57 protein-coding genes, 3 tRNA genes and 1 pseudogene (1 of these 61 running past the window's edge) are annotated in these 55,781 nt (G+C 57.6%); 25 read left to right on the plus strand and 36 right to left on the minus strand.

Annotation, left to right across the window (positions count from 1 at the left end):
* The first annotated feature begins 291 nt into the window (after positions 1–291).
* From recJ to ABWQ15_RS06785, 15 genes and pseudogenes are all read left to right on the plus strand, one after another.
* Positions 292–2,394 (plus strand): single-stranded-DNA-specific exonuclease RecJ, encoded by a 2,103-nt coding sequence (recJ, locus tag ABWQ15_RS06715; RefSeq protein WP_353907991.1) that lies wholly within the window; start codon positions 292–294, stop codon positions 2,392–2,394.
* Positions 2,391–4,604, plus strand: a complete 2,214-nt coding sequence (locus ABWQ15_RS06720) for a RelA/SpoT family protein (protein WP_502919110.1) — start codon at positions 2,391–2,393, stop codon at positions 4,602–4,604. Before recJ ends, ABWQ15_RS06720 begins: the two co-directional genes overlap by 4 nt.
* Before the next feature lie 285 nt (positions 4,605–4,889).
* Positions 4,890–5,336, plus strand: coding sequence for a D-aminoacyl-tRNA deacylase (gene dtd / locus ABWQ15_RS06725; RefSeq protein WP_353907992.1), 447 nt, complete (start codon positions 4,890–4,892; stop codon positions 5,334–5,336).
* Between the two features lie 12 nt (positions 5,337–5,348).
* Positions 5,349–5,966 (plus strand): MBL fold metallo-hydrolase, encoded by a 618-nt coding sequence (locus tag ABWQ15_RS06730; RefSeq protein WP_353907993.1) that lies wholly within the window; start codon positions 5,349–5,351, stop codon positions 5,964–5,966.
* Between the two features lie 42 nt (positions 5,967–6,008).
* The gene (gene hemZ, locus ABWQ15_RS06735; RefSeq protein ID WP_353907994.1) at positions 6,009–7,475 is read left to right on the plus strand and encodes a coproporphyrinogen dehydrogenase HemZ; all 1,467 of its coding nucleotides are present in this window, start codon (positions 6,009–6,011) and stop codon (positions 7,473–7,475) included.
* Positions 7,476–7,531: 56 nt separating this feature from the next.
* Positions 7,532–8,461, plus strand: a complete 930-nt coding sequence (locus ABWQ15_RS06740; protein WP_353907995.1) for a uridine kinase family protein — start codon at positions 7,532–7,534, stop codon at positions 8,459–8,461.
* Between the two features lie 14 nt (positions 8,462–8,475).
* Entirely contained in the window at positions 8,476–8,871 is a 396-nt protein-coding gene (locus ABWQ15_RS06745) for a zinc ribbon domain-containing protein (RefSeq protein ID WP_353907996.1), read from the plus strand.
* Positions 8,872–8,950: 79 nt separating this feature from the next.
* On the plus strand, positions 8,951–10,570 hold the full coding sequence (locus tag ABWQ15_RS06750; protein WP_353907997.1) for a putative polysaccharide biosynthesis protein: 1,620 nt from the start codon (positions 8,951–8,953) through the stop codon (positions 10,568–10,570).
* Positions 10,571–10,628: 58 nt separating this feature from the next.
* On the plus strand, positions 10,629–11,435 hold the full coding sequence (gene mazG, locus ABWQ15_RS06755) for a nucleoside triphosphate pyrophosphohydrolase (protein WP_353907998.1): 807 nt from the start codon (positions 10,629–10,631) through the stop codon (positions 11,433–11,435).
* 60 nt (positions 11,436–11,495) lie between these two features.
* The gene (gene hbs, locus ABWQ15_RS06760) at positions 11,496–11,771 is read left to right on the plus strand and encodes a non-specific DNA-binding protein Hbs (RefSeq protein WP_353907999.1); all 276 of its coding nucleotides are present in this window, start codon (positions 11,496–11,498) and stop codon (positions 11,769–11,771) included.
* Between the two features lie 109 nt (positions 11,772–11,880).
* Entirely contained in the window at positions 11,881–12,132 is a 252-nt protein-coding gene (locus ABWQ15_RS06765; protein ID WP_353908000.1) for an RNA-binding S4 domain-containing protein, read from the plus strand.
* A 72-nt stretch (positions 12,133–12,204) separates the two neighbouring features.
* The gene (locus ABWQ15_RS06770; RefSeq protein ID WP_353908001.1) at positions 12,205–12,486 is read left to right on the plus strand and encodes a YabP/YqfC family sporulation protein; all 282 of its coding nucleotides are present in this window, start codon (positions 12,205–12,207) and stop codon (positions 12,484–12,486) included.
* Between the two features lies 1 nt (position 12,487).
* Positions 12,488–12,739, plus strand: a pseudogene (gene yabQ / locus ABWQ15_RS06775) (spore cortex biosynthesis protein YabQ); the annotation flags it as partial.
* Between the two features lie 214 nt (positions 12,740–12,953).
* A complete protein-coding gene (locus ABWQ15_RS06780) occupies positions 12,954–13,262 on the plus strand; it encodes a septum formation initiator family protein (RefSeq protein WP_353908002.1) in 309 nt (102 codons plus the stop codon).
* Positions 13,263–13,360: 98 nt separating this feature from the next.
* A complete protein-coding gene (locus ABWQ15_RS06785; protein WP_353908003.1) occupies positions 13,361–13,885 on the plus strand; it encodes a S1 RNA-binding domain-containing protein in 525 nt (174 codons plus the stop codon).
* A 270-nt stretch (positions 13,886–14,155) separates the two neighbouring features.
* On the opposite strand, the gene ABWQ15_RS06790 is transcribed toward ABWQ15_RS06785, so the two are convergent.
* The 6 genes from ABWQ15_RS06790 to ABWQ15_RS06815 all read right to left on the minus strand — a co-directional run bounded on the left by ABWQ15_RS06790 (position 14,156) and on the right by ABWQ15_RS06815 (position 17,299).
* Positions 14,156–14,800 (minus strand): HAD family hydrolase, encoded by a 645-nt coding sequence (locus ABWQ15_RS06790; protein WP_353908004.1) that lies wholly within the window; start codon positions 14,798–14,800, stop codon positions 14,156–14,158.
* A gap of 70 nt (positions 14,801–14,870) precedes the next feature.
* Positions 14,871–15,521: an aspartate/glutamate racemase family protein gene (locus ABWQ15_RS06795; RefSeq protein WP_353908005.1), complete on the minus strand. Its 651-nt coding sequence runs from the start codon at positions 15,519–15,521 to the stop codon at positions 14,871–14,873.
* 13 nt (positions 15,522–15,534) lie between these two features.
* Positions 15,535–16,422, minus strand: coding sequence for a YitT family protein (locus ABWQ15_RS06800; RefSeq protein ID WP_353908006.1), 888 nt, complete (start codon positions 16,420–16,422; stop codon positions 15,535–15,537).
* A 172-nt stretch (positions 16,423–16,594) separates the two neighbouring features.
* Positions 16,595–16,900 carry a sigma-70 family RNA polymerase sigma factor gene (locus tag ABWQ15_RS06805; RefSeq protein ID WP_353908007.1) on the minus strand — a complete coding sequence of 102 codons (306 nt, stop codon included), beginning with the start codon at positions 16,898–16,900 and terminating at the stop codon, positions 16,595–16,597.
* A complete protein-coding gene (locus tag ABWQ15_RS06810) occupies positions 16,881–17,114 on the minus strand; it encodes a hypothetical protein (protein WP_353908008.1) in 234 nt (77 codons plus the stop codon). The genes ABWQ15_RS06805 and ABWQ15_RS06810 overlap by 20 nt, the downstream gene beginning before the upstream one ends.
* Positions 17,114–17,299 (minus strand): hypothetical protein, encoded by a 186-nt coding sequence (locus ABWQ15_RS06815; RefSeq protein ID WP_353908009.1) that lies wholly within the window; start codon positions 17,297–17,299, stop codon positions 17,114–17,116. Before ABWQ15_RS06815 ends, ABWQ15_RS06810 begins: the two co-directional genes overlap by 1 nt.
* A gap of 76 nt (positions 17,300–17,375) precedes the next feature.
* Here ABWQ15_RS06815 and ABWQ15_RS06820 point away from each other — a divergent pair.
* The 3 genes from ABWQ15_RS06820 (at position 17,376) to ABWQ15_RS06830 (ending at position 18,598) form a co-directional block, all read left to right on the plus strand.
* Positions 17,376–17,451: transfer RNA gene (locus ABWQ15_RS06820), tRNA-Thr, on the plus strand.
* A gap of 9 nt (positions 17,452–17,460) precedes the next feature.
* Positions 17,461–17,545, plus strand: a tRNA-Tyr gene (locus ABWQ15_RS06825).
* 294 nt (positions 17,546–17,839) lie between these two features.
* Positions 17,840–18,598 (plus strand): XRE family transcriptional regulator, encoded by a 759-nt coding sequence (locus ABWQ15_RS06830; protein WP_353908010.1) that lies wholly within the window; start codon positions 17,840–17,842, stop codon positions 18,596–18,598.
* A gap of 189 nt (positions 18,599–18,787) precedes the next feature.
* Here the strand turns inward: ABWQ15_RS06830 and ABWQ15_RS06835 are convergent, their stop codons facing one another.
* The 16 genes from ABWQ15_RS06835 to rsxC all read right to left on the minus strand — a co-directional run bounded on the left by ABWQ15_RS06835 (position 18,788) and on the right by rsxC (position 33,101).
* Positions 18,788–19,363 carry a DUF1697 domain-containing protein gene (locus ABWQ15_RS06835; RefSeq protein ID WP_353908011.1) on the minus strand — a complete coding sequence of 192 codons (576 nt, stop codon included), beginning with the start codon at positions 19,361–19,363 and terminating at the stop codon, positions 18,788–18,790.
* 116 nt (positions 19,364–19,479) lie between these two features.
* Positions 19,480–19,566 (minus strand) — tRNA-Leu (locus tag ABWQ15_RS06840).
* Positions 19,567–19,587: 21 nt separating this feature from the next.
* A complete protein-coding gene (locus ABWQ15_RS06845) occupies positions 19,588–20,088 on the minus strand; it encodes an ATP-binding protein (protein WP_353908012.1) in 501 nt (166 codons plus the stop codon).
* A gap of 170 nt (positions 20,089–20,258) precedes the next feature.
* A complete protein-coding gene (locus tag ABWQ15_RS06850; RefSeq protein WP_353908013.1) occupies positions 20,259–21,332 on the minus strand; it encodes a putative glycoside hydrolase in 1,074 nt (357 codons plus the stop codon).
* A gap of 28 nt (positions 21,333–21,360) precedes the next feature.
* Complete coding sequence (gene rpiB / locus ABWQ15_RS06855; RefSeq protein WP_353908014.1) at positions 21,361–21,798, minus strand: ribose 5-phosphate isomerase B; 438 nt, start codon at positions 21,796–21,798, stop codon at positions 21,361–21,363.
* 158 nt (positions 21,799–21,956) lie between these two features.
* Entirely contained in the window at positions 21,957–22,766 is an 810-nt protein-coding gene (locus ABWQ15_RS06860) for a histidinol-phosphatase HisJ family protein (RefSeq protein WP_353908015.1), read from the minus strand.
* A gap of 8 nt (positions 22,767–22,774) precedes the next feature.
* Positions 22,775–23,911, minus strand: a complete 1,137-nt coding sequence (gene dnaJ, locus ABWQ15_RS06865) for a molecular chaperone DnaJ (protein ID WP_353908016.1) — start codon at positions 23,909–23,911, stop codon at positions 22,775–22,777.
* Between the two features lie 166 nt (positions 23,912–24,077).
* Positions 24,078–25,946 carry a molecular chaperone DnaK gene (gene dnaK, locus ABWQ15_RS06870; protein WP_353908017.1) on the minus strand — a complete coding sequence of 623 codons (1,869 nt, stop codon included), beginning with the start codon at positions 25,944–25,946 and terminating at the stop codon, positions 24,078–24,080.
* 45 nt (positions 25,947–25,991) lie between these two features.
* Positions 25,992–26,609 carry a nucleotide exchange factor GrpE gene (locus tag ABWQ15_RS06875; protein WP_353908018.1) on the minus strand — a complete coding sequence of 206 codons (618 nt, stop codon included), beginning with the start codon at positions 26,607–26,609 and terminating at the stop codon, positions 25,992–25,994.
* Positions 26,606–27,658 carry a heat-inducible transcriptional repressor HrcA gene (gene hrcA, locus ABWQ15_RS06880; RefSeq protein ID WP_353908019.1) on the minus strand — a complete coding sequence of 351 codons (1,053 nt, stop codon included), beginning with the start codon at positions 27,656–27,658 and terminating at the stop codon, positions 26,606–26,608. Before hrcA ends, ABWQ15_RS06875 begins: the two co-directional genes overlap by 4 nt.
* Positions 27,659–27,908: 250 nt before the next feature.
* Entirely contained in the window at positions 27,909–28,793 is an 885-nt protein-coding gene (locus tag ABWQ15_RS06885; protein WP_353908020.1) for an RnfABCDGE type electron transport complex subunit B, read from the minus strand.
* 22 nt (positions 28,794–28,815) lie between these two features.
* The gene (gene rsxA, locus ABWQ15_RS06890) at positions 28,816–29,409 is read right to left on the minus strand and encodes an electron transport complex subunit RsxA (protein ID WP_502919111.1); all 594 of its coding nucleotides are present in this window, start codon (positions 29,407–29,409) and stop codon (positions 28,816–28,818) included.
* A complete protein-coding gene (gene rsxE / locus ABWQ15_RS06895) occupies positions 29,409–30,041 on the minus strand; it encodes an electron transport complex subunit RsxE (RefSeq protein WP_353908021.1) in 633 nt (210 codons plus the stop codon). Before rsxE ends, rsxA begins: the two co-directional genes overlap by 1 nt.
* Before the next feature lie 19 nt (positions 30,042–30,060).
* Positions 30,061–30,690 (minus strand): RnfABCDGE type electron transport complex subunit G, encoded by a 630-nt coding sequence (locus tag ABWQ15_RS06900; RefSeq protein ID WP_353908022.1) that lies wholly within the window; start codon positions 30,688–30,690, stop codon positions 30,061–30,063.
* A complete protein-coding gene (locus ABWQ15_RS06905) occupies positions 30,687–31,721 on the minus strand; it encodes an RnfABCDGE type electron transport complex subunit D (RefSeq protein ID WP_353908023.1) in 1,035 nt (344 codons plus the stop codon). The genes ABWQ15_RS06900 and ABWQ15_RS06905 overlap by 4 nt, the downstream gene beginning before the upstream one ends.
* A gap of 3 nt (positions 31,722–31,724) precedes the next feature.
* A complete protein-coding gene (gene rsxC / locus ABWQ15_RS06910; RefSeq protein WP_353908024.1) occupies positions 31,725–33,101 on the minus strand; it encodes an electron transport complex subunit RsxC in 1,377 nt (458 codons plus the stop codon).
* 287 nt (positions 33,102–33,388) lie between these two features.
* On the opposite strand from rsxC, the gene ABWQ15_RS06915 reads away from it, so the two are divergent.
* Positions 33,389–34,210 (plus strand): DUF975 family protein, encoded by an 822-nt coding sequence (locus ABWQ15_RS06915; protein ID WP_353908025.1) that lies wholly within the window; start codon positions 33,389–33,391, stop codon positions 34,208–34,210.
* Between the two features lie 127 nt (positions 34,211–34,337).
* On the opposite strand, the gene ABWQ15_RS06920 is transcribed toward ABWQ15_RS06915, so the two are convergent.
* Entirely contained in the window at positions 34,338–35,366 is a 1,029-nt protein-coding gene (locus tag ABWQ15_RS06920) for a putative ABC transporter permease (RefSeq protein ID WP_353908026.1), read from the minus strand.
* A 329-nt stretch (positions 35,367–35,695) separates the two neighbouring features.
* On the minus strand, positions 35,696–36,049 hold the full coding sequence (locus ABWQ15_RS06925; protein ID WP_353908027.1) for a hypothetical protein: 354 nt from the start codon (positions 36,047–36,049) through the stop codon (positions 35,696–35,698).
* 196 nt (positions 36,050–36,245) lie between these two features.
* Here ABWQ15_RS06925 and ABWQ15_RS06930 point away from each other — a divergent pair, with 196 nt between their 5' ends.
* Positions 36,246–37,409, plus strand: coding sequence for an S-layer homology domain-containing protein (locus ABWQ15_RS06930; RefSeq protein WP_353908028.1), 1,164 nt, complete (start codon positions 36,246–36,248; stop codon positions 37,407–37,409).
* A gap of 91 nt (positions 37,410–37,500) precedes the next feature.
* Here ABWQ15_RS06930 and ABWQ15_RS06935 read toward each other — a convergent pair whose 3' ends face one another.
* From ABWQ15_RS06935 to murI, 6 genes are all read right to left on the minus strand, one after another.
* The gene (locus ABWQ15_RS06935) at positions 37,501–37,836 is read right to left on the minus strand and encodes a branched-chain amino acid transporter permease (RefSeq protein WP_353908029.1); all 336 of its coding nucleotides are present in this window, start codon (positions 37,834–37,836) and stop codon (positions 37,501–37,503) included.
* Positions 37,827–38,540 carry an AzlC family ABC transporter permease gene (locus tag ABWQ15_RS06940; protein WP_353908030.1) on the minus strand — a complete coding sequence of 238 codons (714 nt, stop codon included), beginning with the start codon at positions 38,538–38,540 and terminating at the stop codon, positions 37,827–37,829. The genes ABWQ15_RS06935 and ABWQ15_RS06940 overlap by 10 nt, the downstream gene beginning before the upstream one ends.
* A gap of 4 nt (positions 38,541–38,544) precedes the next feature.
* Entirely contained in the window at positions 38,545–38,823 is a 279-nt protein-coding gene (locus tag ABWQ15_RS06945; protein WP_353908031.1) for a hypothetical protein, read from the minus strand.
* Positions 38,824–38,928: 105 nt separating this feature from the next.
* Complete coding sequence (gene argS / locus ABWQ15_RS06950) at positions 38,929–40,674, minus strand: arginine--tRNA ligase (protein WP_353908032.1); 1,746 nt, start codon at positions 40,672–40,674, stop codon at positions 38,929–38,931.
* A 40-nt stretch (positions 40,675–40,714) separates the two neighbouring features.
* Positions 40,715–41,179 carry a YwiB family protein gene (locus ABWQ15_RS06955; protein ID WP_353908033.1) on the minus strand — a complete coding sequence of 155 codons (465 nt, stop codon included), beginning with the start codon at positions 41,177–41,179 and terminating at the stop codon, positions 40,715–40,717.
* Positions 41,145–41,960 (minus strand): glutamate racemase, encoded by an 816-nt coding sequence (murI, locus tag ABWQ15_RS06960; RefSeq protein WP_353908034.1) that lies wholly within the window; start codon positions 41,958–41,960, stop codon positions 41,145–41,147. The genes ABWQ15_RS06955 and murI overlap by 35 nt, the downstream gene beginning before the upstream one ends.
* Before the next feature lie 209 nt (positions 41,961–42,169).
* Between murI and ABWQ15_RS06965 the strand changes: the two genes are divergently transcribed.
* Together ABWQ15_RS06965 and ABWQ15_RS06970 are read left to right on the plus strand one after the other, a co-directional pair.
* Complete coding sequence (locus tag ABWQ15_RS06965) at positions 42,170–42,583, plus strand: hypothetical protein (RefSeq protein ID WP_353908035.1); 414 nt, start codon at positions 42,170–42,172, stop codon at positions 42,581–42,583.
* 46 nt (positions 42,584–42,629) lie between these two features.
* Positions 42,630–43,748, plus strand: a complete 1,119-nt coding sequence (locus ABWQ15_RS06970; protein WP_353908036.1) for a DUF362 domain-containing protein — start codon at positions 42,630–42,632, stop codon at positions 43,746–43,748.
* A gap of 46 nt (positions 43,749–43,794) precedes the next feature.
* Here the strand turns inward: ABWQ15_RS06970 and yfbR are convergent, their stop codons facing one another.
* The gene (gene yfbR / locus ABWQ15_RS06975) at positions 43,795–44,370 is read right to left on the minus strand and encodes a 5'-deoxynucleotidase (RefSeq protein ID WP_353908037.1); all 576 of its coding nucleotides are present in this window, start codon (positions 44,368–44,370) and stop codon (positions 43,795–43,797) included.
* Positions 44,367–45,662 (minus strand): tRNA (N(6)-L-threonylcarbamoyladenosine(37)-C(2))-methylthiotransferase MtaB, encoded by a 1,296-nt coding sequence (mtaB, locus tag ABWQ15_RS06980; protein ID WP_353908038.1) that lies wholly within the window; start codon positions 45,660–45,662, stop codon positions 44,367–44,369. The genes yfbR and mtaB overlap by 4 nt, the downstream gene beginning before the upstream one ends.
* Before the next feature lie 138 nt (positions 45,663–45,800).
* On the opposite strand from mtaB, the gene ABWQ15_RS06985 reads away from it, so the two are divergent.
* The 3 genes from ABWQ15_RS06985 to ABWQ15_RS06995 are packed head-to-tail and all read left to right on the plus strand — an operon-like array spanning position 45,801 to position 49,212.
* Positions 45,801–46,934, plus strand: a complete 1,134-nt coding sequence (locus tag ABWQ15_RS06985; protein ID WP_353908039.1) for a cysteine desulfurase family protein — start codon at positions 45,801–45,803, stop codon at positions 46,932–46,934.
* A gap of 58 nt (positions 46,935–46,992) precedes the next feature.
* Entirely contained in the window at positions 46,993–48,381 is a 1,389-nt protein-coding gene (locus tag ABWQ15_RS06990; RefSeq protein WP_353908040.1) for an MATE family efflux transporter, read from the plus strand.
* A 6-nt stretch (positions 48,382–48,387) separates the two neighbouring features.
* Positions 48,388–49,212: a putative RNA methyltransferase gene (locus ABWQ15_RS06995; RefSeq protein ID WP_353908041.1), complete on the plus strand. Its 825-nt coding sequence runs from the start codon at positions 48,388–48,390 to the stop codon at positions 49,210–49,212.
* A 67-nt stretch (positions 49,213–49,279) separates the two neighbouring features.
* On the opposite strand, the gene ABWQ15_RS07000 is transcribed toward ABWQ15_RS06995, so the two are convergent.
* From ABWQ15_RS07000 to ABWQ15_RS07015, 4 genes are all read right to left on the minus strand, one after another.
* Complete coding sequence (locus ABWQ15_RS07000; RefSeq protein WP_353908042.1) at positions 49,280–49,987, minus strand: PilZ domain-containing protein; 708 nt, start codon at positions 49,985–49,987, stop codon at positions 49,280–49,282.
* A gap of 196 nt (positions 49,988–50,183) precedes the next feature.
* Positions 50,184–50,900 (minus strand): PilZ domain-containing protein, encoded by a 717-nt coding sequence (locus ABWQ15_RS07005; RefSeq protein WP_353908043.1) that lies wholly within the window; start codon positions 50,898–50,900, stop codon positions 50,184–50,186.
* 17 nt (positions 50,901–50,917) lie between these two features.
* Complete coding sequence (locus tag ABWQ15_RS07010; protein WP_353908044.1) at positions 50,918–54,232, minus strand: S-layer homology domain-containing protein; 3,315 nt, start codon at positions 54,230–54,232, stop codon at positions 50,918–50,920.
* 27 nt (positions 54,233–54,259) lie between these two features.
* Positions 54,260–55,781: the end of an S-layer homology domain-containing protein gene (locus ABWQ15_RS07015; RefSeq protein ID WP_353908045.1), read on the minus strand. 3,374 nt of this gene lie beyond the right edge of the window; only the last 1,522 of its 4,896 coding nucleotides appear in the window; its start codon lies beyond the right edge, outside the window; it ends in the stop codon at positions 54,260–54,262.

Raw genomic sequence — 55,781 nt, forward strand, 5'->3', positions numbered from 1 at the left:
TCTGCGCTGCAAATTTTCTCATTTCCCTATTGACTTTTTATTTGCAGGCTTAGAAAAATTACTCGGAGGAAGGGGGTGCAGGTCCCGCTTCGGAGGGGAAAATAAAAAACGAGTAAAATGTTCCCAAAAGTACAATATCAGCCATTTTAGCAGAAACCCGCCTTGACGTCAAATTTGCCCGACAGTCCAGAATTTTCTTTACGTTTCCAGGGAACTTTGATATAATCATTTAGTTATTTTGGAAAATAGCACTTTTGCGCCACGGAATTTGTCGGAGGGAGGGGCACCGGAATGAAATTTGAAAAATGGAACATCGGCGTACCGGTGCCGGGCGCGGTGGACAGCCTGCGTCAGGCGGGATATCCCGCCCTTTTGTCGGCGGTTCTGGCAGGCCGGGGCGTTTCCTCTGCGGAGGAAGCAGCCAAGCGACTTGAGTGCGACGATGTGCTGACTCTTTCCCCCTTTGCCATGGCGGATATGGGAAAAGCGGTGGAGCGCATCCGCCGCGCCGTGACCGACGAGGAGACCGTCGCCGTTTTTGGAGACTACGACGTGGATGGCATCACCTCCACTGTTTTGCTGCTTGACTATTTAAAAGGCTGCGGCGTCAAGTGCCTGCGCTATATCCCGCGGCGCATTGAGGACGGATACGGACTGAGCCGCGAGGCGATTCAGTCTCTCCGGGACCAGGGGGCCACGCTGATGGTAACGGTGGATTGCGGCGTCACCGGCGCGGAGGAAGTGAATTTTGCAAACTCCATAGGCCTTGACGTGGTGGTCACCGACCACCACGAGTGCAAGGGCCCGCTCCCTGACGCCGTGGCCGTGGTGGACCCCCACCGGCCCGACTGTCCCTATCCCTTCAAGCATCTGGCCGGGGTGGGCGTGGCGCTGAAGCTGGTGCTGGCTCTGGGCGGCTCCGGCAATGAAGAGAGGCTTTTCTCCCGGTACTGCACGCTGGCCGCTATCGGCACGGTGGCCGACGTGATGCGGATGGAGGGCGAGAACCGGGTCATCGTCCTGCGGGGACTGAGTGCGCTGCCCCGAACGGATTTCGTTGGTATCCACGCGCTTTTGCGGGAGGTGGGACTGGATGGAAAGCCTGTCACCTCCGTCCAGATCGGCTTCACACTGGCCCCCCGGATCAACGCCGCAGGGCGCATGGGCGCGGCAGATTTGGCGGCCGATCTATTGGAAACCGAGGACTCCCAGCGCGCCGAGGAGCTGGCCCGGGCGCTGTGCGATTTAAACCGGGAGCGTCAGACGGTGGAGCAGGATATCTGTGCCGACGCCATGCGCCAGATCGAAGCTTTGCCGGAGTCCGCCCGCTCCGCGCTGGTACTGGCCAGCGACGAGTGGCATCAGGGCGTGGTGGGAATCGTGGCCTCTCGCCTCAGTGAGAAATACGCCTGTCCCAGCTTTATGATTCACACGCAGGAGGGCATGGGCAAGGGCTCCTGCCGGAGCTTCGGCGGGTTCAATCTCTTTGCTGCGCTGGAGGCCTGTTCCAGTCTGCTTGAGGGTTTCGGCGGCCACGAGCTGGCCGCCGGCTTCACGATCCGAAAGGAGAACATCGCCCCCTTTCGGGATAAAATGAACGGATACGTCCGCGCCCACTGCGGCAAGGGCATTCCGGTGTCGGCTCTGGAGATCGACGCCGCTGTGACCGACCCTTTGGATTTGACCATGGACGAGGTGGAGCAGCTCGGCCGCCTGGAGCCTTACGGCGCCGGAAATCCCCGGCCTGTGTTTGCCCTGCTGGGCGCACGGGTGGAGGGATTGCAGAGCGTGGGGCAGGGGCGGCATTTGAAGCTGCAGCTGAGCCGTGGCCTTTGCCGATTCGACGCTATTTTCTTCTCCGCCACGGAGGAGGAGTGCGGCATCCGGACAGGTGACCGGGTGGATGCCGCGTTCTATCTTCAGGGCAATACCTTCCGGGGCCGGACCACTCTCCAATTGCAGATGATCGACCTGCGGCTCAGCCGCGTTCCCAGCCGCCACGAGACGGAAAATCTGGAGCTGGTGAAGCGGCTGGCCCACGGCGCAAGCCCCACGGCGCAGGAAGCCGACCGCCTGAACGCCTCTTTGGATCAGTTCCGCGCGCTGCTCAAGGCCATGCGTTGCCTGCTGCCCGGCGGACGGGCGCGGGTGGCAAAACTGCCGTTTCTCCGGACCGCCGGCGAATTGGCCGGTGGACGGGAGTCGTTTTTGCGCTCCGCGCTGGCTCTGACGGTATTTGATGAGCGAAAGCTTCTCCGTGTTGCCGCCGTGGATGAGGAGCTTCTGGACATCGCGCTGCTCCCCTGGGAGAACAGCGTTGATCTTTATGCCTGCCCCCTCCTGCAAAAGCTGCGGGCTGGGGCGGAGATCTGGGAAGGGAGGGAGGCCCTGTGACCATCGCAGAGCAGTATCAGATGCTGGAAGAAACCGTCCGGGCCTACAACCCCGCCGCGGATTTTTCCCACATCCGGGCCGCCTTTGAATACGCAGAAAAGAGCCACCACGGGCAGACCCGCAAAAGTGGCGAGCCCTATATCATCCACCCTCTGGCGGTGGCTCAGATTGTGGCGGAGGAGTTGAAGCTGGACTCGGAGTCCATTGAGGCGGCGCTCCTTCACGACGTGATTGAAGACACCCCCGCCACCCACGAGGAGGTGGCAAAGCTCTTTTCTCCTACAGTGGCGGATCTGGTGGAGGGAGTCAGCAAGCTGACCCGTATCCAGTATGCCACCAAGGAAGACGAGCAGATGGAGAATCTCCGGAAAATGCTTATTGCCATGAGCAAGGACATCCGGGTCATCCTCATCAAGATCTCCGATCGGCTCCACAACATGCGCACCATGGAGTACCAGTCCCCGGAAAAGCAAAAGCAGAAATCTCTGGAGACTATGGAAATTTACGCCCCCATTTCCCACCGCCTGGGCATGCAGCGAATCAAGTGGGAGCTGGAGGACCTGTCCTTAAAATATCTGGACCCGGTGGGTTTTGAAGAGATCGTCTCCAAGCTTGACGAAAAGCAGACGGAGTACGACGATTTCATGAAGCGCACTCAGGAGCAGATCGACCTGCGCCTAGATGAGATGGACATTCACCATAAGGTCTATGGCCGGATGAAGCACCCCTATTCCATTTACCGTAAAATGTTCAATCAAAATAAGTCTCTGGACGAAATTTTCGATCTGTTTGCCTTCCGGGTGGTCGTGGACAGCGTGGGGGACTGCTACAACGTGCTGGGCGTTATCCACGATATTTACAAGCCAATACTGGGCCGGTTCAAGGACTATATCGGAACGCCCAAGCCCAACGGCTATCAATCTCTCCATACCACCGTCATGGGCGGGGACGGCATTCCCTTCGAGGTGCAGATCCGCACGCAGGAGATGCATGACATTGCGGAATACGGCGTGGCGGCACACTGGAAGTACAAGCAAAATGGGCAGGGCTCCGGCACCGAGGGCAAATACGAGTGGGTCCGCCGACTGCTTGAAAATCAGGAGGGCACCGACGCTGAGGAGTATATCCGCTCCCTGAAGATCGATATGTTTGCCGACGAGGTTTTCGTGTTTACGCCGGGCGGCGACGTACAAAACCTCCCCACCGGGGCCACACCCATCGATTTCGCCTATTCCGTCCACTCCGCCGTGGGTAACCATATGATCGGCGCCAAGGTCAACGGGCGCATTGTTACCTACGATTTTCAGCTGAAAAACGGCGATATCGTAGAGATCCTCACCTCCAAAACCGCCAAGGGTCCCAGCCGGGACTGGATGAAAATTGCCAAGTCCAGCGAGGCCCGCAGCAAAATTCGACAGTGGTTCAAAAAGGAGCGGAGAGAGGAGAACATCGCCAATGGCCGAGCCGCCTTCGAAGCGGAGCTGAAGCACTGCGGCATCACCATGAAAGACGTGCTGGCTCTTGAAAGCCTGCCTGAGCTTTTAAAGCGGGTGTCCTACGGGACTTTGGACGAGATGTACGCCGCCATCGGCTACGGCGGTTTTTCCGCCCAGAAGGCCGTCAACCGGATGCAGGGGGAGATCCAGCGCATTCAGAAGCACCAGCAGGAAAAGGCACTGGAAGATGCGGCATTGGATGCCTCCAAGGCCGACGATCCCGCAAAGCCCTCCGTGCCCAAGCGAACGCGCAGCGAGCAGGGAATTATCGTTGAGGGACTTTCCAACTGTCTCGTGAAGTTTTCAAAGTGCTGTACCCCCGTCCCCGGCGACGAAATCATCGGCTTTATCACAAGGGGTTACGGCGTGTCCGTTCACCGGTACGACTGCCCCAACGCCTCCCAGGAGCGCCGCAGTCAGCCGGACCAGCAGGGGCGGTGGATCAGGGTCTCCTGGGGAAGCGATACCAACGACAGCTACCGCACCTCTTTGGAAATTCTATCCAAGGACCGGAACAATCTGGTGCTGGATATCTCCGCCGCCCTGTCCGTGACCAACACCCGCGTGGCGGCGCTGAACGTCCGCACCACGGAGGATAAGTTCGCCGTAATCACCCTGGAGGTCGACGTCAAGGACGGCGCGCAGCTGCAATCCCTCATGAAACGGCTGAATCAGGTCTCGGGGGTCTTGAATGTCACCCGGCCCGCCGGATGACGTCGACACAAGCTCCATATCCCTCGCTTTGCCCAATGGGCAAAGCTCACTCATTCCGCTGTGTCTCCTTTTCATGGAAATGCCGCCCGTGCGGCATTTCCATGAGATAAGACGGAGGGACATGTCGCGGCAAATTCCGTATCGTTCGCTTCCGCGCTTCGGCGCGAAAGCTCATTCACTTCATTGCCGCTCCTTTTCGCGGGAAGACCGCCCCGCGGCCTTCCCGCGAGGGGACGGGAGATGGGATAAAACGAACGCGATCAAACGAGTAAAGGAGAGCTTTTTATGCGCGCAGTTGTCACAAAGGTTGCCCACGCCTCCGTCTCCATCGACGGAGCCGTGAAGGGCCGGATCGGTCGGGGCTTTCTGATTCTTCTGGGCGTCACCCACGGGGACACGGAGGCCGAGGCCGTAAAACTGGCCGACAAGATCTGCGGTCTTCGTATTTTCGAGGACGAAAACGGGAAGATGAATTTAGGGCTGGACGCGGTGGACGGAGAGCTGCTCATAATCTCGCAGTTCACCCTGTACGGCAACTGCAAGCGGGGCCGCAGGCCGGACTTTCTGGCTGCCGCAAGGCCGGAAGTGGCCATTCCGCTGTACGAAAAGTTTATCGCCCTGTGCCGGGAGAAGGGTCTGCGCGTGGAGACGGGTGAGTTTGGCGCGGACATGAAGGTGGACTCTCTGAACGACGGCCCGCTGACACTGATTCTGGACACCGATACACTGTAAGGAGCTTTTGCCATGAAGACGATCACTTTGCAGGTTGGCCCCATCATGACCAACTGCTATATTCTGTGTGATGATGAGACGAAGGTCTGCGCCGTCGTGGACCCCGGTGCGGACGCGGATCGGGTGGCGCAGACCGTGGCGGAAACCGGCTGCGCCCCCGCCTGCATGTTACTGACGCACGGGCACTATGACCACACCGACGCGGTGGAGGAGCTTTTAGAGAAATTTCCCGGCATCCCGGTATATCTGAACCATCGGGACGTGTATGATGAAACCGACCGCCGTATGCGCCAGCTGTTTCCGCACCTGCCCGCCACGGTAAGCTATGACGACGGAGACGCCGTCCGGGTGGGCAGTCTGACGGTCTCCGTTCTGGCTACCCCCGGTCACTCCGCCGGCTCGGTGACGCTGCTGTGCGGGGATGTGATGTTTGCCGGAGACACGCTGTTTGCCGGCTCCTGCGGCCGGACGGACCTGGCCAGCGGCAGTGTTGACGACATGCTCGCGTCTCTTGCCCGCCTGGGGAGGCTGGAGAGAGAATACAGCGTTCTTCCGGGCCATATGGGCGCGTCCATTCTGAGCCGGGAGCGGGAGTACAACCCTTTTATGCTTCAGGCGCTGCGGGGTTGAGCAATGCGTTTGATTTTTGAAGGGCACCGCGAGGTTTACGCCATGGAGCAGACTCTGCTCGCCCTGCTGCCGGAGGAACGGCCGGTCTATGAGGGGGAGGACCCCAGCTGGGCAAAAATTTCGCTGTCTCAAAATGGCGATCGGGCCGAGGCAGTGACGCAGATGTCCTACCGCGGTGAAACAGGCCGGGGCGAGTGCACCCGAAACCTAGCCGGTACCGATTATGAAAAAGAGGGCCAGCGCCGAAGGCTTTTGCAGATGAGTTTTTTTAAGGCCGCTCGGCAGGCAGCCCACATTGATCCCCCCTGGGGGAGCCTCACCGGCGTGCGGCCCGACAAGGTGGCGGTGGATGCTCTGGATCGGGGCGAGACGCCGGAGGAGGCCCGGCGGACGCTGGAGGAGGACTATTTCGTCTCACCCCGCCGCGCCCGCCTGGCGGCAGAGACCGCCTCCGTCACCCGCCGCGTGCGGGAGGACCTGAGACCGGGAGACATTGCGCTGTATGTGGGCATTCCCTTCTGTCCCTCCCGCTGCGCCTATTGCAGCTTTGTCAGCTCCAGCGTTGAAAAGAGCTTTCACCTGGTGGAGCCGTATCTGGCGGCGCTGAACGCGGAGATTGCCTCCGCAGGGAAGCTCTGCCGGGAGCTGGGCCTTCGGGTCCGGGCGTTCTACATGGGCGGCGGCACTCCCACTACCTTGACGGCGGAGCAGATGGACCAATTGCTTACCGGACTCACGGATTCATTTGACTTTGCGGCCTGCGGCGAGTATACTGTCGAGGCTGGCCGCCCGGATACGGTCACGCCGTCGAAGCTGCAGGTCCTGAAGCGCCACGGCATCACGCGGGTTTCCGTGAATCCCCAGACCATGGAGGACCGGGTGCTGGAGGCGATCGGCCGCCGCCATACGGCGTCGCAGATCCTCTCCGCCATGGAACAGGCGGCCGCCGCCGGATTCGAACACATCAACATGGACCTGATCGCGGGTCTTCCGGAGGATGACCCGGAGGGTTTCCGCCGGTCGCTGGACACCTGCTTGCAGCTGGGCGCAGACAATATCACCGTCCACACCCTGAGTCTGAAGAAGGGGAGCCGCATCACGCTGGAGGGGCTGCACATTCCCTCCGCCGAGGCGGTGGGGGAAATGCTGGACTACGCGGACCCGATCCTGCGGGCCGCAGGATACGGCCCCTATTATCTCTACCGGCAGAAATACATGTCGGGCAGCTTTGAAAACGTAGGCTGGTGCAAGCCGGGAAGTGAAAATCTTTACAACATCTATATCATGTCGGAGCTCTGCTCCATTCTCTCCTGCGGCGCCAGCGGGTCCACCAAGATGGTGGGCGGGTTAGGCCGTATCAGCCGCGTGTTCAACTTGAAATACCCTGCTGAATACACGGCAAGGCCCGGCAAAATTTTGGAGAATCAGGCGGCGTTTGCCGCATTTTATCAAAGGTTGGGCAATGGTCCGTCCTCTTCGGCCTTTGGGTCGGAGGAGTTCGGGAATTGAATCAGGGGACACGGTTTCCCAGCGCCGCGTACCCTTACTGAAAGGGGTTTGAAATTATGGCTTATTCTCTCGGCGGCATCAACGAGGCTGTCCGCAGCGATCCCAGAGAATTTTCCCGGCGCTGCGACGAGGAATTCCAGAAGAAAGTACACACGGCGGCTGAAAAAATTGCCGAACACCGCAGCGAGTCTCGCATCATCCTGCTGTCCGGTCCTTCCGGCTCCGGCAAAACCACAACCGCACTGAAGATAGAAGATACTCTGAAGGCTATGGGTGTGATGACCCATACGGTGTCCATGGACAACTATTTCAACACCATTGATCCGGAAACCGCTCCCCGGAACCGTGAGGGCGCCGTCGACTTCGAGTCTCCGTTCTGTCTGGATATTGAGCTTCTGAATCGCCATTTCGCAATGCTGGACCGGGGCGAGACCATCCATGTGCCCAAGTACGAATTTGCCCGGCAGATGCGCTCTGATATCATGTCCCAGCCCCTGCGGCTGGGCCGCGATGAGCTGGTGATTTTCGAGGGCATCCACGCTCTGAACGACGTGATCATCGGCAAGAACCCAAAGGCATTCAAACTCTATATTGCCGCCCGCAGCAGCGTGACGGACGAGGGAAGTGTGGTTTTTGACCATGCCTGGCTGCGCCTTTGCCGCCGGATCGTCAGGGACCACAATTTCCGCGGCAGCAGCGCCGAGTTTACCATGAAGATGTGGGATAACGTCCGCAGGGGCGAAAAGCTGTATATCTCCCCCTACAAGGAAAACGCGGACCTGATGTTCGACTCGTCTCTGGAGTGTGAGTTCTCCGTGCTGAAACCCCATGTGGTTCCTCTGCTGGAGGAACTGCCCCGGGGCAAATATCTTGTGGCGGACCAGATCCTAAAGGCCTATGAGAAAATTGAGGGCATGGAGGACACCTACCTTGCGCCGGACTCTCTGGCGCGGGAATTTGTTGGCGGCAGTACGTATACGTATTAAGGAGGAAGCAGAATATGGATGAGAGATTGCAGGACATTCTGGATACCGTGCAGAAGACGGCTGTGGAGATGGGCTCCGCAGCGGGCGACCTGTTCAGCGCTGCCGGGCAGCGGGCGTCATCTCTGCTCTCCGTGAGCAAACTGAACGTCCGTGCGGCGGACCTGAAGGCACAGCGCGGCGTCCTTCTTCAGGAGGTGGGTTCCATGGTGTACGGAACTCATATTGGAGAGATCGCCGACTCCGATACCCTGCTCGAAAAGCTCCGGGAGATTGACCGGGTCAATCAGGAGATCGAGCGGGTGAGCGCGGAGATCGCGCAGCTAAGGCAGTCCGTTCGGATATGCCCGCTCTGCGGAGCGGATGCAAAGCCCGGCGACACGTTCTGCCGTCAATGCGGGACTCGGTTGTGATACAGGCATGACAGCGCGGCGCGCGCATATCTTGGTTGGTGAATTGGCTCCAACTTTGTGAAAAAATCGAGGTAACTTCATGGCGAGTAACGCGAAAAAGCAGTCCTTTCTGAGTGGCGCGGCCACGCTGGCCGGGGCGGTGGCGGTGGTGAAGCTCATCGGAGCGGTCTACCGTCTGCCGGTAAACAACATCCTCAGCGCCGAGGGAAAGACCTATTTCAATATTGCCTACAACGTTTACAATGTCCTTCTGACCATCTCCACGGCGGGATTGCCTCTGGCCATCTCCAAGCTCACCAGTCAGGCGCACGCTCTGGGAAGGAAAAACGAACAGCGCAAGCTGTTCCGCACAGCTGTCTGGCTGTTTTTGGGTCTGGGCGTGCTATTGAGCCTGCTGATGTTTTTCGGCGCGCCCCAGCTGGCGGAGCTGATGCACCAGCCCAAGGCCGCTCCCTCCATCAAGGTTCTGGCTCCAGCGGTGTTCTGCATGTGTTTGCTTGCCTGTATGCGGGGCTACACCCAGGGCCAGGGCAACATGACGCCCACCGCCGTGTCTCAGGTCCTGGAGGTCCTGTTCAAGCTGGGCGTTGGACTGCCGGCGGCGTTTTACGTGGTAAGAACTCTGAAAATGGGCGTAGATTACGGCGCGGCGGGTGCGATTCTGGGCGTCACGGTCAGCGAGGTCGTCGCCCTGTGCTTCATGGGGCTCTATCTGTTCCGTCACCGGGACAACACCGCCTCCGAAGATGTGCCTCCCCCCGGGGGAACGCTGATGAAGCAGGTTTTGTCCGTCGGCATTCCCATTACCCTGAGCAACTCCGCCATGAGTATCATCACCTTGCTGGACACGCAGATTGTCCTGAGCCGGCTGGATTCGATCAAAGGCCAGCTCTCCGCCGCTCCTGCAGTGTTATACGGACAGTACGGCCTTGGTACCGATCTTGTGAACCTGCCGCCCTCTTTTGTCTTTCCTGTCACAATGAGCCTGATTCCCTTTGTAGCGGCAGCTTTGGCCCGGAGGGAAAGCGGCCTTGCAAACCGGGTGGTCTCCTCCGCGTTTCGGCTGATCGCTCTGCTTGCCATCCCCGCGGGCATCGGCCTGAGTGTGCTGTCCAAGCCGATTCTGATGCTGCTCTATCCGGTCCAGCCTCAGGACGCACTGGCCTGCGCGCCCCTTCTGCGAGTACAGGGCATCGCGTGTATCTTCATTTGTCTGATGAACCTGACCAACGCGATTTTGCAGTCCTACGGCAAGGAGAAACTGCCCATCTGGACCATGATTATGGGCGGTGTCACCAAGATCGTCATGAACTATTTCCTGGTGGGAAACCCCAATATCAACATCATGGGCGCGCCTATCTCCACCCTTTGCTGCTATATGGTCATTGCCGGGCTGAACTTGTTTTTCGTGTGGAAGTACTCCCCGGAAAAGCCTCGGTATTTCCAGATTTTCGCCAAGCCTGCGGCAGCGGCTACGCTGATGGGAGTCTCCGCCTGGGCGGTCTACGGACTTTTGTCCCGGGTGTTGTCCGGCGGCGGTTCCGCGTATCTTGGCAACGCCGTGTCTACCTTGGGCGCCATTTTTGTGGCGGTTGTGGTGTACGGTATTCTGGTGCTGGCCCTGCGTATTCTGCGGGCGGAGGATCTGGATTCCATTCCCCACGGAAAAAAACTGGCCAAAATTTTGCGACTTAAGTGAAAAATTGCCGCAAAATCAAGGATTTCCCGCGAATTTATCTTGCAAAGGCAGAGAAGTTATGGTAGATTTTCAATGTAAGCTTCATTATGGTTATGAGGACCTGCTCCGCATCATGGAGCTGCTTCGCGCCCCGGGCGGCTGCCCGTGGGACCGGGAACAGACGCACGAGTCTCTCCGTCGGAATTTTTTAGAGGAGAGCTGCGAGGCGGTGGAGGCCATCGATCGGGGAGACAGAGCCGGGCTTTGCGAGGAGCTGGGCGACGTTCTTTTGCAGGTGGTCTTCCAGGCTCAGCTTGAAAAGGAGCAGGGTGGCTTCACCATGGACGACGTGGCGGACGGCATCTGCAAAAAACTGATCTACCGTCACCCCCACGTCTTCGGTACAGTGGAGGTCAAGGACACCGCCGAGGAGCTGGACCGCTGGGAAGTCCTGAAGCGCAGGGAGAAGGGCCAGAAGTCCGCCGCAGACGCGGTGGACGCCGTGGCCAGGACACTTCCCGCCCTCTGGCGGGCCGAGAAAATGCAGAGCAAAGCCGCCAAGGCCGGGTTTGACTGGCCCGACGGCGGCGATGTGATGGACAAGCTGGACGAAGAGGCTGGCGAACTCCGTCAGGCGGCGGAGGACACCGCCCGTTCCGTGGACGCGCCTCATGGCGTGAAAGAGGAAGTGGGCGACGTGCTGTTTATCGCCGCAAAGATCGCCCAGCGGCACGGCGTGGACCCCGAGGAGGCGCTGCACGCCAGCTGTGATAAATTTGCCCGTCGCTTCCGCTTTGTGGAGGAGCAAGCCTCTGCGGAACTGGAATCCCTCTCTCCGGAAGAAAAGCTGGCCTTTTGGGAAAGGGCCAAACAGATGGAATCTTAAAAGCGGACCCCGCTTTAAGAGATAAGACCAAAGATGTGAATTATATAGGAGGAAATACAAATGAACAAAGCTGAACTTATCAACGCTGTTGCCGCCAAGACGGAAGTTTCCAAGAAGGAAGCTGAGGCTGTCATTGCCGCTACTCTGGACGCGATCACCGCTGCTATGCAGCAGGGGGACAAGGTGCAGCTGGTTGGTTTTGGCTCTTTTGAAGTGAAGAATCGCGCCGAGCGCATCGGCCGCAATCCCAAGACCAAAGAGGAGATCAAGATCCCCGCATCCAAGATCCCCGCCTTCAAGGCCGGCAAGGCTCTGAAGGACTCCATTGCGAAGTAAGCACGGCCTTCACGAAACTATTATAGATGCTTCGCGCGGGGGGACGGCAGTCCCCCCGCGCATTTTCCCGTTGGGAACGTTTCCTAAATTTTTTAAAAGGAGCTTTTATATGCGGCTGGACAAATATCTAAAAACAGCGCGGCTCATTAAACGGCGCACCGTTGCAAACGAGGCATGTGACAACGGCCTGGTCTGCGTCAACGGAAAGCCTGCCCGAGCCAGCTACGATGTGAAGGTGGGAGACGTAGTCTCCCTTCGGTTCGGCGTCCGCACCTTGACGGTGGAGGTCCTGTCGGTAGCGGAAAACGTTCGTCAGGCGGATGCCGCCGGACTGTACCGGGAAGTTTCCGGCGGGGCATAAACTGCCGCCCCGTCCCATAGAATGGTGTGACCGCCGGATTGGACCGGCGCACAGACCGGGGAGGGACGGAAGATGAACGACTATGGAAGCGCCATGCCACAGGCCCACCGCATTGAGTTGGATGGACGGGAGCACTTGATCGTCTCCGGCGTGGAAGACGTGGAGCGGTTTGATGAGACGGGGATTGTCATGTCCACCGCTGCCGGAACACTGATTGTAACAGGGGAGGACCTGCACATCGGGCAGCTGTCTTTGGAGGGCGGTGAGCTGAGAGTGGACGGAAAGATCGACTCCCTCTCCTATGAGGAGCCGTCCGGGGCCCGGAGAGGGCTGCTGCGGCGGCTGCTGGGATGATATGCGGAACTTTGTTAACCAGCAGCTGGAGGTGTTCCTCCAGTCCATTTTGCTGGGGCTGGCCATGGGCGTGGCCCACGATCTGCTTCGTCCCTTTCGCCTCCGCCTGCCCCGGTCCGCCTGGGTGCTGGACTGCGGATACTGTCTGTGCGCGGCGGCGGCACTGTTTTTGTTTTGCCTGAACCGAACGCAGGGGCAGCTGCGCATCTATGCGCTTGTGGGTGTGGCGGGAGGTGTGGCCCTGTTCTTTTCCCTGTTCTCGGCCCTCCTGCGGCCGATCTGGGACTTTTGGGCGGACACACTGGCATTTTTGCTTCATTTACTGCAGATTCCGTGGATTTGGTTCAAACATTTTTGTAAAAAAATTGATCAACGTCTGAAAAACATCTTTCTTTTTATTAAAAAATGCTATACAATAAAGAAAATCACCTATCGGCGTTATCGCATCGGCAGGGGAGGGAGCATCCGTGGCAAAGGCAAGCAAGCAAAAAAAAAGACGTCAGCAAATCAGGCTGGGTTTTTTCGGAAGGCTCCTGCTGCTGGCGCTGATCGCCGCGCTGGGGTGGCAGCTGTACCATCTGCGCAGCCAGGTGGAGAGCGCCGAGGCCCAAAAGGCCCAGCTGATCGCTCAGGTCGGAACCCAGCAGCAAGGCAATGACAAGATGCAGAAGGCCATCGACGGCGGCGGATCTCAGGACCAGATGGAGGAGATTGCCCGAGATGAGCTGGGTTTGGTGGCGCCGGGTGACCGGGTGTTTTATGATGTGAGCAACTGAACGGCAAGGGGCAATCCGCCCCCCGCCGGTCTTTTGGATATTTCGCCGATTTTTCCGGCGGACAAACGAAACCTGAGAAGGGAGAAACAGGACACAGTATGGGAGTAGAGCCTGAGGTCGGGAGCATCATGGAGGGCAAGGTGACCTCCATTATGAAATTTGGCGCGTTCGTCGCCTTGGAGGGAGGCCGCTCCGGCCTCGTACATATCTCCGAGATTGCAAACAGCTATGTCAACGATGTACACGATTATCTGCAGGAGGGGCAGTCGGTAAAGGTCCGGGTGTTGGCTTCGGAGAATGGGAAGATCAACCTCTCCATTAAAAAGGCGTTGCCCCAGGAGGACAACCGTCCCTTTGTGCCCCGTCCTGCAAGTGGACCTCGTCCCGCAGGAGGCGCGTTTCGCTCAGCGGGTGGACCACGTCCCATGGATGGCGGCGGCGCCGGGCATCCGGCGGCAGGAAACCGCCCCGCCCCCACGCGCCCTCAGCCGGTTCCGCCCTCTGGTGATGTGGAATTCGAGGACAAGCTGAAAAAATTTCTCTCCGCTTCCGAGGGGAAGATGGCCGACCTGAACCGCAGCGTGGACGGAAAGCGCGGCGGCGGCAAAAAAAGGAGATCTTAAAAAAGCCTGCGGCTTCCATGACGAAGCCGCAGGTTTTTCTCTCTGAAAACTTTTAGGCCGTTCGACCGTTTTCTCCAAAGATAGTGGAAAACCGCCCGTTTTCACCCCTTGCATTTTCCCGCCGCGTGCGGTACGATAATCAAGGAAGCTTTCCAATATCCCACCCATTGGGCCGCCGGCGTTCAGTTCGCTGGCGGCTCCTTTTTATGCTTTGAAAGACGGCGGTGCGGAACAGCTGTGCGCGCCCTGCATCTATACATGGCCTCTGACTCACCCAATTTCCGTCCAATCCTCGAAGGAACGGATGTAATAGTCCGCCTCCGCTTTCATGGCATCCTGATCCTGCTCCGACGGGTCATAAACCGCCGCCGTCCGAAACCCGGCGGCCTTGGCCGTGCGCAGGGCAAACAGCGCGTCCTCGAACACCACCGTGTCCTCCTTCTTGCAGCGCAGGCGGCGCAGAGCCATTTCATAGACCTTTGGGTCATCTTTTTTCCGGCCCGCGTCACCGCAGGTGACCATCCCGCGGAAGTATTTCATCAGACCAGCGTGGTCCATGGCGATATCTGCCAATGGATGGTCCGTGGCGGTGGCCACATACATCCATACGCCCTCCATTTTCAGAAGAGCCAGCATCCGCTCCACCCCCGGCTTCGGGACGACGCGAAAGCGGTAAAAGTCCGCTATTTCCGTCCGCATCAGCCGCATTACCTCTTCCGGGTCCATGCCCAAGCCGTATCGCTCCGCGCAATACGCGGCTCCCTCCCGAAAGCTCATAGTCCAAAGTATCCGGTCGAGATCTTCGCCCGGCTCCTTTCCCTGCCGTCGAAGAAAGCTGGACCCCAGTGCCCCCCATGCCTGCATGGAATCCAACAATGTCCCGTCCATATCAAAAATCGCACCCTGCAGTCTCATATCAATCTCCAGTTCTCTTTATAGAAAAAGCGCCGTCTGCGGCGGCGCTTTTCATTTGCTTTTATGGCCCTTAGAAGGCCCCCAGCAGCCTTAGCATCTCCTGGCCGGGGTCCAGCAGGGGCAGAGCTGTCCGAGCTGCCAGAGCGGCCTTGAAATACGGAAAATGCGTACAGCCCAGAAGCAGTGTCTCCGCGCCGCAGCTTTGAAACCACGACGCCAGCTCCGCCAGATGATGGCGGAGCACCAGCTCCTCCGGCGGTTCCCCCGCCTCCACCGACAGCACGGCGGGCAGGGCGCAGGCTCCGTAGAGGTCCAGCGTTGGATTGCTTGCCAGCAGCGCCCGCTCAATCCCCGCCAGACCCTGAGCGTTGGCGGCGATTACGCCGAGACATCTGTACATCCCGGCAGCCCGGCGATAAACGTCCATAGGCGTCACCACCGGCAAGCCCAGTTTTTCCGAGAGTTCAGAAAAATCCACAGAGGCGGACATGGAGTTGCAGTATACCAGAGCTCTGCGGCAGCCCCTCTCCATGGCTGTGCGTAAAACAGCTTCCATCGCAGCCAGCTTTTCCTCAGAGGGCAGAAGTTGAAACGCGGTCTGTGCCCGAGGGTCTTCCGACACCGGGAACGGGACGCCCGCCAGGCCGGCTTTTTGCAAAACCGCCACCCCCATGCGGGTATCCACAGGTGTTCCCGCCAAAACCGCGATTAATTCGTCCATGCCTACCCGCCCTTCAGTTTCCAAGGTTCCGGCGGAAATTTCCATCCACCTGGATGCCAGACTGGAACACAAAAAACGCGTGGGGGTCCATGGAATGGACCGCCCGGCGCAGTTCCTCTACCTCGTACTTAGACAGGCATACATACAGTACGTTACATTTCTCTCCGGTATAGGCGCCGGTGCCGGTCCAATAAGTTACGCTGCGGCCAAAGGACTGAATGATAAACTGAGACAGCTTCTTTTCGTCCCCCTTGGTGAAGATCATGGCCTGCATGGAGACATTCTGCTGGTGCAGCCGGTCCAGAACGATGGCTGAGAAATAGTTATAGATCACGGAATAAATGGCAATCTCCGGGCTGAACAGCATCAGGAAGGCGGCATACAGCACAGCGTTGAATCCCAGACTGAACCGACCCACGGTGATATTGCTTCCCTTCGCTGAAAGGCACAGCCCCACCACATCCAGTCCGCCGCTGGAGCAGCCGCAGGTCAGCACGATTCCGCTGGCGACGCCGGAGATAATGCCTCCCAGCAGACAGGAGGTCAGCATGTCGTCGATAATGGGCGCGGTTGGTACGGGAATAATGGAGTAAAACAGGGAATAGGCCAGCGTACAGATCAGCGTCCGCACCACCAGGCCCCGGCCCAGCGACCGCCATGCGATGAGCAAAATGGGAATATTTACGATGAAATAGAGAATTCCGGCCACGTCATATTGTCCGAAATTCACGCCCATGTAGTCGGACATCAGCGTCCGCAGCAATTGGCAAAGACCCATGACTCCGCCGGTATACAGGTGTAGCGGAACAATAAACAGATTCAGCGACAGCGCGAAGAGTAATTGTCCAAATATGGCGCCCAGCAGGCGCAGCCAGCGGTTGTGCAGCGCAGTGTAAATCATGAAGCTCCTCCTTATGGCCCTTCGGTCCTACAAGAACGTTCAAGGGGTAAAATGCGTGATGCAAAATTATTATATGTGGAGGCAGGCAAAAGCACAAGGGGGAAAGCCGGAAAAAGTGCCGAAATTCAGGACGGCATGCTTGCTCTGTAATCCGGCGGCAGGGTTCAAGCGTTCACAGCGCATACCGAAGCGCCCGGCGCAGCCGTTCCCTCGCCCGGCGCAGTGTACGCGATACGGTGGAAGGGTCTACCCCCGCCTCCTCCGCAATCTCCCTCATGCTCAGTCCATCGTCAAAATACCGGGACAGGAACAGGCTTTGGCGGGGCGTCAGCTCCCGCTGCCGGGCAAGTCGAAGCTGGCGGCGGAGACGGGCAAGCTGATCGCTGTTGTCCTCTTCGTTTTCACGCAGCCAAACTGTCATGTCCCCGAGCCACTCACTGGCCCGGGCTGAGTAGGAGTCAGAAGCAGTACTTCTCATTTTTGTGATACCCCCTGTCGTAATAGCGGGCGGTCACCACCGCCAGCTCCCGCGCCTCCCGCAGCAGTGGCTCCAGCTCCACAATCCGCCGGTTCAGTCGGCGGATTTCCTCCGGGTCAGTTCGGCGCTCTCTCTCCTCCCGCAGCTCACCGATACGCTGCCGCAGCATCTGGGCGCTGGTCCGATATGTAAAAGACAGCTCCATCAGCATCATTAAATTCCCTCCTCCTCTCCTCGCACACGGCGAAACGGTTCCAGCTCGGCCCTGGCAAAATCCGGCAGGCACACAGCGCAGATTATCCCTCCATTGACCTGCCAATAGGACTCTCCCGAACAGATTTCTCCGCCGCACTCGTCGCAGCGTAGCACACCTCGTGTCCCGTGCAGCAATTTTCTCAAAAAAATCACACTCCCGTTAAAAATGAGGTTGACAAATTCCCCGGTGTCTGTTAATATAATTTTTGCTGTTGGATGCGCTGGTGTAGCTCAGCCGGTAGAGCAGCTGATTTGTAATCAGCAGGTCGGGGGTTCGAATCCGTCCACCAGCTCCAAGTGAATATGGGGGAATTCCAGAGCGGTCAAATGGGGCAGACTGTAAATCTGTTGTCTACGACTTCGATGGTTCGAATCCATCTTCCCCCACCATGGTCGCCGCAAGCGTTTTCGCTTGCGGCGATTTTTTGAAGCTGCACGGACAAATTCCCGAACGAATTTTTTCGCTTGGGATTTTTTTGCGTTCTTTTGACGTTCTTACTGTGTTATTCTGATCCATATCACAAAAATTCTGGGAACAAGCAAAGAATATCACAAGAATAATCATTTGTCAAGGCTGTTTTAACAAGTTTCTTGTTTTACAAAATTGACAAAACCAAGAAAGTACGATAGGATATGAAAAAGTACGTCGAACTTTGTCGAATAAACTGTGGGGAGGCGCAGCGAATGAGTTTTGGAGAGCGGCTGCGGGAGCGGAGAGAGCAGCTGAATATGTCCCGCCGGGAGCTGGCGGAGGCGTTGGGCGTTTCGGTTTCGGCCATAGGTAACTATGAGACGGGAATCAGCGCCCCGAAGGAAGAGGTGCTTCTGCGCCTGTTTGACAGCTTAAAGGTAGACCCCAACACGCTATACCGTGACCATTTTCGGGGCGGCAAAAGTGTGCAGACCCATGATGAGAGGGAACTTTTGGATCAGTACCGGAGTCTCTCCGCCGTAGGGCGGGACACGGTCCGATCCGTAATGAACGCGCTGTGCGCCTACCGGGATGAGCTGGAGCAGGCCCGCCCTCTGGCAGAAGAGCGGCGCATTCCTCTCTATTACAGCCCCGCCGCCGCCGGATTTGCCGCGCCGGTGTTCGGAGAGGACTTTGACTATATTCCGGTGGAGGGGGACGTTCCTCCTTCCGCGGAGTTCGCTGTGCGCATCCAGGGTGACTCGATGGCCCCGTGGATCGCCGACGGTTCGATGGTATATGTGAACCGAGATCCTCTGCAAGCCGGAGATATCGGTATTTTCTGCGTGGACGGAGGTATGCTGTGCAAGCAGTATTATCGAGACCCGCTGGGAACGGTATATCTTTTCTCCCTGAACCGGGCGCGGTCGGACGCGGATGTGCTGTTGACCGCCGACAGCGGGCAGATGCTGGTTTCATTTGGCCGCGTTATGATGCATGGACTGCCTCTGCCCGGCAGGAGCAAAAAATAAGCGGTCCCTATGGGGCCTTCTCAAAATAAAAATAATCCGAACCTTTCTCCGATTGGAGAAAGGTTCGGATTATTTTGGCTTTGTATCAGTGTTCATAACATAAAATCGGGAAGGCGCATAAAATAAAGGCTTTCGGCATCAGACAAACAAATATTACATAAAATTACTTACTTTTGCATCGTTGCACATTTAGCTGTCGGCGCCAAGCAACTCGCAGATTTTAAGCATTGTTTTCTGATTACGGGAGGTCAGCGAAACGTCAAGTTTTGATAACGAGGTCGCCAACTTTGAATCTCGTATACTATGATAACAAAGCAGATAAAGCTCACGTTTTCCCACCGAAAGCTTATCTTCTCCATCGTACGCTGAGCACAATGTCTCTGCTGCGGCAGGGTCGATACAGTCGTTTGCCATGAAAACATATACATGCTCAACTTCCGGAGTTTTCGCTTCTGCTTGCTCTATATCTTCTTTTGAAAACGGCAATGCCGACATTATTGCGGATATTTCCTCGCCGGAGCGCAAAATGACATGACTCGGGAAAGCAAACCGCTTTTCGAAGGCATGGGAAATAACATCCGGCAGTAAAGATTTGTCTTCATCAGATTTGAAAATTACGTTTCCGCTTTGGATATATGTTGTCACATCGCGAAAGCCACAATCATGAAAGAGTTGATTTAAGTCGGCCATTTTCACCTTGCTTTTCCCGCCAACATTAATTCCACGGAAAAAGGCGACATATTTCGAAAGACTTTTTTCGTGCATTTTAAGCTCCTTCGGATTAGTCAGATTTGTTTTCTTCAATTGTAACACACGCGGAACCGAATTCAACAAAAAATCGTTTCTAAAGAAAGATTTCTCACTTCCTTTAGAAACGATTTTGGTGCCGGTGGCCGGACTCGAACCGGCACGCTGTCGCCAGCGGTGGATTTTGAGTCCACTACGTCTACCAATTCCATCACACCGGCAGGTGCAACGGAAGTATTATACTATGCCGCCTTCAAAATTTCAAGGGTTTTTTGCGCTTTTCCACGAAGAACTCGCAAGTTCGTCTCGTCACAGCGCCACGGTGAGGGCCGCCCGGCGCAGATCGAAGGGGTGCTTTTCCAGCTGCTGCCTCGCCTGATCCATTCGGGCCAGTGCCGGCAGATTTTCACCAGCTGGTCTGTGTGCTGGACTTCCGACTGGATATAGTTCATCCAGCGGATTTCCCCAATCTCTTTCACCAGCGCCTCGCTGTTGGCAGAGATTATCGCCAGAGGGGTTTTCAACTCGCGGCTGGCATCCCACACGAATTGCTTTTGCTTGTCAAAGGACTCCTGCACCGGCTTGGCCATCCGGCGAATCAGCAGCACCGCTCCAACGCTCGGCAGCAAACAGGCCGCAAGGCCCACCGGACCTGAAAGTACTAAAAGCTGTCGGGCGCTCTCCGTTTCAAGCTGACTGTCCAGTACGACAAGAAGTTTCCCGTAGGGCCTTTGACGCATCATAAAAAATTGATTGTCCAATCGGCCTGAATCTATCCCCAGTACCAGGATCTCTGTTACGCTTTGGGCAATTTGCTGATCTGAATACAGCATTTGCTTGAAAAAAGCGAAAGGCAGCGAAAAAAGCACCGAGGGAACGGCTTAAAGCCGTCTCCTTGGTGCTTTTAAAAATTTCACGAAGTGATCAGATAAGAGCCCTTGGGTATGTTCTCCGCTGCGTGCAGTACGGACACAAATTCCGTGGTTTTGCTGACGGCGGCAAGGTTCGCTTCCGCCTGGCTTAAGGTTTCATACGTTCCCTCTGTCGGGGCATACACCCGGTCCACAAGGGGAGCGATACCCACCAGAGACTGCCCAGAAGCGCCGTTTGCATTGTTATTGGAGGCAATTAGATCTGACGGCAGCAACACGGAGAGCTTCACATTATACTTCGCCAGCGCCGTTTTCATCTGCATCAGGAAGGCGTCCAGCTCTTCCTTCAGACTGTCCGGCTGACCCGTCGCCGCCGCGCCATAATCAATTTTATTCAGCTTTCCAACTGTGGGATAGCTGACGTCCGTCAGAAGAATCTCATTAAAGCCCGCCGCCGCACAACCGGTGGCCAGATCAATCAGATACTGCCGCGCGGCCGGTTTTCCAGGGTCCAGCCAGCGGTCATTGTTGCCGTCGTAAAAGACATAGCCTCCGGTATTTTTTAGACCCATACCCTCCAGATCCCCGCTGGAGGCAATGGAATCCCGGAAGCAGGCGATTTTGGCAATTGTATAAAAGGTGTCGTCTTTCAGCATGGCATCCACCGCCGCGCCGGTACCCGCCGCAGTTTTGACCGCCTCGGCCGGGGCAGACGCATTGTCCATATAGACGGAGCCGTCCGCGTCTTTCACGGTGTACACCACGGCGTTGTATGTTCCTTCGTCGGAAATGGCGATACTCCAGTCTGCCTTCCAATCGCTCAACGGGCCCACGGATAACTCAGCCGCATGGATGAACTGCCGCTCCGGCTCCTGAATGGTCAGATTCGCGTTGCCGGAACCATCGGCCGGGGCACTGCCGGAATCATCCGGCTTTTGCTCCGAAAACTGAGACAGATCCAGACGGGGATGGCCGGAATCGTCGTAGACCACATACTTTTGAAGACGAATGACCGCCAGGGCCCCTATAATCACCAGCAGCAGCAACACTGCCAACACGATTTTCCACTTGAAACCTTTCCCGTGGTAAGTACTGTATCCTCTTGGCCCTGCCATAGCGTTCCTCCTCCGAAGCTTTCTCTGCTCAGCCCTCGATGGCGTCCATCAGGGCCACACGGCGAGCGTGACGTCCGCCTTCGAAGTCGGTATTCAAAAAAACTTTCACCATTTCCGCAGCCAGCTTTGGACCTGTAAAACCCGCGCCCAGGGCCAGCATATTGGCGTTGTTGTGCTGGCGGCAGAGCTGAGCTTCCAGCGTGTCCGCGCAGTGAGCACAGCGAATGCCCTTGATCTTGTTGGCGGAAATGGAGATGCCGATGCCGGTGGTGCAGACAACGATGCCCATTTCACACTCACCGGAGGCCACGGCCCGTGCCGCTGCCTCGCCAAAGACGGGATAGTCGCAGCTCTCCGCGGAAAAGCAGCCGCAGTCCTTGCACGTATAGCCATCTTGCTCCAACTGCTGCTTGATTTTTTCCTTCAGCTCAAATCCGCCATGGTCGCTCCCCAACGCGATTTTCATAATAAAACCCTCGCCTTCATCGGTTTTGTAGCATCGTTCTTCATTGCGTCGCAAAAAAATATAGATGATCCGTTTTGCCCGGACACGCCGGATGGTACAAAGCATTCCTCATCCGGCTTTCATCTTACTCTCATTTCTCGCAATTTGCAAGGTCTCCTCTATAGCGTGTGCCAAATGGGTTTTTGTTTTTCGAACGTGCAGAAACGGCTAAAGCCGCACTCGCGCAGCAGTGTCTGCCCCTCCCGAATGCCCTTGCCCACATCCTCGGGGCGGTGGGCATCGCTGCCCAAGGTGATGATCTCCCCGCCGAGGCTGTGATATAACTTCAGCCATCTTGCGCCGGGGAGAGGCTGGACGCCCCGGCTGGTATTCACCTCAATGCCGCAGCCGTTTTCGATCAGCGTCCGCAGGATGGTATCCATTTCCGCGCCATAGCCGTCCATGCTGACACGAAAGCCCCGCTTATCGTTCATATACCGCAGCGGCAGCGTCATATGGCCCAGCACGGAGAATTTTCCCCACCGCGCCATTTTCAGCATTGTCTCCAGATAATCCTCCACCTCGGCATAGCAGGTCTCCTCATCAGGCTCCTGAATCCACGCCAGGTCCTGATGGTCAAACTTTTGAGACAGCATGTGGACGGAGCCGATGATGAAGTCAAACTCCGGCATTCCCCCCAGCAGTCGCTCCACAAGAGCGGCGTCAAACGGCGTATCACCCAGCTCCAGCCCCAGCCGGAGCTTCACCGGACCGTTCCAGCGGGCGGTGACGTCGGCGTATTCCACCGTCTGCGCCGACCAGTCAAAGGCCTTTCGGGGAATGGTGGTGCGGGGCTCTGTCGGCTCAAAGTGATCGGTGAAACAGATTTCATTCAGCCCCGCGGCCGCTGCGGCGGAGGCCATCTCCAGCATGGAGGCGTGCCCGTCGGGAGAGACGCGGGAGTGGGTATGGTAATCAGCAAGATACATGGAAGGTCTCACTTCTTGAACTTTTTAAAGAACTTTTTGCGGTCCTCGTAGTTGTTGTCTCCAACGGTTTCCGCAAATTTCATGAGGACCTCTTTTTGAGCCTTGTTCAGGTTCCTGGGCGTTTCGATGTAAACGGTGACATACTGGTCGCCCCGTCCCCGGCCGTTCAGCGTCGGAATTCCCTTGCCCTTCAGGCGGAAGGTGGTTCCGGTTTGGGTTCCCTCCGGCAGGGTGTATTTCACCTTTCCGTCAATGGTGGGAATCTCCAGCTCCGCGCCAAGAACCGCCTGGACAAAGGTAATCGGCGCCTCGCACAAAACGCTGTTGCCCTCCCGACGGAACAGATCGTGAGGCTTTACCGTGATGGTTATGAGCAGGTCGCCGGATGGACCGCCGTTTCTGCCCGCATGGCCCTGACCCCGAATGGATATGGTCTGGCCGTCGTCAATACCTGCGGGAATCTTTGTCTCGATGGTGTGGCGGCGGCGGATCATGCCGGTGCCATAGCAGTCCTTGCAGGGCTGATGAATAATTCGGCCCTTGCCGCCGCAGCGGGAACAGGGGCCGGTGGACGCAAAGACGCCCAGCGGCGTCTGCTTACGTACCTGCACCGTACCGGTTCCGTGGCAGTCAGGGCAGATTTCAGGGGTGGTTCCCGGCTCGCAGCCGCTGCCCTTACAGGTCTCGCAGACTTCATACCGGTCCACCGTCACCGCTTTTTCACAACCGAAGGCCGCCTCCTCAAAGGTGATGGCCACGGACTGGCGGATGCTCTCACCCCGTTGGGGTGCGTTGGGATTGGTCCGGCGCTGGGACCCGAAGCCGCTTCCGCCGAAGAAGCTGCCGAAAATATCGCCCAGATCGCCAAAGTCAAAGCCGTCGGCCCCGCCATAGCCCCCTGCGCCGAAGTTGGGGTCCACGCCGGCATGGCCGTATTGGTCATACCGGGCTTTTTTGCTCGAGTCGGACAAAATCTCGTAGGCCTCATTGATCTCCTTGAACCTGGCTTCCGCCGCCGTGTCTCCGGGGTTCAGATCCGGATGGTTCACCTTGGCAAGCTTACGGTATGCCTTTTTTATCGCATCTTCGGACGCGTCCCGGGAAATGCCCAGGACCTCATAGTAGTCGCGTTTTTGTTCTGCCATATCGTTATCGCAAAGTCCGCCTGATTTTATTTCCCGCCAAAACGGAAAATAGAACCCGCTTCCTTACTCCTCCTCTCCGCCCCGAACCTGCCGCATTGCGCTTCGGACCGGGTAATAACGGGGTATGCGGAGCCACCGTGAGGGAGGCTCCGCATTCCATTTGTTGTTACTTGTTTCCGTCCTTCTTGTCCTCATCGTCTACGACTTTATAATCCGCGTCGTAATACTGGCTCTGTCCGCCGGGATTTCCGCCGGGCTGACCGCCCATGTCGGGACCCGCGCCGGGCTGGCCCTGCTGGGGACCTGCCTGCTGATAGAGCTTTTCGCTGACTGCATAGAACGCCTGCGTCAGCTCCTCGGTGGCGGATTTGATGGCGGCGGTATCGGTGCCCTTCAGGGCCTCCTTCAGCTTGTCGATCCCGGCCTGGACCTTGGACTTGTCGTCGGCGGGAATTTTGTCGCCCATCTCGCCCAACGTCTTTTCGGACTGGTAGACCATCTGGTCGGCCTGATTGCGGGTTTCCACCTCTTCCTTCATCTTCGCGTCCTGAGAGGCATACTGCTCCGCTTCCTTCACGGCCCGCTCAATGTCACCCTTGCTCATGTTGGTGGAGGAGGTAATGGTGATGTGCTGCTCCTTGCCGGTGCCTAGGTCCTTGGCGGAGACATTCACGATGCCGTTGGCGTCGATATCAAAGGTGACCTCAATCTGGGGTACGCCGCGGCGGGCCGGGGCAATGCCGTCCAGATGGAAACGACCCAGAGACTTGTTGGCGGCGGCCATCTCCCGCTCGCCCTGGAGGACGTTGACCTCCACGGAGGTCTGGTTGTCCGCGGCGGTGGAGAACACCTGGCTCTTCTTCACGGGGATGGTGGTGTTGCGGTCGATCAGCTTGGTGAATACGCCGCCCATGGTCTCAATGCCAAGAGACAGCGGGGTTACGTCAAGCAGCAGCAGACCCTTCACATCGCCGGTGAGAACGCCCGCCTGCAGCGCCGCGCCCATGGCCACGCACTCGTCGGGGTTGATGCCCTTAAAGGGCTCGCTTCCGGTGAAACTCTTCACAGCGTCCTGCACGGCGGGAATTCGGCTGGAGCCGCCCACCAGCAAAACCTTGTGCAGGTCGGAGGGCTTCAGGCCCGCGTCGGACATGGCCTGACGCACGGGGCCCATGGTGGCATCCACCAGGTGGCTCGTCAGCTCGTTGAACTTGGCCCGGGTAAGAGTCACGTCCAGATGCTTGGGGCCGTTGGCGTCGGCGGTGATATAGGGCAGGTTGATGTTGGAGGTGGTGACGCCGGAAAGCTCAATCTTGGCCTTTTCAGCGGACTCCTTCAGCCGCTGCATGGCGACCTTGTCGCCGCTGAGGTCCACGCCGTCGGTGCGTTTAAACTCGCTCACCAGATACTTCATGATGCACTCGTCGAAGTCGTCGCCGCCCAGGCGGTTGTTGCCCGCAGTGGCCAAAACCTCGATCACGCCGTCGTCAATCTCCAGAATGGAGACGTCGAAGGTGCCGCCGCCCAGATCGTAGACCATGATCTTCTGGGACTGCTCCTTATCCACGCCGTAGGCCAGAGCCGCGGCGGTAGGCTCGTTAATGATACGCTTGACGTCCAGGCCCGCAATCTTGCCCGCATCCTTGGTAGCCTGACGCTGGGCATCGGTGAAATAGGCGGGGACGGTGATGACGGCCTCGGTGACAGGGCTGCCCAGATAGGCTTCCGCGTCGGATTTCAGCTTTTGCAGAATCATGGCGCTGATCTCCTGAGGGGTATAGGCCTTGCCGTCGATGGTAACCTTGTGATCGCTGCCCATCTCGCGCTTGATGGAGGAGATGGTGCGGTCGGGGTTGGTAATGGCCTGGCGCTTCGCAACCTGTCCCACCATACGCTCACCGGTCTTGGAAAATGCCACGACGGACGGGGTGGTACGGTTACCCTCGGCGTTGGCAATGACGACAGCTTCGCCGCCTTCCATGACCGCAACGCAGGAGTTGGTAGTACCCAAATCGATGCCGATTACTTTAGACATAATAAAAACCTCCTATTGAAACATAAAGTTATATTGTAAACAAATTCAGTTCGCTACGCGGACAGTAGCAAAACGGAGCACCTTGTCTCCCATCACGAAGCCCGCCTGATACACATCGGCCACCACGTTTTCTCCGAGATTCTCGTCGTCCACGTGCATGACGGCATTGTGCCGGTTGGGGTCAAAGGGCTGACCCAAAGCCTCCATCTCGGTAACACCCAGCTTGTTCAGGACCTCTCTGTACTGGTTGAAGATCATCTCAAGGCCCTTTTTGTGAGGAGAATCCTCATCACCTTCAGTCTTCATGGCCCGCTCCAGATTGTCATATACAGCCAGGAAGGGTGTCACGGTGTCCGCCTTAGCGTCCTGATAAATGGATTCCTTCTCCTTGGTGGTGCGTTTGCGGTAGTTGTCATATTCGGCGGTAAGCCGGGTAAACTGGTCGGTGACGGCGGTCAGCTGCTTGGCGGCCAGTTCCGCGGCCTCCATCTGCTCCCGGGTCAGAGTATAGGTCTTTTCTCTCTTTTTAGATTCCTTTCGGGCTTTTTCGTCCTTCTTGGGTTCGGCCTCCTTGGCCTCCGTCTGCTCAGTCTCGGAGGCGGATGCCTGAGTCGTTTCCTGCTCCGGCGGCTGGCCGGTTGGTTCTTTCTTTTCCTCGCTCACGTCTTTTGGTCCTCCTTTTTGGAAGGTAAATCTTTCTTTCCGAACATCCGCGCCATGCCCTCTGCAAAATAGCTCAGCCGCGCGGTAACGGATGCATAATCCATACGGGTGGGGCCGACCACGCCGATCAATCCCCGCATATTGTCTCCAATATCATAGCTTGCAACCACCACGCTGGTATCCAGCAAGGCTTTGCTGATATTTTCCGGCCCAATCAGGATCTTCATGGAGGTGTTTTCGTCTGGGGTGGGCAAATCCGCGCCTTCGTCGCTGAGATAACTCATCAGCTGGTGGGCCTTGTCGGCGTCTCGGAACTCCGGAATCTTCAAAAGCTGACTGGCTCCCACGGTCTGGACCTCCCGTCGCCCCGCCTCGTCCAGTACGTCCGTGGCATAGGTCACGGTCTGGCTCAGCAGCAGAAACATCTGAGGTGAGAGCTGGTCCGTCATGTGCAGCAGCCGTTCGCTCATCTCATCGGCGGAGCAGTTGGTGAAATGGGTGTTCAGCAGGTTCACAAGCGTGGGTATCTGGTCTGAGTCCAGTTTCAACTGGAGCTGGAGAAGTTGGCTCTTCACCCGGTTGTCACCCATCATCATAACAACGATAAAGCTCTTGTCATCCACCGGAAGAAAATCAAAGTGCCGGGCAAAAAACTTTTTTCTCCCGGCGGTAGCGGTGTATACGGGATAGCCCGCCAGCGCGCTGACCACTTTCCCCGCCTGAGAAACCACCCGATCCAGTTCCTCCATTTTTAAATGGAGCGCGGTGTTCAGCGTTTCCGTCTCGGCCACACTGAGCTTCTGGCGTTCCATCAACTCGTTGACATACATCCGGTACCCCATCGGAGAGGGCACCCGTCCGGCGGAGGTGTGGGGCTGCTCCAGATATCCCTGTTCCACCAGATCTGCCAGTTCGTTTCGGATCGTTGCGGAGCTGACCGTACCCCCCATCTGGGCGGCAATGGCCTTGGAGCCGACCGGTTCGGCGGTAAATATATAATCCTCCACCACTGCCTTCAGTATTTGCTTTTTTCGGTCTGTTAAGTCCATGATTCACTCCTTACCAGAACGATAAAATAGAGATTAGCACTCGTTATCCCTGAGTGCTAAAGCGAGTTTACCACCACGCAAAACGAATGTCAATGGATGGATATAAACAAATTGTAAATAAAGGTTTATACATACAAATTTTTATAGATTAACATTTTTTGCTTATTCTCAAGAAGCCGCTTTTTATGAGTAAAAGGAAAGGGTCGGCCAAAATCGAAAGATTTAGGCCGACCCTTTTGTATGATAGAGTTTACGCGTTGGGAGCCGAATTAGCCTCCGCAGCAGCCTTGGCCTTTTCGGCCTGAGCCTTCTTGATCGCTTTATATTTTTCCTTCTCCTCAGCGGTGGCCTTGGGAAGAATCGCATCCCGGGGGCAGACCTTGGTGCACATCTTGCAGTTGATGCACTTGGCATAGTCGATAACAGCCAGATTGTCGATCACATGGATGGCGTCCTTCTTGCATTCCTTCTCGCACAGGCCACAGCCAATGCAGGAGCTTGCACATACGCTCATGGCAATTTTGCCCTTATCCTTGTTGTTGCAGGCCACATGGACCTTCTTTGCCGCAGGAGTGGACACAATCAGCTTGCGGGGACAGGCTGCCGCGCAGGCCATGCAGTTGGTGCACTTCTCGGGGTCCACAACCGCGCAGCCGTTGGAGCCAATGGACATGGCGCCGAATTTGCAGGCGGTCACGCAGGAGCCGAAGCCAAGGCATCCAAAGGAGCAGTCCAGAGGACCGGCCGCCACCTTGGTGGCGGAAATGCAGTCCTGCACGCCCCGGTACTCAAAGCGCTTCTTGGCGTTGGTGCCACCGTTACAGCGGACGAACGCCACCTGCTTTTCGCTGCTGCCCGCAGCCACGCCCATGATTTTGGCGATTTCTGCGGCATTCTCCGCGCCGGCAGGGGCACAGGCATTAGCAGGCGCGCTGCCCGACACGATGGCGGCGGCGCAGGCGGCGCAGCCGGCAAAGCCGCAGCCACCGCAGTTGGCGCCGGCCAGATGGCTCAGAACCTCTTCCTCACGGGGGTCCTTTTTTACCTCAAAAATTTTGGAGGCGACGGCCAGAATCAGACCGAACACGCCGCCCATGATGCCAAGCACCAGGATGGCAATGATAATGTTATTCATAGTTGTTCGCTCCTCCTTCTGCTCAGCCCCAGACCGACAGGCCCGAGAAGCCCATGAAGGACAGAGCCATCAGACCCGCGGTGACCAGGGCGATGGGAAAGCCTTCAAAGCACTTGGGACAGTCGGCAAAGACGTTGCGCTCACGGACACTGGCAAACAGCACGATTGCCAGCAGAAAGCCGAGGCCGCCGGTAATACCGTAAACCACAGACTCAATGAAATTAAAGTTGCTCTGAATGTTCAGCAGAGCCACGCCCAGAACGGCGCAGTTGGTGGTGATCAGAGGCAGATAGATGCCCAATGCCGTATACAGGGACGGCATGGATTTTTGCAGGAACATCTCGATGAACTGCACCAGTGCGGCGATGACGAGAATGAACACCACGGTCTGCATGTACAGAAGGTCAAACTTCACCAAAATGTACTCGTTGACAATCCATGTGATGGCAGAGGCCAGGCCCATGACGAACGTCACGGCGACGCCCATACCCACAGCGGTATCCAGCTTCTTGGAAACACCAAGGAAGGGGCAGCAGCCGAGGAACTGTGAGAAGATGAAGTTATTGACCAGAATCGCGCCCAGCGCGATGGACATAAGGCTCGTAATATTACTCATTACTTGCTCTCCTCCTTCTTTTGGGGTCTGGCGAGAGCCCACTGCATGGCGGCAATCAGGCAGGCAAGGCACAGGAAGCCGCCCACAGGCAGCGTCAGAATCTTGATGCCGAACTGCTCCGGGATGAGGCGGATGCCGTCGCCGCCATTGAGTATGCCGCCGCCGAAGGTACCGGAGCCCAGCAGCTCACGGACGACGCACATGATGAGCAGAACCACCGTGTAGCCGAAGCCCTGACAGATGCCGTCCACCGCAGAGGCCGCGATGCCGTTCTTATAAGAGAACGCCTCGGCGCGGCCAAGAATGATGCAGTTGACGACGATCAGGGGCAGGAACACGCCCAGAGAGGCGGACAGCGCGGGAACGAATGCCTGCAGCAGCAAATCCACGCAGGTCACGAAGCACGCGATGACCACGATGAACATGGCGATACGAATCTTGTCGGGGACAATCTTGCGGATCGCTGCGATGATAATATTGGACAGCGTCAGAATGATGAGAACCGCGACACCCATGCCCAGGCCGTTGAAAAATGAGGTGGTGATTGCCATGGTGGAGCACATGCCCAGCAGCTGCACCAGCACGGGGTTGTTGGTAATCAGACCTTCTTTAAACTGTTTTCCGAAGTTCATATGATTCACTCCCCCTTTCTCAGCCGATAGCCGCGACGACAGCCAGAGCGCCATTGACACCCTTGGTCACGCCTTTGCTGGACACAGTGGCGCCGGAAATGGCGTCCACATTGGAACCGACCTTTAAGGGCTGGTCGGAAGTCGTTTTGCCGATAAACTGATCCAACACAGGAGTTCCGTTGGCCAGAGGCAGGTTGCCCATGACCTTGGTGCCGATGCCGGAAGTCTCGGAGTTCTTGACGATGGAGACACCGGTGACAGCACCGTCGGTATCCACACCGACAACCATCTCAATGTCGCCCTGAGAACCGGCGGCCACAATTTTCACAGCATAGCCCGCATCGGAGCCGCCGTCGGTCACCTTATAGACGTTCTTAAGCGTTGCGCTGAAGGAAGACGCGGCGGCAGTCATTGCGTCGGTCACGTCGGTCTCCTCGAACTGAGGAGCAGAGGCCTGCTGGTAAACGTTGGACAGCGCCGTGTTGGTCTTCTCCAAGTTAAACGCTGCGATCTTGTCCTTCGTGATGCTGTTGACAAATCCAAGAACGCCCGCGACAATGACGCAGGTGATCAGCAGTGTCAGCGTCAGCTTTAAAATGTATTTGGGGTCCATATCGACTTTTTCCTTGGTCCTGGTTTCGTTACTCATTTCGCAGCCGCCTCCTTCTTCATATCGGACTTTGCGACGCCAAAACGAGTGGGCTTCATATTTCGGTCGATCAGAGCCGCGAAGCAGTTCATCACCATGATGGAGTAGCACACGCCCTCGTTGTAGGAGCCGAAATAACGGATAAACACGGTAAACAGTCCGCAACCGATGCCGTATACGATCTGACCCTTACCGGTGACGGGGGAGGTGGAGTAGTCGGTGGCCATGAAGAATGCGCCCAGCATCAGGCCGCCGCCAAAAATGTTATACAGCATCCACTCCACCGGGCTTGCTCCACCCCGGGGAAACAGCAGCGTCAACAGTGCCACGGTGCCGATATAGCTCACGGGGATCTGCCATGTGATGACCTTGCGGGCCAGCAGATAGACGCCGCCGCTGATCAGCAGCAAAGCGGAGACTTCACCCAGGGAGCCTCCGATCCTGCCGAGAAACATATCTAAAACGGAATATGTATCCTTCAGAGACTGGAAGGATGTAGCGATGTCGTCACCCTTCAGATAGGACAGCGGGGTGGCGGAGGTCACCACGTCGGCGGTAGAGCCGAACAGGGGAGACTTGGCCTGGAACTGAGCCCAGGCGGTCATGGTCCCGGCAAAGGAGGCCAGCATCGCGGCACGGCCCACCAGCGCGGGGTTTATAAAGTTCTTGCCGATGCCGCCGAAGAGCTGCTTGGCAAAAACAATGGCGAAGAAGCTGCCGATGATGATGGCGAAATAGGTCACGTCCACGGGGCAGACAAACGCCAGCAGAATGCCGGTAACCACCGCAGAGAGATCGCCTACGGACTGAGGCCGCTTTAAAAGCTTGCGGTACAGCCACTCCCACACGACGCAGGAAATCACGCTGACGCAGGTAACCGTCAGCGCCCGGACGCCGAAAGCCCATACGGACCAGACCAGCGCGGGCAGTAAGGCAATAATGACATCCAGCATAATAGAGCGGGTATTTTCCGCGGCGCGGATATGCGGAGAAGACGTGGCGATCAGTTTCAGATTCTTATAGTCGGTCATCTCTCACGCCTCCTTCTTCTCGTCTTTTGCGGCCGCCTGAGCGGCGGCTTTTTCAGCGGCGGCCTTGTCGGCAGCTGCCTTATCCTTTACCAACTGCTTGGCGGTTTTGAACATGTGGGTCAAATGCATCCGGGCGGGGCAGATATACGAACACGCGCCGCACTCCATGCAGTCCATGATATTGCTGGCGTTCAGCTCATCGACCATGCCCTTGGAGGCATACTGATACATAAACAGAGGCTCCAGATGCACCGGGCAGGCGGTCACGCACTTGCCGCAGCGGATACATTGGGGGTTCTCCACGGTCTGCTCCTCGTCCTCACAGAACGCCAGAACCGCGCCGGTGCCCTTGGCCACGGGAATGTCCGCGGTATACTGGGCCATGCCCATCAGGGGGCCGCCGGCGATCAGTTTATAGGTACCTTCCTTCACCCCGCCGCATGCATCCAGCAGATTGGCCACGGGGGTTCCGATGGGGCACTCCAGATTCTTCGGGTCAATGATGCCGGAGCCGGACACGGTAACCACCTTGCGCACCACGGGCATACCCTCGGTGATGGCCCGGTAAATGGCGCAGGTGGTGTTGATGTTGAATACGGCGCAGCCGATGGCGGAAGGCAGTCCACCGGGAGGGACCTGCTTTCCGGTGACGGCCTGACACAGCTGCTTTTCACCGCCCTGGGGGTAACGGGCGTGCAAAGACTCCACCACCACGGGGGCATGCTTTTCGGAAATGACCTTGTTCATGGAGTCGATGCCGTTTTGCTTGTTATCCTCCACGCCGATCACAACTTTATCCACACCAAACATTTTGGCCAGATAAATCGCGCCGCCGATGATCTCATCAGGGCGCTCCAGCATCGTGCGGTGGTCGCCGGTAATGTATGGTTCGCATTCCGCACCGTTGATAATAACCGTGTCCACTTTCCCGATGCCGCCGGAAATTTTCACGTGGGTAGGGAACGTTGCGCCACCCATGCCGACGATGCCGGCGTTTTTGACGATCTCAACCATTTCATCGACCGTCAGGGCGTCGGGATTCGTAGGAACTTTGACTTCTTCGCTCAGCTCATCCTTCATGTCGTTTTCGATCACGACAGAAACCATGTTGCCGCCCATGGAATAGGGGCGCGGCTCCACAGCCTTAACCGTGCCGGAAACGCTGGCATGAATCGGCGCGCCTAACCCGCGGAACTCACCGATCTTCTGGCCGACCTTTACGTGGTCTCCAACCTTGACGATAGGTGTGCATGGTGCGCCAAAGTGCATGGACATGGGGATAACCACCTCAGCCGGGGGCGCCAGCTGCTCGATGGCCTTTTCATTGGTGGCGGCCTTCATATCGTGGGGATGAACGCCGCCAAAGAACGCTTGTGCCATAGTTTTCACCTCATTTTTAGTCCTGGTTAGAGCAGCAAACGGCTACTCTACCACATACTGCGGATTATTTTACACCAAAAAGAAATAAATGTCCAGACTGTGAACGTTGGTTTTCACAGAAATTTGTGTGTTTTTTAACAAATCCTGCACAGCGTTTCAGCCTCGGACTTGCCAAGATTCTCTTCGCGTGCTACACTGAAATCGCGGCATACAGTTATTATGCACGCACCAATACATATATTAAAGGTATCGCCGCCGGTATACAGCGGCGCGGAAGGAGCGTTTTTATGGCGGAAGTGATTGACCGGCCTGGTCTGAAGGCGGAGATGAAGGGGATGCTGCGGGACTCGCAGGTGAGTGCCAAGGGGTTTGTGGCGCTGTATCTGCTGTTGGGCCTGATTTTGAGCATGGTGGACTCCGTTGCCAGCAGCGGAGGCACGATCTCCTATGGCAATCCGCTGGGAATCTTTGTCCGCATTTTGACCTCGCTCTTGAGCATGGTTTTATCCATTGGCTTTATCCTGTACTGTTCGACGGTCCGTCAGGGACAGCGGGCGGAATATCTGACTTTGTTCGACGGGTTCTCCTTCGTCGGAAAGGTGATCGGTCTTGCCATCGTGCAAACCTTTTTTATTCTGCTGTGGGCCTGCTTATTCATCATCCCCGGCATCATCGCCGCGTATCGTTATCAGTTTGCCTACTTTAACCTCTGTGAAAACCCGGAGCTTGGCTGCATGGACGCGCTGGAGCTAAGCAAGAAGCAGACCATGGGCTACAAGGGCCAGCTTTTCACGCTGGATCTGAGCTATTTGGGCTGGGAGCTGTTGGCGTCCTTACCCATTACCGTCTGGGGCGGTTACCTTGCAACCACGCAAAGCCCCTACCTGCTCAGCGGCGCCGCGCTTGAACCCGTATCCACCGGCGTGTCTCTGGGCATTGACCTTCTTTGCGGGCTGTGGGCTGTGGCCATACAGATTTTTTATCTGCCCACCTATCAATGCACACAATTGGGGTACTACGAGACCGCCAAGCGTACCAGCGGCGTCTCACCTCTCCCGTCCGTCAATCAGCCGGGCATCGACGACGGCGGAAGTGACGATCTGTTTTAATCGATCGCGACGGAGGCGGATCACGCGGACATAATTTCAGAAAATCAAAAATGCGGAAGCCGGAGCGCGTTAAAGCGTTCCGGCTTCCGGCCTTTTATCCTCGCAGAGATTCTCCGTACTGTAAAGTTCAGTCCTTGTGCATGCCACCCAATCGGCGAAGACTTTCCATAGCGTCGGCATACTGCTTCGCCATGGCAGTGGGATTGCCCCGCAGAATTCGAAGTGACTGGCGGTAGGTCTTTGCGGTCCGGGTCCTGATGACAGCCTGACGCTCCCGCAGCTTTTTCACCGCCTCGTCAAGCTCCGCCCGCTTCTCCGCAAAAGTCTCGCCGCTCTCCTCCAGCCGATCCCGGCAGCTCTCCGTGGCGGAGGCCACATTTTCAAGCGCGCTGAGCTTTGCCTCGGACAGAGTGCGCAGCGCTTCGGCCAAACCCTCTTCCCGCCGCAGCGTCCGTTCCGCTCTGTTCTTGATTCGCTTCTGCCGCTCCGCCTTCAGGCGGTCCTGAAGCAGGATGCGCTCCACCTGGGTCCTATCCCGGAACTTTTGCAGGTCCTCCTCCGCGAAGGCGGAGACGATCTCCACCCGCCGGGCCAGACGGCGCAACTCCTCGTTTTCCTCGGTGAGCTTTTCCAGCATTGCCCGCAGGTCCAGCGCGGCCTGTACGGATCGCACCGTATCCACGGTAAACGCTGCCACCAGTACCAGCGCCAGCGGCGCGGCGAATGCGGCGGGGATCGCCAGCACCAGCCGCGCGATGGGAGGATGGATGAGCTTCACCAGCAGAATGGAGAAAAAGCCCCAGGCAATACTGCTGCTGAGACAGATATAGCCGTTCATATTGAATTTTTGATTGGAGTAATCCCAATAGCGGACCTTGAAGATCCGCTCCATGGTCGCGCCGGTGACGTATTCCAACAGCGTGGCCGCCGTTGCGCCGCTCAGGTACAACAGGACAAGATGGCTTCGTACCGGAAGGGTGAACAGCAGGATCAAAATGGCTCCGGAGCCATAAATGGGCAGCAGCGGCCCGTGGAGAAATCCCCGGTTTACCCAGCTGCGCTGACGGATGGAGACATAACAGGACTCCCAAACCCAGCCGCACAGACAATAAAAGAAAAAGAACAGGACCCACTGGTCCGCCGAATAGGCGCGCAAAAAAATCCCTCCCTGATAAGTGTTCCGTCAGTCTACTCCTAATATGCCAAAAAATCAACCGCGCAAATATAAAAACCTATAAAAGAACAGGTTGCGCAAATAGGTTCGAAAAAGGCGGACTATGAACAAAAGCCCCCTGATGTAGGAAGATAGAACTACATCAGAGGGTATTATTATGAGCAAACAGGAGTGGATCATTATTTAGGAAATGGAGTCGTATATTGCTGGGTTTAAATTTTGTTCAGATAAAAACTGAGAGAAACTTGTTTTACTGTCTACACATTCTGGGACGGTTCCTAAATGCCTTCGGCGAGCTCTTTAATATCCGTTCAGTTTTGCAGAAGCTTGATTACCTGCTCCGTATCCTCTGGGGTCATGTCGGCCATGGGGTACATTAGACCCTTGGGAAGCTTGCAAATGACGAAAACGCCCGTAATATCCACGGTGTCCATTTCACCCACAGAGTCCACCAGATAAGCCGTCATGTTGGCCGGAAGATTTTTCCTGCCGCGGTTCTTATCCATTAGGATATAATAAAAGCCACGGTACAGCGAGAACATGTCTACCTCTGCGGACTGGAGTCCGGCGATGCTTTCATAGATCTCCTCGATCCGATCGGTTGGAACCTTCATATAGCAGAGGGACTGACCGGGAAATTTCACGAGAACGGTTGTTTTCGCCATGAATTTGTGCCCCTTTCCGGATATCCTGCCGATGCATGCCGCAGACCGAGGGTTTCTCTATAAAAAGACAGTTTAACGGATTTCTTCTATGATGTCAATGTGTGGAAACTTTTTTGCCTCCGAAGCGTCTAAGAAAATAATGAGCTGTGCGGCGCGTGCCGCGCGAAGTTTTTCTGAACTGGAGGAAAGTGACATTATGAGAAAGAGAATATGCAAGCTGTTGTCCCTGCTGCTGTGCGTCGCCATGCTGGCGGTTCCCACCGCAGGGGCGAGCGGCGGCGGAACGCAAAATACTCCCCAGGAACTCAAGATGCTGGAGGGAACGCTGAGCCGCGGGACAGGCGGCCTGCTGAGTGTGACCGATGGGAGCGGCGAGAAGACCATCGTCCATCTAAGCGAGTCCACCCGCGTTGTGAACGCGCAGACCGGCGCGGCAGCCGAGTTGGACCGTGTAAAGGATGGGGAGACGGTGCGGATGTATGTCAGGCCCGCCATGACACTCCTTCCCCCGGCCGAGGCCGTGGCGGTGCTGGCCCTCTGCGGCCTGTCCAAGAGCACCCCGGCTCCCACCTATCAGCAGGCGGTGGCGGTGGACGCGGTGGATGAAAGCGGCATCACCGTCACCACCAGCAAGGGCGGACAGATGACGGTCTCGTCCTCCGCCAAGGTCATGCCCTATCAGACGAAAAACGTCGTCACCTATCGGGACCTGATCCCCGGGTCGTGGTTTTTGACCTGGCTCGACGGTGGGGCGGTGAGCCGGGCGGTCCTGTTCCCCTATGACGGCCTGCCTTTTACCGATGTGGCGAAGGATTACTGGGCCTACGACGAGATTCTCGGCGTCACATCCAAGGGCCTGATGCGCTGCAACGAGACGCTGAAATTCCGCCCGACCGATGCCCTGACCCGGGCGGAGATGGTGCAGGCGCTCTACCATATGGCGGGCTGTCCCATGGTGATTCAATCCATGCCTGATTTCACGGATGTGCAGGGCGGGGGTGACTATATCAACGCCCTGACGTGGGCCGTGGGGAATAAGCTGGTCGGCGGCTATAAAGACAATACCTTCCGGCCCGACACCCCCGTGACCCGCCAGCAGATGGCGGTGTTTCTCTATCGCTGGGAACAGCACCGGGGCGGCGGTTTCAAGGGCGCGTGGATGTTCCTGTTGGATTACCCGGATCGGGACAGTATCTCGGATTACGCCTATGAGGGCGTTGCATGGTGCACGACTAACGGCATTCTGACCGGTCGGGCCGACGGGACGCTGGCCCCCGGCACCACCGTCACCCGCGCCGCCGCGGCGGCCATGATGCAGCGGTATCTCAGCCGTCAGGCCTCCGCCCAGAGCACCGACTGACGATCAAGGTAATACCCACGATCTGCGGCTGCCTGAAAACGAAAACCCGCCGCGCGGTCCCTTCGGACCGTGCGGCGGGACGCTTATGTACTTACGCAAAAACAACCTGTACCAGAACCATATAGAGGGCCGTGCCTCCGGCGATGGACAGCAGGACATTGCCCCTCCATCGGTGGAGCAGGATAACGGCGAGAATTGCCGCAGCCTCCGGAATTCCGTGGGGCGGGGCGGTAAAAGAGACGCCGCGCAGACAGTAGACCACCAGAAGACCCATGGCGGCGGTGGGCAGGAGCTTTCCCAGGTAAATGACTGTTTTCGGCACGGCCTTTCCCTCCGGGAACAGAAGAAACGGCAGCCATCGGGTCAGTTGGGTTCCCAGAGCCACAGCCAGAATCATAAGCAGCGTTTGAGGCGCAGTCAGGTACACAGCTGTTTCCTCCCTCCCAGCAAAACCGCCACGATTACCAACATGGCGGGGATGACCAGATTGTCCGCGCCGAACACGAGCAGGCAAAGCACCGTGGCGCAGATGCCGATTGCCCCGGCGGGACGGTTCTCACGTTTTTTCCACTGCTCCAGAAACAGCACCACGAACAGCGCCGTCAGGGCAAAATCCAGCCCAGTGGTGTCAAAGGGAATAAAATCCCCCAGAAAGCCGCCCAGAGCCGTGCCGCCCACCCAGTAAAAGTAGTCCAGCAGAGAGATGGAGAGATAGAAGCTTTTCCGGTCCACGCCCTCCGGCGGGTTCAGGGTGGAGACCAGGGAGAATGTCTCGTCACACAAAACGTAAATCAGCGGAATACGGGCTTTGCCAAGGCCGCGGTATCTCTCCAGCATGGAAAGGCCGTAAAAGAGATGGCGGGCGTTCACCATGCAGGACAGAAGAAACGCCTGAACCGGGTCAAAGACCGTGGTCAGCAGGGAGATCGCCACGAACTGCATACTGCCGCCGAAGGCGACCGCGCTCATGAGTGTGGACCACAGAGGGCCGTAACCCTTTGCGTTCATCAAAACGCCATAGGCAATGCCGAGGAAGAGAAACCCGGTCAGGACCGGGACCGTATGGGGAAACGCGGCGCGGAGGGCGGGGCCCAGGCGGCGGAGTTTTGCTTCACCGGAGGAGGTGTCCACGCACTCAGCCCTCCTGTTCCGCCCGCAGCCGGTCCAGTCTCTTGTTGCGGAAGTAGAGGACCACGTCGGTTCCGACCATCAGGAAATTCAGCACGTACAGGAAAAATACCCAGTCAAACCGCACCAGAACCTTGTTCAGCATGCCGCATATGTATCCCACCTCGATGATGAGCAAGAAGGACAGGCTCTTGCCCGCAGCGGACCGGGTGGTCCAGGATTTCCAGATGTTCATGGGCCAGGACAGACCGAAACAAATCAGCATCAAAGCCTCGAAAATACTCATGAAAGCCACTCCTCTTTCTTTTGAAACGAACCCCCGCGCCGGTCCGGCCGGACCGGCAGGGGGGTTCATACTTATGGACGCACCGCACAATTTACGGCTGCCGCCTTACATTTTTTCCGGCGCGTCCACGCCGATGAGACGCAGACCGTTCCGCAGAACCGCGCGGGTGCAGTCCGCCAGCTTCAACCGGGCACCGGCCACGTCGGCGGACTCCCCCTTAATGTGGCAAACCGTATAGAACCGGTGGAAGCAGCCCGCAAGCTCCTGCAAATACCGGTTGATAAAGGACGGATCGTAGTCTCTAGCCGCGATGCGGACAATCTCACAGAACTGGGCCAGCTGCTTCACCAGGGCCTGCTCCGTCTCGCCGCTCACCTGCGCCATGTCGATGTCCGCCATGGCGGGGACATGCAGTCCCTCGGCATCCATGGTCCGCAGCAGCGAGCAGATGCGGGCGTGGGCGTATTCCACATAGTACAGGGGATTTTCACTGTCCTCCCGGACGGCGAGGCCCAGATCGAATTCCATCTGGGTGTCGGGTTTGGAGTTAAAGAACCACCTGGCCGCGTCCACCGGAACCTCGTCCAGAAGGTCGTGCAGAGAGATGGCCTTTCCGGTGCGCTTGCTCATGCGGACAGCCTCTCCGTCCCGCAGAAGCTTCACCAGCTGCATCAGCACAATGTCCAGCTTATTAGAGCCGTCGAGGCCCAGCGCGTCCAGCGCGCCCTTCAGCCGGGCCACATGCCCGTGGTGGTCGGCACCCCAGATGTTGATGACCTTGTCAAAGCCCCGGACGGCAAACTTGTTGCGATGATAGGCAATATCGGCGGCAAAGTAGGTGTAGAACCCGTTGGCACGGCGGAGCACGTCGTCCTTCAGGTCCAGCTTTTCGATCTCCGCCTCTTTTTTTCCGGATTTACGGAGATTGTCAGCCAGAATCTCAGCCGTTTTCAGCCACAGCGCCCCGTCCTTTTCATAGGTAAAGCCCGCATCAAGCAGCTTGTCCACTGTGTCTGCGACGTAGCCGGATTCATGGAGCGTGGACTCGTAGAACCAGGTGTCGTACGCAATCTTGTACCGGGCCAGGTCGGACTTCATCTTCGGCAGGTTCACATCCAGACCGAATTGGGACAGAGTGTCCCGGCGTGTCTGCGCCTCCGCCTCCGCCAGCGCGTCGCCGTGCTGCGCACGGTAGGCTGCGGCAAGGTCGCGGATGTCCTCCCCCTGATAGCCGTCCTCGGGGAAAGAAAAACTCTCATCCCCGTGAATGAGCTGGAGGTAGCGGGCCTCGATGGACTGGGCAAACTTGTCAATCTGATGGCCCGCGTCATTGACATAAAACTCCCTTGAGACGTCCGCGCCGCAGAAGGAGAGGACGGAGGCAAGGGTATCACCCAGCACGCCGCCCCGGGCGTTGCCCATGTGCATGGGGCCGGTGGGATTGGCGGAGACAAACTCCACCATGATCTTCCGCCCCGTGAGATCGTCACAGGTGCCGTAGCCGTCCCCTTCGGTCTCCACGGCGCACAGCACATCCTGGAACCACGCCTGCCCCAGATGAAAGTTCAAAAAGCCGGGACCGGCGATCTCCGCAGAGTCGAAATAGCTGCCATCCAGAGCGAGACGCTCCAAAAGAGCCTGTGCGATGGCTCTGGGAGGCTGACGCAGGACCTTGGAGGCCGCGAGGGCAAAGGTGGTGGTGAAGTCGCCGTTTTTCGTATCCTTGGGGATCTCCACCGGGGCTTTGGCAATCACCGCTTCCGGCAACGCCCCGTCGGCCACGGCCTTGCGGTAGGCGTTCATTGCCAGCTCCGCTGCCTGATCTTTCGCTTTTTGAATCATATGGATCATGGTTCACGTACCTCTTTCTTTGGTGTGGATAACCTTTGCGTCAGCTTCTGGGCCGCACGCGAATCTTAAACGCGTTCTTCCCTGTGGCGGTGTGTTCAACCGCTATCGAGTATTTGATCTCCAAAAGACCGCCCCGCTCTGTCAGATTGTGGCGCAGCAGGCTGGTCTGAATGTCCACGCTCAGTTCACCCATCGGGGTTTCATATAGCGAAGTATGCTGCCGACCCTCCTCAAAGACCATCTGGGAGTTTACCTTACCGGACCGGGTCAGCAGAACGCGGGGACCCCGCAACTCAAACGTGGTGGTGGTGCCCTCCATACCGGTGAGGGCGCTCTCCTCATAACGCAGCCGCATCCCGCCCGGGAGCATGGTCAGCGTTCCCTCGGTGGTCAGCTCCGTGTTGTCCGGGTCGCAGTCATCGAAATACTGCTCTCCCCGGACGGAGAGGATGACAGGGAAAGGCACGGACTCAGTATCGGTCGATGTCAATTTGATTGGCTCCATGATGTAAATCCTCCTGCAAAAACCAGGAGGCGGTCTCCTCGAAACTCTCCACCCGGTCGCTGACATAATAAGTAGCGTCTCCCTGACGGGCCTCATCGTTCCGAAGCCTCTGGGCCTTCAGCATCCGCTTCAGCTCAAAGGCGGATTCCTCTCCGGCGGACACCAGCTCCACTCCCGGTCCCATGACCCCGGCGATGATCTCCGTCAGCAGAGGATAGTGGGTGCAGCCCAGGATCAACGTGTCGATGCCCGTTTCCCGCATGGGGTCCAGATATTCCCGCGCTATGGTCTCAATGACTACATCGCCCCTGTGAAACCGTCCATTTTCGACCAAGGGGACGAACAGGGGGCAGGCTTTCGAAAACACCTGAATGTCGGGGTCCAGCTCCGCCAACGTTTTCTTATAAGTACCTGTCCGCACGCTGGCCTGCGTGGCAATCATGCCCACCCGTTTGTTTTTTGTCACGGCGGCGGCCCGGGCGCAGGTGGGCTCCACCACGCCCACCATGGGCAGATCATTTTCCGCCTTGAGCGTTTCCAAAGAGGTGGTGGACACGGTGCCGCAGGCAATCAAAATCGCCTTGAGATCAAAGGAGCGCAGGAACCGCACGTCCTGCCGGGCATATTTTAAAATTGTCTCCCGGGAACGCCCCCCGTAAGGGACGCGGGAGGTATCTCCAAAATAAATGAGATCCTCTTCCGGCAAAATCTTTTTCAGAGAGCGGACAGCGGTGAGCCCGCCGAGGCCGGAGTCAAATACGCCGATGGGTCGTTTATCCATGAAAAGTGCCTCCAAATCTGTCGCTGGAAAGACTATATCTTATCATATAGCCTCAACTTGACCATTATACTATGTATATTTGTCCCCGGCAAGTCAGATTTTAGGCTTTTTTCCCGGTTTTTTAGGTGGAATTTCAGAATTGGATTTGATATAATGCTGGGAGAAATCAGCGGCACGGTTGGGGGAACCGGAGCTGGGAGGTGTTTGCCGTGAAGATCGAGCTGACGGAACAGCAGTATCGCTATCTGCTGGACCTGGTATACATAGGAAATTGGGTGATGAACTCCGCCCGTGAGGATGACCGCATCAAGGAGTATGACGCTGTGGAGAGTCTGATCTTCTCCCACTGTCCCGCCCACGGAATGCGGAAGCTGGCAGAGCGGCTGGACGGGGAGATCATCCCCTCCCGCGCGTTTGCCGACGGCGGGATCCACGAGGCCATCGCGGACTACGAGGACGTGGTGTTCTATGAGATTCTGGCGGAAGAGCTGGCACTGCGGGATATGGACGGAGAGCCCATGACCCGGGAGAACTACAACGAACTGATGGAGCGCATCGACACCTATATGGACGAATTTGAAGAAAATGGGACGGATCACGTCTGCGTGGATTTGGACGAGTAAAGGGATGCGCTTTTGAGGCAGAGAGAAAACGAGGAGGAACGCCATCATGGCAGAAAAGGCAAAGGTTTATTTTGCGGATTTCCGCGCCCCAAGCTGGCGAGAGAATCTGCCGCAGAAGCTGGCGCGGCTGATGATGACCGCCGGTTTCGGCGACATCGACATGGACGGGAAATACGTGGCGATCAAAATGCACTTCGGCGAGCCGGGAAATCTTGCGTACCTGCGGCCAAATTGGGCCAAGGTCGTGGCGGACCTCGTCAAATCCCAAGGGGGAAAGCCCTATCTGACGGACTGCAACACGCTGTACGTGGGTGGGCGAAAAAATGCGCTGGACCATATTGAATCCGCCTATGTCAACGGATTCTCTCCCTTTTCCACCGGCTGCCACATCCTGATCGGCGACGGCCTTAAGGGCACGGACGAGGTGCTGGTGCCGGTAGAGGGCGGCGAATATGTGAAAGAGGCAAAGATTGGCCGGGCTGTGATGGACGCGGACGTGTTCGTCTCCCTGACCCACTTCAAGGGCCATGAGCAGACCGGTATGGGCGGAACGCTGAAAAACATCGGCATGGGCTGCGGCTCCCGGGCGGGCAAGATGGAGATGCACAGCTCGGGAAAGCCCTTTGTGAAGCAGAAGCGGTGCATCGGCTGCGGCGCCTGCGTGAAAATTTGTGCCCACGATGCGCCTCAGGTTGTAGACCGCAAGGCGTCCATTGATCAGGACAAGTGCGTGGGCTGTGGACGGTGTCTGGGCGTGTGTCCGAAGGATGCCATCTGCGCCGCCAACGACGAGGCTCCCGGGATTCTGAATAAAAAGATCGCGGAGTACACCAAGGCAGTGGTGGATGGGCGGCCCTGCTTCCACGTGTCGCTGGTGCGGGATATCTCTCCCAACTGCGACTGCCACGGGGAGAACGACGCGCCCATCACCCCGGATGTGGGCATGTTCGCTTCCTTTGATCCGGTGGCGCTGGACCAGGCCTGTGCCGACGCAGTGAACGCGCAGCCCGCCATGCCCGGCTCCGTGCTCTTCGACGAGGGACAAGACTGCACCTGCGGAGATAACCTCACCGCCGCCCACGCCGCCACCGACTGGCGCGTATGTCTGGAACACGGCGAGAAGCTGGGGATCGGCACCCGAGAATACGAATTGATCAAAATCTGAGAGACGGGGGCTTCGGAAATTTTCTGAAGCCCCCATTTATTTGCGCTTATTTCAGTTTGTCCAGCGTCAGAGAGAAGCTGTCCATGAACGTTTCCAAAAAATAGGTTACCTCCGGAAGGTCGAAGTTCTCCAGTGCGGCGCGGGTCTGCCGGGCCGCATCCCGGAATTCGCCGTTTCCGGCCTTGACCTCCTCCACGCACTTGATGTAGGCGGACAGCTTGTCCGCCGCCTTGACAAGGATGCGGATCTCCGGGTCCGGGATCTCCAGAATCGGCTCATAGGTCCCCTGCAGCTCCGGCGGCAGCATTTCCAGCAGCTTTCGGTTGGCCACCGCCTCCACCTCCTTATAGGCGGAGCGGATGGAGGGGTTAAAGTATTTGATGGGTGTGGGCATGTCGCCGGTGAGGATCTCCGACGCATCGTGATACAGCGCCGCCACGGCCACCGCCCCGGCGTCCACACGGCCGCCGAAGCGCTGGTTGCGGATGACCGCCAGCGCATGGGCCAGCACTGCCGCCTGATGGCTGTGCTCCTGTACGTTTTCCGTGGCGGTGTTGCGCATCAGCGCCCAGCGAGAGATAAACCGCAGGCGGGACAGATAGGCGAAAAAGTGGCTTTTCATGGCGTCTCCTCCAATTTTCCCAGCAGGGCGGAGCCCTCCACGCCGGTGATGCGGGTTCTTACTACCCGGTTGTGGAGAGCCTCGTTCCCGTTTATTAGAACCTCCATATAGTTGGGTGCATGGCCGAAAAATCTGCCGCTTCGGGGCTGCTCGTACAGCACGGGATAGACCTGCCCCACGCAGCCGGAGAGATACGCGCGGTGGAGCTCGTCCGCAGCGGCGGCGGCCCGTCTGGCCCGGTCCTCCTTCACAGAGGACGGCACCTGCTCCATCTCCGCCGCTGGGGTACCGGGGCGGATGGAATAGGGGAAAATGTGTATCCGGGCAAACCCGCACCGGCGGATGAACTCCAGAGACTGGGCAAACTCCTCCTCCGTTTCGCCGGGAAAGCCCACGATCATGTCGGTGGTGACCGCCGGACGGTCAAAATGGGCGTTCAGCAGCTCCACGGATTGGAAATACCGCTCGGTGTTGTATTTCCGGTTCATGCGCCTGAGGGTTTCGTCGCAGCCGGACTGCATGGACAGGTGGAATTGGGGGCAGAGATTGGGAAGCTTTGCCGCCCGCAGGCAAAAATCCTCCGTGATTGTCCGGGGCTCCAAACTGCCCAGCCGCAGCCGAAGACCCGGTGCGGCGGCGCTGAGGGCCTCCATCAGGTCAATGAGGCTCTGCCCGGTTTTCAGTTCCGCACCCCAGGATGAGATTTCAATGCCGGTCAGGACGATTTCCCGATAGCCTGCCCTTTCCAGCTCCTGCGTCCGCTCCACCGCTGTTTCCAGCGGCAGGGACCGGATCGGCCCGCGGGCAAAGGGGATGATGCAGTAGGAACAGAAGTTGACGCATCCGTCCTCCACCTTCAGCATGGCGCGGGTACGGCCCTCCAGCCCTCCGGCGGGGAGAACCTCAAACGCGCGGCGGTCAAAGGCCCGGTCCATGGACTCCATAGGCCTGCGGTCCTCCAGCTCCTGCTCCAGAAGGTCCACAAAGCCCATCCGGTCCCCTGTGCCGGAGATCAGGTCCACATCCAGCTTCCGCACATCCTCCGGGTGGGTCTGGGCATAGCACCCGCAGACGGCCACCACCGCGCCCGGATGCTCCCGCCGGGCGCGGGAGAGCATCTGGCGGGATTTCTGGTCGCTGACGGCGGTGACGGAGCAGGTGTTGACTACATACGCGTCCGCGCCGTCGGCAAAGGACACGATTTCATGGCCCCGCCGGCGAAGCTCCTGCTCCATGGCCTGCGTCTCATACTGATTCACCTTGCAGCCCAAGGTGTAAATGGCGACTTTCATGGATTCTCCTTGCTATTTCAGACAATTTTCATTATAATAATTAAGACTGTGCAATACAAAGCTGTGCCGTGAGCGGCACAGCTCCATTATACTTGCAATTTATCTCTGGGGCAAGCCCCAATCAAAGGAGTGTTTCCAATGATCTACCTCGATCACGCCGCTACCACGCCGGTGCCCAAAGCGGTGGCGGACGAGATGTACCGTGTGCTGACGGAGGAGTACGGAAATCCCAGCTCCCAGTATGCCTATGGCCGGGAGGCCCGGCGGCTGGTGGACGACTGCCGAGGGAAAATCGCGGACGCTCTTGGCTGTGAGCCGGGGCGGCTGTTTTTCACCGCCTGCGGCACGGAGTCCGACAACTGGGCGTTTACCGCAGCTCTGTGGCAAAACCGGCGGGTGGGGAAGCACATTGTCACCACTGCCGTGGAGCACAGCGCGATTCTGGAGCGGTGCAGATGGCTGGAACAGGACGGGTACGAGGTCACCTTCCTGACTCCGGACCGGGACGGAAACATTCCGGCGAGAGAAGTGCTGGAAGCCGTCCGGCCCGACACGGCGCTGGTGAGCGTCATGCTGGTGAACAACGAGACGGGGAACGTCTATCCCGTGACGGAAATTGCCGCCGGGCTGAGAGCCAAAAACGAGAAAACGCTGTTGCACACCGACGCGGTGCAGGGCTTTTTGAAGGTCCCTTTCTCCGCGCGGTCGCTGGGTGCGGATTTTATCTCCCTCTCCGCCCACAAGATCGGCGGGCCCAAGGGCATCGGCGCACTGTACATCGGCGAACGGGTACGCAGTCCCCGCCCTCTGCTGCCCGGCGGCGGACAGGAGTCCGGCTTCCGCGCCGGAACGGAGGCCACCGCTCAGATTGCCGGCTTTGCAAAGGCAACGGAGCTGCGGATGGATGGACTTTCGGAAAAACTGCGGCACATGGCGGAAATCAAAGCTTACACCATGGAGCGTCTTGCGGAGATACCGGATCTGCGGCTGATCGCAAAGGGGACTGCGCCCCACGTGCTGTCTGTCTCCATGCCCGGCTATCCCAGCCAGAACGTGGTGAACGATCTGTCCGACGCGGGCATCTGCATCTCTGCGGGGTCCGCCTGCCACCAGGGAAAACCCAGTCAGGTGACCGCCGCGCTTGGCCTTGAAAAAAAGGTGGCCGCCGGAGTGGTGCGGCTGAGCTTTGGCCCGGAGACCACGAGAGAAGAGATCAATGCGGCCGCCGCCGCTCTGAAAAAGCACCACGATACGCGCTTTCCCATGCTCTGACGAGGAAACGAGGCGAGGGAGGGGAAGTATTTAAAATAAAACAAAAAATGAGGTAACTATGTTTTCCGTCCTTCGCCAAAAACCCGGCTTTTACGGTCGGCTGTGGAAGCTGGCGCTTCCTATGATCCTGCAAAATCTCATCACCACATCCCTGGGCTTTGTGGATACGTTTATGGTAGGACTTCTGGGCAACGACGAGCTGTCCGCAGTCACAGCTGCCAACACGCCTATTTTCCTGGTGCAAGTCATCATTTTTGGCATTATGAGTGGCCTCACTGTGCTGGTATGTCAGTACTGGGGCAAAGAGGACACGGTTTCCATCAATCGGGTGATGGGCATTGCCGCCTATGCGGGGATCATTGTTTCCGGGATTACGGCGCTGCTCCTGTTTTCCTTTCCGGAGGGAGTGATGGCCCTTGTCACCAACAATGCAAAACTGATTGAGCTGGGCGCGCCATACGTCCGGATCGTGGGCATCTCCTATGTGTTCAACGCCGTCAGCTCCGTATATGTGGGAATGCAGCGGAGCACGGAGAATCCCGGCTTCGGCATGAGAGTGTTTGCGGTCTCCATGTTTTTAAATACGTTCTTGAATTACTGCCTGATTTTTGGAAACCTTGGCGCGCCCCGGCTTGGCATCACCGGCGCGGCGGCTGCGACACTGGCCTCACGGGTGGTGGAGTTTGCCATTGTTCTGGGCTATGCGCTTACCAACACACGGATTCCGCTGGTTCCAAAGGTTCTGTTTCACCCAGGCAAAGCCATGCTGAAAAGCGCGGTGGTCTACGCCGGGCCGGTGATCCTGAACGAGACGCTGTGGGGGCTCGGAACCACCATGATGACCGTCATTATGGGGCATATGGACATCAGCGCGGATATGCTGGCGGCTTATGCGATTATGGGTAATATTGACAAATTTTCCACGGTGGCCTGCTTTGGCGTGGCGGGAGCCTCTGCCGTCATGGTGGGCAAACGCATCGGGGAACAGGCGGATAAGGAGGAGATATACAGCCTGAGCTGCTGCCTGCTGCTGGTTTCCTTTTTGCTGGGGACGGGGATTGCCTTGGCGCTTGCGATCGTATTGCCCACGGTGTTCATCCCGATTCTCTATCCGCTGTTCAGCCTGACGGAGACGGCTACGGACGTGGCGGTAACCATGTGCGTGGTCTACATCGTGACGATGCCGCTCAAAGCCTTCGATGTCACCAATGTTACCGGCATCCTGCGCGCGGGCGGCGACGCGCGGGTAGCGGCGATTTTGGACCTATGCCCGCTGTGGCTGGTGGCGGTGCCGCTGACGGCGTTGACAGGGCTGGTGCTGAACGCGCCGATTCCATTGGTGTGCTGTGCCATTTATTCGGAGAATTTCTGTAAAATGCCGGTGGGCATCGTCCGGCTCCGTAGCCGGAAGTGGATCAACGACGTAACCATCTGCGGGAGGAGCTGAGAGAACGTGGACAGTTTGTTTTGCTGCCCCTTGTGCGGCGCGGCGCTGGAGCGGACTGAACGAACGTATGTCTGCCCTGCGCGGCACAGCTTTGATCTTGCGAAAGAGGGCTACACCTATTTGCTGCCGGTGAATCAGAAACACTCCGCCGCCCCGGGGGACGACCCCGGCATGGCCGCAGCCCGGCGGGATTTCCTCTCAAAGGGCTACTATCGTCCTTTGTTGGACACCCTGTGCGCGCTGGCAATTTCTCATACGGAGTCGAAGCCGGACATTTTGGATGTGGGCTGCGGAGAGGGATATTATACCGCCGGCATGTATCAGGCGCTCCGCGCCGCAGACAAGCGCCCCCGCATGGCGGGGACGGATATTTCCAAATCCATTCTGCGTCTGGCGGCAAAGCGGGAGAGGGACGTGGAGTTCGCAGTGGCGTCCTCCTACCATCTGCCGCTGGCGGACGGAACCGTTGATCTGCTGCTGGACTGCTTTTCTCCGCTAGCCATTGAGGAATTTCGGCGGGTACTGCGCCCCGGCGGGAGCTTTTTCTATGTGGTGCCGTCGGCAATGCACCTGTGGGAGCTGAAGGAGGCCCTCTACGACACACCCTATCCCAATGAGGAAAGGCAGACGCCCTACGAGGGGTTTTCCTATGAGTGCATCATTCCGGTGGAGGGCCGTGTGGAGCTGAATTCCCAGGAGGAGATCCACGCCCTGTTTCAAATGACTCCCTACTACTGGAAGACGCCCAGAGTGGGCACGGAGCGCCTGGCGGCAATGGACCGACTCAGTGTCCGCACCGGCTTTCGCATTCACGTGTTTCGGGCGGAATAGGGCGCCGAACATGAAAAAAAATTGCTGCCGAAAGGCAGCAATTTTTTACTGGTTCCAGTCTGTAATTTTATACCCGGCCCATACTGGCCCGCTGAAGACTGAACATGGCGGCGCAGAGCCGCCGCTCCTCCTGCTCCGGAACGGAGTGGAACGCGCAGCCGCAGCGATAAGCCCCGTCTCCTGCGGATACCCACCGGACCTGGAGCGGCAGGGAGAAGGGCTGGGGATCGTGGTACAGCCGCAGACCCGTTACCGCCAGAAGATCGTTCATGCGAAAGGAATGGCTGGACCGAAGCTGCAAACCGCCCATGCCCACGTCCAGAATCTCGCACTGGTCATAGTCCCTGGAATAATAGGCCGCGGTCAGTGTTTCACCGTTTTCCGGAAGACCCAGCAGGTTCCGCACCACGGCAGACAGGGAAACCCTCTGCCGGAAGCTGGCACGCTGCTCGTCCTTTAGACGGGTCAGCTCATCCATTTTCCAGAATTTATAGGTGCTGCCCCGGACCCGCCCCGTCCAGACGGGAATGGGCTGGTGGGGTGTGCGGAACACCAGCTTGTAGTGGCTATTATAGATCACGGAGGGCGCGTCGGCATCCAGTGTGGGGAACAGGCGGAATGAGTCCCCGTCAAAATCCTTCACATCCGCCAGAAAAACCGGTCGGTCGTCTATTCCGCGTACCTCGCAGTGGTACTGCGCGGCTTGTTCAAACTCACTGAGTGGCTCCTGCTCTTCCTCAGGCTGGGGAACGCTTTTTTTGAAAAAATGGAACATGACGGCGCTCCTCTCCTGTAATTCACACATAATACTTTCAGTTTATTAATTTTATCATGTATTTTCCCGGGATTCAATGGCAAACACGGATATATTACGGATTAAAATATGCAAAAGGCAAACTTTTTAGAATTTCAACATCCATAAAGCACCGCGGCAGGGGATTCAATTCCCTGCCGCGGTGCTTTATGCCCAGTCAGCTACTGTGGCTGGCAATATCTATTCGCTGCAGCTCCAGAATAGCGGCGCACAGCCGGTCTTCATCCCGGATGCTCATGAGCTCAAAGAAACAGCCGAACCGTGATTCTACGGAGCTGATCTGTTCGGCCCAGCAGACCTGCACGGTGAACACAAAGGGCTGAGGCTGAGACTGATCCAGCCAGAGGTTCGTCAAAAGCAGGTGATCGCCCGGCCGATAGTGATCCTGCCCCCGAAGCTGGACACCCCCCAAACTTACATCCACCACCTTGCACAGCCGGGAGTAATACAGGTTCTCACCCCGGGGACTGTCGGGGTATATCGCGTTGATACACAGTGCGTTGGCCCGCAGAGAAACCGGCTGGCGAAAATTGACCCGCTGCTCATTCCGGTGGCATTTGACAAGATTGTCCAGCTTCCAGAAAGAACGGGAACTCCCACAGACGTTTCCCGTCCACACCAGCGCGGGCTTCTGGGGAACGTGCAGGATCAGCTTAAATTCGTCATTATAGATCACGGGAGGAGCTTCCCGCCCTCCGGCGGGCCAGACGCTCAGCGCTTTGCCGTCCAAACCCTGCACACGGCCCAAAAAGACCAGCGTGTTGTTGGGTTTGCGTACCTCGCACAGGTGGCCAACCGCTTCACGCAGCTCCGCCGAGGAGGCTTGCTGAGATGCCTCGGGTTTCTTTTGCGAGTCGGTCGTTTTGAATGCCATGGGCAGTAGCTCCTTTTTTAAATAGTGATTGCGCGGCAGAGTATCACGGCCATCTGTGCGCGGGTGAGAGGAGACTGAGGGTTCAGCTTCCCGTCGCTGCCGCCCTGAAAGACGCCCAGACGCACCATGGCGGCCAGGTCACTCACCGCGTAGCCGGAGACGGCGTAGCTGTCGGAGAAGGCGGAAATATCGGACCGAGTTCCCGCCGTAAGAGACCAACCGTCGGCCCGCATGGCGCGGGCCAGAAACACAGCGGCCTGCTGGCGGGAGAGAGGCCGGGTGGGATAGAAGTTGGAGCCGCTGCCCTGAGCGATGCCCAGCGCCTGGGTAATTTTTACGGCGTCAGCGTACACGCTGCTGCTGGGCACGTCGGAAAAGCCATTGCCGCCGGAGGCGGTGAACTTGAACGCGCGGTTCAACATCAGCATGAAGCTGCCTCTGGTAATGGACGCGCCCGGGGAGAATCCGCCGTTCCCAGTGCCATTTACCACACCGTTTGCATACAGGTATTCCACTGCAGAGTTAGCCCAGCTGTAATTGCCCATGTCGGTGAAGGAGCTGGATTTGGTGTTGGCTGTAACGGTGATGACGACGGTGCCCGGATAGGTGGAGCCACCGTTGTCCCGTCCAGTGTAGGAGAGCGTGGTTGTGCCTGTATATCCCGCCGCGGGGACGAAGGAGATGCCGGATACCAGCGGAGAGGCGGAGGCGGAATAAGAGACTCCGGCCACGACGGCTGTGCCCGGTTCACTGGCGGAAGTATACTGATACCGCAGCTGACCGGTGGCGGAAGACGGCAGGGAGAAGGATGCGCTGGCAAAAGCTCCGGCGCCCCGGGCGCTGCACGCGTTCTGGAACACGCTGAGGTCAAAGGGCAGGGCCTTCCCCACGGCAACGGTGTAGTAGATGATGCCGGCGGAGGCTGCGGCCTTCACTGTGACGCTGGCGGTGCCGGTAAACCGCTCACCGCTGGTGTCGTAGCCTGTGAAGCTGATATTCACCGTACCGGTATAACCCGAGGCGGGCACAAAGGTGATGTTGCTCAGGTAAGGTGAAGAGGAGCGGTAATAGCTGGTGGAAGAGGAAGCCTCACTGCCGGTGCTGCTGGAGGAACTGTAATTGTAGCGCAGCGTTCCATAGGAGGACGAGGGCAGAGTGAAGCGCACGTAGTTCAGGTGCCGGTTCGTCTCATTCTCACACAGATCGTCGAAGTTATCTGCGGCGAAGTTTACCGGAGTGTCCTGTTTCGTGGAATAGGCGATATCGCCGGAGCCGGAGTCCCGGACGGTGACCCGGACTGTGCCGGTGAAGCGCTGCCCGCTGTTGCTGTACCCGGTAAAGGCGATGTCTACCGTGCCGGTCCAGCCAGAGGCGGGGACAAACGACACATCGTCCAGATAGGGTGAAGAAGAACGGTAGTAGCTGGTGGAGGAGGAAACTACGCTTCCGGTGCTGCCGGAGGAGTAGTAGTTGTAACGCAGCGTTCCATAAGAGGATGAGGGCAGCGTAAAGCGGACATAGTTCAGCGGACCGCCGGTCTGGTCGTCGCAGTAGTCGTTGAAATCGTCCACGTCGAACCGCACCGCGGTGATCTTCTTCGTGGAATAGGTCAGAGTGCCGGAGGAGGAAGAGGAGGTCACCTCAATGGTGACGGTTCCGGTAAAACGCTGGCTGTTGGTGCCGTATCCGGTGAAAGCGATGTCCGCCGTGCCGGTCCAGCCGGAGGCGGGGACAAAGGACACATTGTCCAAATAGGGCGAGGAGGAGCGGTAATAGTTGGAAGATGCTGATACCTTGCTGCCGTAGCTGCTGGAGGACGTGTAACTGTAATACAGCGTTCCAATGGAGGACGAGGGGAGCGTAAAGCGGACATACTGCAGGTGAACGCCCAGCACATTTTCACATAGGTTATCAAAATTATCTACATCAAACTCCGCCTCCCGGTTTTTCGTGGTGGAGTAGTTGATGTTCCCTTTGCCGCCGACGTTGCTGGATACTACAATGGAAACCGAGCCGCTGAAGGAGTTTCCGTTGGTGTCCCGGCCGGTGTAGGAGATGGTGACAGTGCCGGAGTACCCGTCCGCGGCTACAAAGGTCACGTCGGAGAGCAGGGGAATTTTGCTGAGGTAGTATGCCGTGCCGGAGTTGACTTTGTTGTCCAGGTCGCTGCCGGTGTATTTATAGAACAGCGTTCCCTTGGAGGACGAGGGCAGAGAGAAGGAGACGTATTGCAGCGTATGACCGGTTCTTGACTGGCAGACGTCGCTGAAATCGCTCTCGTTGAAGTCCACCCGGTTGCGGCCCACGGTGGAATAGGTGATACCGGTGGTGGCGGATACGCTGACCGCTATGGTCCCTTGAAAGGATTGACCGGAACTGCCATAGGCGGTATAGCTGATGTTGGCGGTGCCGGAAAAGTCGGGCTTGGGCACAAAGGTCACGTCGGTGAGCAATCGGTTTCCGTTATTGCTGTAATAGTAATAATTTTCGTTTACGCCCACGCCCGCGCCCGGCTCGCCCTCGGAGATGTAGCCGTAGTACAACGTCCCGGCGGAGGTGGGGACGCTGAGGCTGGTGACATAGGAGAGGGAGGTGTTCAAAACCAGGCTGCACTGCGTGGCGATGTTGCCGGCTATGGAGGAAAAAGGCAGCGGGTCGTCGCAGCTGGCGGAGCCGGTGATCGTACTTGCCAAAACCTCGTTGACGGTCACAGCGCAGTCCGCGGAATAGGCGCCCGCCGTAGCGGTGATGGAGGTGGTGCCGGCGCTGCGGGCGGTCACCAGGCCGCTGGAGGATACTTCGGCAACATATTCATTGCCGCTGCTCCATTTGACGGTTTCATCGCTGCCGGTAGGGACATAGAGGGTGGCGGTGAGCTGCTTGGTCTCCCTTGTTTTCAGGGAAAACGAGGAGCTGCTCAGCGTCACGCCCGGAAGGAGGACACCACGGGGGGTTGCGGTGATGTCACTGCGGGTAACGGTGGGGTCCGATGCCGACGTGGCGGTCACAGTCACGGAGATTTTAGCCCGACCGGGGGTACTGCCGCGGACAATGGACACAGCGTTACCGGTGCCGCTCACCGTGGCGACGGAAGTGTTGCTGCTGGACCACGCATAGGAATAGGTGAGGTCCGCATTTTCGGGCGCGCCAGATACCGTGGCGGTCATGGTGAGGCTGGCCTCGCTCAAAATCATCTCTGCGCTGCCGCCAAGGCTGACGGTAATTCCGGAGAGATCGGGAGGATCATCTGCCGCAGCGGGGAGGACGAGGGAAACGGACAGCAGCGCCGCCAGCAGCAGCGATGCCACCTTGCGAAAAAATGTGTTGTTCATATGCGTGACTCCTTTGCAGGTGTTGCATCAGCGGGCGTCCCAGTCGCTGGGGGAAATGGTAAAGACGGGGTCGTAGGTTCCGTTTTCATTTAAAACGTATTTGGACAGTGTGACGCTCAGCGATGCGGAATGAACATTGCCGCTCTGGTCGCCGATGTTTTTCAATGCGGTGATCGTAGAACCGGGTCTTGCATTGCTGAAACTAAAGCCGACCGTGGAAATTACGCCGGTCTGGTTGCCGCTTTGATAGGTGATGCCGGAACCTAATCCCGGAGTAAATGCAAGCCCGGCGGCATAATAACCGGAAGGCGCCGCTGTCGCTGCCGTGCTGAGGGGAATAATATCCTGATTGACGCCACTCTTGTCCACCCAATACAGGTCTTCATTGAAGACCAGCGTCAAGCTGCCGTTGCACACGCCGTCAACTGTTGCAATAGGGGTGGTTGACACAAAGTTGCAGGCGGTGATCTGCGGCGCGGCAGCGTCCGTGTTAAACACGGGACGGATAGCCCGGAACGCGTCGCCGGAATCAGAGGTACTTTTGCCCACGGTCAGGAACGTATACCAGGTGGTACTGACCATGGCGGAGGAGCAGTTGATGATTTTTGAGCTGTTGGCAGGGATTCCTTTGGCGGTTCCGCTCATTTTCACGTCGCCGCTGGAGGTGGTCTGTGAGCGGATAAATTCGGCAAAGTCGTCCTTGGCCGACTGGGTTGCGAACTGATCAAACACGGAGCCGGCCAGCTTGCCGTCCTTAAAATAGCTGTTGCTCATCGCGTCCAGCACTGTATAGACACCGGTGGCGCCGGTGCCGGACCCATAGGTTCCGCCGGACTGGAAGAGAGATTTGTTGCTGGAGTCGGTGTAATTGGCCATGGGCTGGCGCAGGTTACCCGGTTCACTGCCGTTGACCGCCAGCAGATAGTCCACATCGGAGGTGGTGTCCACCTTGATGGAAACATTGGGATTGCTGATTGTCAATTCAATGATAGGCCTGGAAATTTCACTGGTCTGAAATTTAAAGATATAGGGATTTGCAGAATAAACGGTGGAGGAACTGCCCTGTAGGACAAAATACGCCACATACTGCGTTTTCGGGTTCAGCCCCTTCAGGGAAATGGCCGCATTGCTGCCGTAATAGGAAGTGCTGCCCTTAATGATTGCAGAGCTGGTATAGGGCGGCGTCATGATACTTCCGCTGCTGGGGACGGAGGACAATACCGGGTCCTGGGAACTGGTGGAGGCGGGGAGAGACTCCCAGTTGGCGGCGGTGAGGGATGTAGTGCCGTTCAGCTCCGCAGTTAACGTGGTGGTAATGGTTCCCACGGGGGCGATTACATAGTAGATCTTGCCGGTGGTGCGGGTGAGCTGGACATTGATGGTGCCGCTGAGGTCACTGGGGACGATGCTGGGGTATCCGGTGACAAATTTCGGGATCATCGTGTCGCTGAAGGTGTGCTTCATGGTATAGCCGGTGGGGCTGCCCACCTGGACCAGACCGTCGCGCACGGCCTCAGTCAGATCGCTGTCCTGCATGGAGCTGACAGCT

Origin of the sequence: Oscillibacter sp., from assembly GCF_040505565.1 — a bacterium.
Classification (GTDB): domain Bacteria; phylum Bacillota; class Clostridia; order Oscillospirales; family Oscillospiraceae; genus Oscillibacter.

What these genes read in the sequence shown, in the direction of transcription:
- recJ (WP_353907991.1), top strand. Translation starts at nt 292, where the DNA reads ATGAAATTTGAAAAATGGAACATCGGCGTACCGGTGCCGGGCGCGGTG.
- dtd (WP_353907992.1), top strand. Translation starts at nt 4,890, where the DNA reads ATGCGCGCAGTTGTCACAAAGGTTGCCCACGCCTCCGTCTCCATCGAC.
- ABWQ15_RS06730 (WP_353907993.1), top strand. Translation starts at nt 5,349, where the DNA reads ATGAAGACGATCACTTTGCAGGTTGGCCCCATCATGACCAACTGCTAT.
- hemZ (WP_353907994.1), top strand. Translation starts at nt 6,009, where the DNA reads ATGGAGCAGACTCTGCTCGCCCTGCTGCCGGAGGAACGGCCGGTCTAT.
- ABWQ15_RS06740 (WP_353907995.1), top strand. Translation starts at nt 7,532, where the DNA reads ATGGCTTATTCTCTCGGCGGCATCAACGAGGCTGTCCGCAGCGATCCC.
- ABWQ15_RS06745 (WP_353907996.1), top strand. Translation starts at nt 8,476, where the DNA reads ATGGATGAGAGATTGCAGGACATTCTGGATACCGTGCAGAAGACGGCT.
- ABWQ15_RS06750 (WP_353907997.1), top strand. Translation starts at nt 8,951, where the DNA reads ATGGCGAGTAACGCGAAAAAGCAGTCCTTTCTGAGTGGCGCGGCCACG.
- mazG (WP_353907998.1), top strand. Translation starts at nt 10,629, where the DNA reads ATGGTAGATTTTCAATGTAAGCTTCATTATGGTTATGAGGACCTGCTC.
- hbs (WP_353907999.1), top strand. Translation starts at nt 11,496, where the DNA reads ATGAACAAAGCTGAACTTATCAACGCTGTTGCCGCCAAGACGGAAGTT.
- ABWQ15_RS06765 (WP_353908000.1), top strand. Translation starts at nt 11,881, where the DNA reads ATGCGGCTGGACAAATATCTAAAAACAGCGCGGCTCATTAAACGGCGC.
- ABWQ15_RS06770 (WP_353908001.1), top strand. Translation starts at nt 12,205, where the DNA reads ATGAACGACTATGGAAGCGCCATGCCACAGGCCCACCGCATTGAGTTG.
- ABWQ15_RS06785 (WP_353908003.1), top strand. Translation starts at nt 13,361, where the DNA reads ATGGGAGTAGAGCCTGAGGTCGGGAGCATCATGGAGGGCAAGGTGACC.
- ABWQ15_RS06790 (WP_353908004.1), bottom strand. Translation starts at nt 14,800, where the DNA reads ATGAGACTGCAGGGTGCGATTTTTGATATGGACGGGACATTGTTGGAT.
- ABWQ15_RS06795 (WP_353908005.1), bottom strand. Translation starts at nt 15,521, where the DNA reads ATGGACGAATTAATCGCGGTTTTGGCGGGAACACCTGTGGATACCCGC.
- ABWQ15_RS06800 (WP_353908006.1), bottom strand. Translation starts at nt 16,422, where the DNA reads ATGATTTACACTGCGCTGCACAACCGCTGGCTGCGCCTGCTGGGCGCC.
- ABWQ15_RS06805 (WP_353908007.1), bottom strand. Translation starts at nt 16,900, where the DNA reads ATGAGAAGTACTGCTTCTGACTCCTACTCAGCCCGGGCCAGTGAGTGG.
- ABWQ15_RS06810 (WP_353908008.1), bottom strand. Translation starts at nt 17,114, where the DNA reads ATGATGCTGATGGAGCTGTCTTTTACATATCGGACCAGCGCCCAGATG.
- ABWQ15_RS06830 (WP_353908010.1), top strand. Translation starts at nt 17,840, where the DNA reads ATGAGTTTTGGAGAGCGGCTGCGGGAGCGGAGAGAGCAGCTGAATATG.
- ABWQ15_RS06835 (WP_353908011.1), bottom strand. Translation starts at nt 19,363, where the DNA reads ATGCACGAAAAAAGTCTTTCGAAATATGTCGCCTTTTTCCGTGGAATT.
- ABWQ15_RS06845 (WP_353908012.1), bottom strand. Translation starts at nt 20,088, where the DNA reads ATGATGCGTCAAAGGCCCTACGGGAAACTTCTTGTCGTACTGGACAGT.
- ABWQ15_RS06850 (WP_353908013.1), bottom strand. Translation starts at nt 21,332, where the DNA reads ATGGCAGGGCCAAGAGGATACAGTACTTACCACGGGAAAGGTTTCAAG.
- rpiB (WP_353908014.1), bottom strand. Translation starts at nt 21,798, where the DNA reads ATGAAAATCGCGTTGGGGAGCGACCATGGCGGATTTGAGCTGAAGGAA.
- ABWQ15_RS06860 (WP_353908015.1), bottom strand. Translation starts at nt 22,766, where the DNA reads ATGTATCTTGCTGATTACCATACCCACTCCCGCGTCTCTCCCGACGGG.
- dnaJ (WP_353908016.1), bottom strand. Translation starts at nt 23,911, where the DNA reads ATGGCAGAACAAAAACGCGACTACTATGAGGTCCTGGGCATTTCCCGG.
- dnaK (WP_353908017.1), bottom strand. Translation starts at nt 25,946, where the DNA reads ATGTCTAAAGTAATCGGCATCGATTTGGGTACTACCAACTCCTGCGTT.
- hrcA (WP_353908019.1), bottom strand. Translation starts at nt 27,658, where the DNA reads ATGGACTTAACAGACCGAAAAAAGCAAATACTGAAGGCAGTGGTGGAG.
- ABWQ15_RS06885 (WP_353908020.1), bottom strand. Translation starts at nt 28,793, where the DNA reads ATGAATAACATTATCATTGCCATCCTGGTGCTTGGCATCATGGGCGGC.
- rsxA (WP_502919111.1), bottom strand. Translation starts at nt 29,409, where the DNA reads ATGAGTAATATTACGAGCCTTATGTCCATCGCGCTGGGCGCGATTCTG.
- rsxE (WP_353908021.1), bottom strand. Translation starts at nt 30,041, where the DNA reads ATGAACTTCGGAAAACAGTTTAAAGAAGGTCTGATTACCAACAACCCC.
- ABWQ15_RS06900 (WP_353908022.1), bottom strand. Translation starts at nt 30,690, where the DNA reads ATGAGTAACGAAACCAGGACCAAGGAAAAAGTCGATATGGACCCCAAA.
- ABWQ15_RS06905 (WP_353908023.1), bottom strand. Translation starts at nt 31,721, where the DNA reads ATGACCGACTATAAGAATCTGAAACTGATCGCCACGTCTTCTCCGCAT.
- rsxC (WP_353908024.1), bottom strand. Translation starts at nt 33,101, where the DNA reads ATGGCACAAGCGTTCTTTGGCGGCGTTCATCCCCACGATATGAAGGCC.
- ABWQ15_RS06915 (WP_353908025.1), top strand. Translation starts at nt 33,389, where the DNA reads ATGGCGGAAGTGATTGACCGGCCTGGTCTGAAGGCGGAGATGAAGGGG.
- ABWQ15_RS06925 (WP_353908027.1), bottom strand. Translation starts at nt 36,049, where the DNA reads ATGGCGAAAACAACCGTTCTCGTGAAATTTCCCGGTCAGTCCCTCTGC.
- ABWQ15_RS06930 (WP_353908028.1), top strand. Translation starts at nt 36,246, where the DNA reads ATGAGAAAGAGAATATGCAAGCTGTTGTCCCTGCTGCTGTGCGTCGCC.
- ABWQ15_RS06945 (WP_353908031.1), bottom strand. Translation starts at nt 38,823, where the DNA reads ATGAGTATTTTCGAGGCTTTGATGCTGATTTGTTTCGGTCTGTCCTGG.
- argS (WP_353908032.1), bottom strand. Translation starts at nt 40,674, where the DNA reads ATGATCCATATGATTCAAAAAGCGAAAGATCAGGCAGCGGAGCTGGCA.
- ABWQ15_RS06955 (WP_353908033.1), bottom strand. Translation starts at nt 41,179, where the DNA reads ATGGAGCCAATCAAATTGACATCGACCGATACTGAGTCCGTGCCTTTC.
- murI (WP_353908034.1), bottom strand. Translation starts at nt 41,960, where the DNA reads ATGGATAAACGACCCATCGGCGTATTTGACTCCGGCCTCGGCGGGCTC.
- ABWQ15_RS06970 (WP_353908036.1), top strand. Translation starts at nt 42,630, where the DNA reads ATGGCAGAAAAGGCAAAGGTTTATTTTGCGGATTTCCGCGCCCCAAGC.
- yfbR (WP_353908037.1), bottom strand. Translation starts at nt 44,370, where the DNA reads ATGAAAAGCCACTTTTTCGCCTATCTGTCCCGCCTGCGGTTTATCTCT.
- mtaB (WP_353908038.1), bottom strand. Translation starts at nt 45,662, where the DNA reads ATGAAAGTCGCCATTTACACCTTGGGCTGCAAGGTGAATCAGTATGAG.
- ABWQ15_RS06985 (WP_353908039.1), top strand. Translation starts at nt 45,801, where the DNA reads ATGATCTACCTCGATCACGCCGCTACCACGCCGGTGCCCAAAGCGGTG.
- ABWQ15_RS06990 (WP_353908040.1), top strand. Translation starts at nt 46,993, where the DNA reads ATGTTTTCCGTCCTTCGCCAAAAACCCGGCTTTTACGGTCGGCTGTGG.
- ABWQ15_RS07000 (WP_353908042.1), bottom strand. Translation starts at nt 49,987, where the DNA reads ATGTTCCATTTTTTCAAAAAAAGCGTTCCCCAGCCTGAGGAAGAGCAG.
- ABWQ15_RS07005 (WP_353908043.1), bottom strand. Translation starts at nt 50,900, where the DNA reads ATGGCATTCAAAACGACCGACTCGCAAAAGAAACCCGAGGCATCTCAG.
- ABWQ15_RS07010 (WP_353908044.1), bottom strand. Translation starts at nt 54,232, where the DNA reads ATGAACAACACATTTTTTCGCAAGGTGGCATCGCTGCTGCTGGCGGCG.